44 protein-coding genes and 1 pseudogene (1 of these 45 running past the window's edge) are annotated in these 57,671 nt (G+C 44.7%); 32 read left to right on the forward strand and 13 right to left on the reverse strand.

Annotated elements, in window-relative coordinates; translation table 11 throughout:
• The 4 genes and pseudogenes from JMX92_RS04605 to JMX92_RS04620 form a co-directional block, all read left to right on the forward strand.
• Positions 1-110, forward strand: a pseudogene (locus JMX92_RS04605) (IS5/IS1182 family transposase); the annotation flags it as partial.
• Positions 61-1,800 carry a type ISP restriction/modification enzyme gene (locus JMX92_RS04610; RefSeq protein WP_201544181.1) on the forward strand — a complete coding sequence of 580 codons (1,740 nt, stop codon included), beginning with the start codon at positions 61-63 and terminating at the stop codon, positions 1,798-1,800. The pseudogene JMX92_RS04605 and the gene JMX92_RS04610, both read left to right, overlap by 50 nt.
• 864 nt (positions 1,801-2,664) lie before the next feature.
• A complete protein-coding gene (locus JMX92_RS04615) occupies positions 2,665-3,243 on the forward strand; it encodes an isochorismatase family protein (protein WP_011961310.1) in 579 nt (192 codons plus the stop codon).
• A 166-nt stretch (positions 3,244-3,409) separates the two neighbouring features.
• Positions 3,410-4,027 (forward strand): HD domain-containing protein, encoded by a 618-nt coding sequence (locus JMX92_RS04620; RefSeq protein ID WP_201544183.1) that lies wholly within the window; start codon positions 3,410-3,412, stop codon positions 4,025-4,027.
• A gap of 78 nt (positions 4,028-4,105) precedes the next feature.
• Here the strand turns inward: JMX92_RS04620 and asd are convergent, their stop codons facing one another.
• Positions 4,106-4,993, reverse strand: coding sequence for an archaetidylserine decarboxylase (gene asd / locus JMX92_RS04625; RefSeq protein WP_201544250.1), 888 nt, complete (start codon positions 4,991-4,993; stop codon positions 4,106-4,108).
• Positions 4,994-5,229: 236 nt separating this feature from the next.
• On the opposite strand from asd, the gene dtd reads away from it, so the two are divergent.
• From dtd to phoR, 3 genes are all read left to right on the forward strand, one after another.
• Positions 5,230-5,670 (forward strand): D-aminoacyl-tRNA deacylase, encoded by a 441-nt coding sequence (gene dtd, locus JMX92_RS04630; protein ID WP_201544185.1) that lies wholly within the window; start codon positions 5,230-5,232, stop codon positions 5,668-5,670.
• A gap of 242 nt (positions 5,671-5,912) precedes the next feature.
• Entirely contained in the window at positions 5,913-6,614 is a 702-nt protein-coding gene (gene phoB / locus JMX92_RS04635; RefSeq protein ID WP_110817052.1) for a phosphate regulon transcriptional regulator PhoB, read from the forward strand.
• A gap of 185 nt (positions 6,615-6,799) precedes the next feature.
• Positions 6,800-8,467 carry a phosphate regulon sensor histidine kinase PhoR gene (gene phoR, locus JMX92_RS04640; RefSeq protein ID WP_201544193.1) on the forward strand — a complete coding sequence of 556 codons (1,668 nt, stop codon included), beginning with the start codon at positions 6,800-6,802 and terminating at the stop codon, positions 8,465-8,467.
• 146 nt (positions 8,468-8,613) lie between these two features.
• On the opposite strand, the gene JMX92_RS04645 is transcribed toward phoR, so the two are convergent.
• Complete coding sequence (locus JMX92_RS04645; RefSeq protein WP_011961304.1) at positions 8,614-9,096, reverse strand: FKBP-type peptidyl-prolyl cis-trans isomerase; 483 nt, start codon at positions 9,094-9,096, stop codon at positions 8,614-8,616.
• A gap of 432 nt (positions 9,097-9,528) precedes the next feature.
• On the opposite strand from JMX92_RS04645, the gene JMX92_RS04650 reads away from it, so the two are divergent.
• Positions 9,529-11,424, forward strand: a complete 1,896-nt coding sequence (locus tag JMX92_RS04650; RefSeq protein ID WP_201544195.1) for a M61 family metallopeptidase — start codon at positions 9,529-9,531, stop codon at positions 11,422-11,424.
• A 61-nt stretch (positions 11,425-11,485) separates the two neighbouring features.
• Here the strand turns inward: JMX92_RS04650 and JMX92_RS04655 are convergent, their stop codons facing one another.
• The 4 genes from JMX92_RS04655 to JMX92_RS04670 all read right to left on the reverse strand — a co-directional run bounded on the left by JMX92_RS04655 (position 11,486) and on the right by JMX92_RS04670 (position 17,569).
• Positions 11,486-12,097 carry a pseudouridine synthase gene (locus JMX92_RS04655; protein WP_201544197.1) on the reverse strand — a complete coding sequence of 204 codons (612 nt, stop codon included), beginning with the start codon at positions 12,095-12,097 and terminating at the stop codon, positions 11,486-11,488.
• 55 nt (positions 12,098-12,152) lie between these two features.
• Complete coding sequence (locus JMX92_RS04660) at positions 12,153-12,680, reverse strand: two pore domain potassium channel family protein (RefSeq protein WP_201544199.1); 528 nt, start codon at positions 12,678-12,680, stop codon at positions 12,153-12,155.
• Positions 12,681-12,795: 115 nt separating this feature from the next.
• Positions 12,796-15,018: an NADP-dependent isocitrate dehydrogenase gene (locus tag JMX92_RS04665; RefSeq protein WP_201544201.1), complete on the reverse strand. Its 2,223-nt coding sequence runs from the start codon at positions 15,016-15,018 to the stop codon at positions 12,796-12,798.
• 331 nt (positions 15,019-15,349) lie between these two features.
• Positions 15,350-17,569, reverse strand: a complete 2,220-nt coding sequence (locus tag JMX92_RS04670; protein WP_155587566.1) for an NADP-dependent isocitrate dehydrogenase — start codon at positions 17,567-17,569, stop codon at positions 15,350-15,352.
• A 625-nt stretch (positions 17,570-18,194) separates the two neighbouring features.
• Between JMX92_RS04670 and JMX92_RS04675 the strand changes: the two genes are divergently transcribed.
• The 3 genes from JMX92_RS04675 to glyA all read left to right on the forward strand — a co-directional run bounded on the left by JMX92_RS04675 (position 18,195) and on the right by glyA (position 21,602).
• Positions 18,195-19,547 (forward strand): GNAT family N-acetyltransferase, encoded by a 1,353-nt coding sequence (locus JMX92_RS04675; RefSeq protein WP_201544203.1) that lies wholly within the window; start codon positions 18,195-18,197, stop codon positions 19,545-19,547.
• Positions 19,548-19,581: 34 nt separating this feature from the next.
• Positions 19,582-20,091: a chorismate--pyruvate lyase family protein gene (locus JMX92_RS04680; RefSeq protein ID WP_227675267.1), complete on the forward strand. Its 510-nt coding sequence runs from the start codon at positions 19,582-19,584 to the stop codon at positions 20,089-20,091.
• Between the two features lie 254 nt (positions 20,092-20,345).
• The gene (gene glyA / locus JMX92_RS04685; protein WP_011961296.1) at positions 20,346-21,602 is read left to right on the forward strand and encodes a serine hydroxymethyltransferase; all 1,257 of its coding nucleotides are present in this window, start codon (positions 20,346-20,348) and stop codon (positions 21,600-21,602) included.
• A 119-nt stretch (positions 21,603-21,721) separates the two neighbouring features.
• Here the strand turns inward: glyA and JMX92_RS04690 are convergent, their stop codons facing one another.
• Positions 21,722-22,918 (reverse strand): iron-containing alcohol dehydrogenase, encoded by a 1,197-nt coding sequence (locus tag JMX92_RS04690; RefSeq protein WP_201544205.1) that lies wholly within the window; start codon positions 22,916-22,918, stop codon positions 21,722-21,724.
• Between the two features lie 359 nt (positions 22,919-23,277).
• Between JMX92_RS04690 and JMX92_RS04695 the strand changes: the two genes are divergently transcribed.
• The 4 genes from JMX92_RS04695 to pepF all read left to right on the forward strand — a co-directional run bounded on the left by JMX92_RS04695 (position 23,278) and on the right by pepF (position 27,279).
• Positions 23,278-24,081 (forward strand): N-acyl homoserine lactonase family protein, encoded by an 804-nt coding sequence (locus JMX92_RS04695; protein WP_201544207.1) that lies wholly within the window; start codon positions 23,278-23,280, stop codon positions 24,079-24,081.
• Positions 24,082-24,315: 234 nt separating this feature from the next.
• The gene (locus JMX92_RS04700) at positions 24,316-25,083 is read left to right on the forward strand and encodes a type 1 glutamine amidotransferase (RefSeq protein ID WP_201544208.1); all 768 of its coding nucleotides are present in this window, start codon (positions 24,316-24,318) and stop codon (positions 25,081-25,083) included.
• Positions 25,080-25,391: a hypothetical protein gene (locus tag JMX92_RS04705; RefSeq protein WP_096065771.1), complete on the forward strand. Its 312-nt coding sequence runs from the start codon at positions 25,080-25,082 to the stop codon at positions 25,389-25,391. The genes JMX92_RS04700 and JMX92_RS04705 overlap by 4 nt, the downstream gene beginning before the upstream one ends.
• Positions 25,392-25,482: 91 nt before the next feature.
• Positions 25,483-27,279: an oligoendopeptidase F gene (gene pepF / locus JMX92_RS04710; protein WP_201544215.1), complete on the forward strand. Its 1,797-nt coding sequence runs from the start codon at positions 25,483-25,485 to the stop codon at positions 27,277-27,279.
• A gap of 72 nt (positions 27,280-27,351) precedes the next feature.
• Here the strand turns inward: pepF and gltS are convergent, their stop codons facing one another.
• Positions 27,352-28,626, reverse strand: a complete 1,275-nt coding sequence (gene gltS, locus JMX92_RS04715) for a sodium/glutamate symporter (RefSeq protein ID WP_011961293.1) — start codon at positions 28,624-28,626, stop codon at positions 27,352-27,354.
• Between the two features lie 754 nt (positions 28,627-29,380).
• Positions 29,381-30,679: a glutamate-5-semialdehyde dehydrogenase gene (locus JMX92_RS04720; protein WP_201544216.1), complete on the reverse strand. Its 1,299-nt coding sequence runs from the start codon at positions 30,677-30,679 to the stop codon at positions 29,381-29,383.
• Positions 30,680-31,042: 363 nt separating this feature from the next.
• On the opposite strand from JMX92_RS04720, the gene JMX92_RS04725 reads away from it, so the two are divergent.
• From JMX92_RS04725 to JMX92_RS04760, 8 genes are all read left to right on the forward strand, one after another.
• Positions 31,043-31,855, forward strand: coding sequence for an ABC transporter ATP-binding protein (locus JMX92_RS04725; RefSeq protein WP_041773361.1), 813 nt, complete (start codon positions 31,043-31,045; stop codon positions 31,853-31,855).
• Between the two features lie 469 nt (positions 31,856-32,324).
• On the forward strand, positions 32,325-33,119 hold the full coding sequence (locus JMX92_RS04730; RefSeq protein ID WP_110817041.1) for a transporter substrate-binding domain-containing protein: 795 nt from the start codon (positions 32,325-32,327) through the stop codon (positions 33,117-33,119).
• A 109-nt stretch (positions 33,120-33,228) separates the two neighbouring features.
• Entirely contained in the window at positions 33,229-34,071 is an 843-nt protein-coding gene (locus tag JMX92_RS04735; RefSeq protein WP_011961288.1) for an ABC transporter substrate-binding protein, read from the forward strand.
• 260 nt (positions 34,072-34,331) lie between these two features.
• On the forward strand, positions 34,332-35,096 hold the full coding sequence (locus JMX92_RS04740) for an ABC transporter substrate-binding protein (protein ID WP_413786856.1): 765 nt from the start codon (positions 34,332-34,334) through the stop codon (positions 35,094-35,096).
• 354 nt (positions 35,097-35,450) lie between these two features.
• Positions 35,451-36,191, forward strand: a complete 741-nt coding sequence (locus JMX92_RS04745; RefSeq protein ID WP_011961286.1) for an ABC transporter permease — start codon at positions 35,451-35,453, stop codon at positions 36,189-36,191.
• A gap of 9 nt (positions 36,192-36,200) precedes the next feature.
• Positions 36,201-36,926 carry an ABC transporter permease gene (locus tag JMX92_RS04750; RefSeq protein WP_201544218.1) on the forward strand — a complete coding sequence of 242 codons (726 nt, stop codon included), beginning with the start codon at positions 36,201-36,203 and terminating at the stop codon, positions 36,924-36,926.
• 319 nt (positions 36,927-37,245) lie between these two features.
• Positions 37,246-39,189: a PhoX family protein gene (locus JMX92_RS04755; RefSeq protein WP_201544254.1), complete on the forward strand. Its 1,944-nt coding sequence runs from the start codon at positions 37,246-37,248 to the stop codon at positions 39,187-39,189.
• Positions 39,190-39,345: 156 nt separating this feature from the next.
• A complete protein-coding gene (locus tag JMX92_RS04760) occupies positions 39,346-40,833 on the forward strand; it encodes an esterase/lipase family protein (RefSeq protein ID WP_201544219.1) in 1,488 nt (495 codons plus the stop codon).
• A gap of 141 nt (positions 40,834-40,974) precedes the next feature.
• Here JMX92_RS04760 and JMX92_RS04765 read toward each other — a convergent pair whose 3' ends face one another.
• Positions 40,975-41,904 (reverse strand): Hsp33 family molecular chaperone HslO, encoded by a 930-nt coding sequence (locus JMX92_RS04765; RefSeq protein ID WP_011961282.1) that lies wholly within the window; start codon positions 41,902-41,904, stop codon positions 40,975-40,977.
• Positions 41,905-42,507: 603 nt separating this feature from the next.
• Here JMX92_RS04765 and JMX92_RS04770 point away from each other — a divergent pair.
• From JMX92_RS04770 to JMX92_RS04805, 8 genes are all read left to right on the forward strand, one after another.
• Entirely contained in the window at positions 42,508-44,208 is a 1,701-nt protein-coding gene (locus JMX92_RS04770) for an AMP-binding protein (RefSeq protein ID WP_201544256.1), read from the forward strand.
• Positions 44,209-44,322: 114 nt separating this feature from the next.
• Positions 44,323-45,933, forward strand: coding sequence for a carboxyl transferase domain-containing protein (locus JMX92_RS04775; RefSeq protein WP_201544220.1), 1,611 nt, complete (start codon positions 44,323-44,325; stop codon positions 45,931-45,933).
• A gap of 243 nt (positions 45,934-46,176) precedes the next feature.
• On the forward strand, positions 46,177-46,998 hold the full coding sequence (locus JMX92_RS04780; RefSeq protein WP_201544222.1) for an enoyl-CoA hydratase/isomerase family protein: 822 nt from the start codon (positions 46,177-46,179) through the stop codon (positions 46,996-46,998).
• Between the two features lie 42 nt (positions 46,999-47,040).
• Positions 47,041-47,469: a GFA family protein gene (locus JMX92_RS04785; protein ID WP_201544224.1), complete on the forward strand. Its 429-nt coding sequence runs from the start codon at positions 47,041-47,043 to the stop codon at positions 47,467-47,469.
• 124 nt (positions 47,470-47,593) lie between these two features.
• Positions 47,594-49,696: an acetyl/propionyl/methylcrotonyl-CoA carboxylase subunit alpha gene (locus tag JMX92_RS04790; RefSeq protein ID WP_201544226.1), complete on the forward strand. Its 2,103-nt coding sequence runs from the start codon at positions 47,594-47,596 to the stop codon at positions 49,694-49,696.
• Positions 49,697-49,766: 70 nt separating this feature from the next.
• On the forward strand, positions 49,767-50,681 hold the full coding sequence (locus JMX92_RS04795) for a hydroxymethylglutaryl-CoA lyase (RefSeq protein ID WP_201544228.1): 915 nt from the start codon (positions 49,767-49,769) through the stop codon (positions 50,679-50,681).
• A gap of 50 nt (positions 50,682-50,731) precedes the next feature.
• Positions 50,732-51,919 (forward strand): isovaleryl-CoA dehydrogenase, encoded by a 1,188-nt coding sequence (locus tag JMX92_RS04800; protein ID WP_011961275.1) that lies wholly within the window; start codon positions 50,732-50,734, stop codon positions 51,917-51,919.
• Positions 51,920-52,093: 174 nt separating this feature from the next.
• Positions 52,094-53,482, forward strand: a complete 1,389-nt coding sequence (locus JMX92_RS04805) for an FAD-dependent oxidoreductase (protein WP_201544230.1) — start codon at positions 52,094-52,096, stop codon at positions 53,480-53,482.
• A gap of 250 nt (positions 53,483-53,732) precedes the next feature.
• Here JMX92_RS04805 and JMX92_RS04810 read toward each other — a convergent pair whose 3' ends face one another.
• The 3 genes from JMX92_RS04810 to metX all read right to left on the reverse strand — a co-directional run bounded on the left by JMX92_RS04810 (position 53,733) and on the right by metX (position 56,645).
• Positions 53,733-54,314, reverse strand: a complete 582-nt coding sequence (locus JMX92_RS04810) for a tetratricopeptide repeat protein (RefSeq protein ID WP_011961273.1) — start codon at positions 54,312-54,314, stop codon at positions 53,733-53,735.
• Between the two features lie 451 nt (positions 54,315-54,765).
• On the reverse strand, positions 54,766-55,386 hold the full coding sequence (gene metW, locus JMX92_RS04815; protein ID WP_155587578.1) for a methionine biosynthesis protein MetW: 621 nt from the start codon (positions 55,384-55,386) through the stop codon (positions 54,766-54,768).
• Positions 55,383-56,645: a homoserine O-succinyltransferase MetX gene (metX, locus tag JMX92_RS04820; RefSeq protein WP_265089767.1), complete on the reverse strand. Its 1,263-nt coding sequence runs from the start codon at positions 56,643-56,645 to the stop codon at positions 55,383-55,385. The genes metW and metX overlap by 4 nt, the downstream gene beginning before the upstream one ends.
• 374 nt (positions 56,646-57,019) lie before the next feature.
• On the opposite strand from metX, the gene hemH reads away from it, so the two are divergent.
• A protein-coding gene (gene hemH, locus JMX92_RS04825) for a ferrochelatase (RefSeq protein WP_201544232.1) crosses the window boundary here: on the forward strand, positions 57,020-57,671 show its 5' portion. Its footprint extends 368 nt past the window's final position; 652 of the gene's 1,020 nt are visible here — the first part of the coding sequence; its start codon is at positions 57,020-57,022; its stop codon lies beyond the right edge, outside the window.

Consider the following 57,671-nt stretch of genomic DNA (forward strand, 5'->3'; position numbering starts at 1 on the left):
TTGCCAAGTTAAAGCAGTATAGGGCGGTTGCCACCAGATTTGATAAGCTCAAGCAGAGTTATGAAAATACAGTCGCTCTCGCTTGCGCTTATATCTGGCTCAAATTATGAATGTTCAACACGCCCTAGTAGTTTATATATTTTTCACTTGCGCGGTAACCAACGTACCAGTGGTGAGCGCTCCCGTAAAGAAGGCGGTAAAGTCTTTGGCTCTGGAAGTCGAGCGCCTATTGCTATTTCCGTATTGGTTAAGAACCCTGAATCTAAACAAATGGGGCAAATCAAGTTCCATGATATTGGTGATTATTTATCTACAGAACAAAAACTTGAGATAGTTCAAAATTTTAAAGATATTAATGGAATATCTAAGCTTAATGCTTGGGAAGCCATTATTCCTAATGAATTTAATGATTGGGTTAATCAAAGAGATCCTAATTTCAATAGTTACATTAGTTTGGGAAATAAAAAGTCAAAAGACCTTAGTTTATTTGAAACCTACTCTATGGGTATTAAAACGAATAGAGATGCTTGGGTGTATAACTCTTCTAACAAGAAGCTTCAAAAACAAGTACAAAACCAAATAGACTTTTATAACCATCAGGTAAATATACTATCAAAATTGCCTGAAGATGATAGAAAAGATGCATTGGACTTAAGCTTAAATAAATTTAAATGGACATCCGACTTGTTAACAAAAGTTGTTAGGGGTTCTGAGTTAGAGTTTCAACATTCTTCTATAGTAAAAACAGAAAGGAGACCCTTTAGTAAAGAGTACTTATATTGCAATAAAGACCTAAATTGGACGCTACATCTCATTAAACAAATCTATCCAACGAGCTCTGCTAAAAACGAGATGATTTATTTAGTTGGAACAGGTACAACTAAACCATTTTCAACCTTAATGATTGATAAAACTCCTGATTTTCAATTATTAAGTAATGGACAAGGCTTTCCATTATATTTATATGAGGAAATAGAAAATAATGCTGAAAAAAATAATCCCCAATTGTCTTTAACTTCATCTACAGAAACATCAGATGAAAATGTTATCAAAGACGATAACGGCAAACCTATCTATCGTCGCAAAGATGCCATTACTGATGAAGGCTTAGCTCATTTCACAGACTACTATGGCAGTCAAATGAAGGCTGATATCAGTATCACTAAAGAAGATTTGTTCTACTATATCTATGGATTATTGCATAGCGAAGACTACCGTGAGCGCTATGCTGAAAACTTAACCAAACAGCTACCTAATATCCCACGAGTACAGAAATATGACGAATTTGTAGCGTTTAGTACAGCTGGTCGCCAACTAGCTGACCTACATATTAACTATGAAAACGTCGATATGTACCAAGGTGTGAAGCTAGCAAGTAAGCTGACCAACTTAAAGCTGGCTGATGGTCAAAACTGGGCGAAGTCTAAGATAGAAGATGATAAGTTCTACGTTACCAAAATGAAGCATCCTAAACGTAAGAATGAAGAGACTGGCAAGAATGAGGACGATCCAACTAAGATTGTCTATAACAGCCACATCACAATAGAGCACATACCAGAAGATGCTTATGACTATGTCGTGAACGGCAAGCCAGCTATTGAATGGATTATCGAAAGACAGGGTGTCAAGACTGACAAGAAGTCTGGTATCACCAATGACGCAAACGACTGGGCTATTGAGACTATGAAGAACCCTCGTTACCCACTTGAGCTACTATTGCGTGTTATTAACGTCAGCTTGAAGACACAGGCCATTGTACGTAAATTGCCTAAATTGGTGCTTGAGAAGGTAGGGGGTTAGTTAGGTAGCTAATATTGCATTTGAGATTATGATGACTAACTTCTAACTTCGATATTACGACCTATTACGAATGCCCCGCTATTTTTTGGTGGGGCATTTATTTTGCCACTTTGGTGTTTATCAAGAAATTGGCTAGCATTTGAAATGCAGTATTGAAAAGGGTGTAATGGAAACATTGCTACCCTTACGATGTTAGTCAAAATTGATAAGCCATCTGATATATACGTAAATCAATCAGATTAAAAGTTTTTTTAACATCGTGGAAAACTTGCTTAGATATAAGATAAGCTCAAAATTGGACTTGTCTTAGCGTTAAAAAAATACCAGTGAACCAGCAGGAAATTGAGCAGCACGGCAAGAAAAGTACAGAACGATTTGCCCCAAGTACAAAAAAAGCAGAACGGCAGTCAGGATATATATAGTAAGGCCGGAGGTCGGTTTTGAAATGTGGTCAGCAGAACGACCTTGCCTTAAAATTGAACGATTTAAGACTTTAGGCTTATCAGGTTAAATAATTACGAAAAAGCAATAAAGTATAAGATTAAATCCTAGGTTCAGTATGAAGCTTTATTACTCACTGATAGTAAAAGTAATGCTCGGTAGCTGCCGCAGATGAAAGAACAATACTTAACTTAAAACAAAGTAAGGGATATTAATTTATTGCTGGTCATGTGGTAAGGTTAAGGCGGGTTAGTCGCTACTGACCCAATATTATTTACTGAGTAATGGCCAAAGCTTTTTATTTGTAATTTATTTTTTCAGATAAATGGCTACCAAAACGGCTACCAAAATCAAACTATAAAAAATAAATCGTATAAAAACCAATAGTTTGAGCGTTAAATTAACCGACACAAGGAGCGTGTTATGTCACAAACCATCACCACTGATAAAACTTATCGCATCATGCGCGAAAATACTCAGGCAATGATCATTGATGTGCAACAAAAGCTTACCCCGCACATTTATCGTCATGAAGAGATTATCAAAAAGACCATTACCCTTATTCAAGGCTTACAAATACTTGGCATCCCCATTGTGCTCAATGAGCAATACAAAAAAGGGCTGGGTGAGACGCTGCCTGAGATCATGGAGGTGCTAGATACTTCGAAGGCCAAAATTATCGAAAAAGTCACCTTTAGCGCGTGTGACAATGATGAGACTTGGAATTATTTGGCGCAGCAAAACCGTATTTCTGTACTGGTCTTTGGGGTAGAGACCCATGTTTGCGTGCTACAAACAGTGCTGGATTTGCTTGATAATGGTATGCAGCCAGTCGTGATTGCGGATGCCACAGGCTCGCGTGATGCTTATGACCGCCGTCAAGCCATTCGTCGTATGCGTAGAGCGGGCGCAGTCGTTACCACTACCGAAGCCATTTTGTTTGAGCTGTGTCGTTCAAGCCAAGACCCTACGTTTAAGGCCATTAGCCAGTTAATTAAATAAACTGTCCAGGCTTTACGCCTTGCTGTAACTCATCCGTGATAATGCCCTTTATCACGGATTTTTTTATGACTGTTATTAGATGCTTTAGCACATAGCGCAGTCTTGTATAAGCCGCTGTATTCGATTAGCCTATACCCACATTATCTATCAAAATATAAGGTTTATTATGCCGCTCACCCCGCCCAATACACACCGCGATAAAGCGCTGGATATGACCCAAATTACTGAATTTTTGTTAGAGCTTGATGCCTTAAAACGCGTGGATCGGCGTAGCTATGTGCCGCAGACCACTCGCTTTGAGAACTCAGCTGAGCATTCTTGGCATTTGGCCATGGCGTGTTGGTCTATCGCTGAGCTATTTCAGCTTGATGTCAATTATGAGAAGCTGTTAAAACTGGCTTTGGTGCATGACTTGGGTGAGATTGATGCCGGAGATACGTTTTTATACGCTGAGAGTCGCAGTGAGGCACATATTGAGGAGAGAGAAGGGATTGTGCGTTTGCAGGGACATAGCGGTAATGGCATCAGCAACTTGCTTGAAGTGTGGGATGAGCAAGAGAGTGGCAGCAGTGCTGAGACTCAGTTATTAAAAGCAATAGATCGCTTATTGCCATTTTTATTAAACCTAAATACTCAAGGCAAAACATGGCGTGATCATGGGGTGAAGCGCTCCCAAGTGGCAGGTATGCATGCATTTATAGCAACCAGTTTTCCAGTTATCCATGAGTGGATAGAGCTACAGCTTGATTATGCGACCAAGCAGGGCTGGTTATTAGACGCTTAGTTATCAATAAAAAATGCGATAAATAAAGGTGCATTCGCTGCACCTTTACATTGTCAAGCATAGACTCATCGTAGGTGGTTAGGCTTTGTCAGCCACACCCAACAGCTGACCCATCTGCACTACAGCACCATGCTGCATGTCTTGTGCCCACTTGACGCCTGCAGACTTTGGCATGACCACAATAGCGGTTGAGCCCAAATAGAAGCGGCCCAGCTCATCGCCTTTTTTTAAGCTAAGCGTGTGCTCTAAAGTTTGGATACGGTCGCTGCGATCAATTTTGCCCGTGGCGACTGTCTCGATACCCGCCACAATCATAGCGCCAACCAGCACCACCACAGCACGGCCAAACTCAGTATCAAACACACACACCAAACGCTCATTGCGGGCGAACAAATCAGGAACATTGGCGGCTGTGACATTGTTTACTGAGAACAAGCTGCCAGGTACATAGCGTGTCTCAACTAAGGTGCCATCGAACGGCATATGCACTCTATGGTAGTTGCTAGGTGCTAAGTATACCGTAGCGAAGCTGCCGCCCTCATAGTAGCTGCTGTGCTTATTATCGGTGTCTGCTAACAGATGGCTCACCGAATAATCACGGCCTTTAGCCTGCAAGATTTGGCCTTGCTGAATATGGCCAATCTGTGAAATCATACCGTCTGCTGGAGAGACAATACCGTCTTTGGTGTCATCAATGGGGCGGGCGTCCTGCGCAAGCTCTCGGGTAAAAAAGTCATTGAAGCTTTTAAAATCGCCTAAGTTCTTGCGCGCGTATTCCTCTAAGCTAATGCCATAGGCTTTGGCAAAGGTATGCACAAAGGCTTTTTTGACCAGAGGGTTTTGGCTGGCAGCCAGACGTCCGGCCGTTTCACTGAGTTTTTGCTGCGGCACTAAGTGCTGAGCTGCAGTAAATAAGCCATCACGAGTGAGCAGCTGCTCGGCTTGTTTTTTTAAAGAGGCTTTCATTAAGTTTTTCATAAAAGAGATCATCGTAAGCTATAAAAATGGGGGATCATCACCGGTTTAGATGACATAAACTTGCCAGTGATAAAAACTAAAAGTGAAGGAGCACCTAGTTTAGCATAATCAAGATTAAGCAAGGTCGTCCGTAAGTAGACCTGCCGCTTATAAATCACTATAAAACATAGCGGCCAAACCATTAGATAAATAAAGAGTGCCAGTAAAATACAGGAACAGATATTATGAAAGCCTTAATACAGCGAGTCAGCGCCGCCAGTGTACGTGTGGACAATCAGATTGTGGGTCAAATTGAGCAGGGTATATTGGCCTATATTGGTTTGGGTCCAGAAGATACATTAAAGAGCGCCCAAAAGATGATTGATAAAATTTTGAGTTACCGAATATTTGATAATGACGCCGGTAAGCTGGATAAAAATGTACAGCAAGTGGCGGGTGGCTTGCTGCTGGTGTCGCAGTTTACGTTGATGGCAAAGACCGATAAGGGGCGTCGCCCTGATTTTGGTGGGGCAATGCCGCCTGCACAGGCCAGTGAGCTGTTTAAGCAGATGATCGATTATGCCAAGCAGCAACATGATAAGGTCGCCACTGGGGAGTTTGGTGCCAATATGCTGGTTCAGGCAGACAATGATGGGCCCTTAAACTTTATTTTGGAGATAAGTTAATAACAACGTCTTTAGCAGCACATGATATGTAAAGGGTGATACATTAGTATGATGATACAGTCTATTTAAAACGCCTAATATAGGGCATTTATAAAATACAAGGTTGCGCTTAATCTCATCAGTTACACTTTTTTCATCTAACTGTCATAATTTTACGTTGTAATATAACGGTAATATTTGCCTACCTTTGTAGTGCGTGGCCAATAAGCCATTAGATATGCCAATAATAGGACAGTAAACAGATGAATATCGAAACCATACTAGTTGTAGAAGACGAGCCTGCCATTCGCGAGATGATCGTCACTACCTTAGAAATGGCAGGCTTTGAGTGTCTGCAGGCCGAAGATGTCAGTGAAGCGCACAGTCAAGTGGTAGACCATAGACCAGCTATGATCTTATTAGATTGGATGTTACCGGGTAACCAATCCGGTATCGATCTGTGCCGCCGTCTAAAAAAAGATGAACTGCTCTCTGAGATCCCCATAATTATGCTGACTGCGCGCGGCGAGGAAGACAATAAAGTACAAGGCTTAGATGCGGGGGCAGATGATTATATCACCAAGCCATTCTCCACCCGCGAGCTGGTCTCACGGATTAAGGCAGTACTGCGTCGTAGCAGCGCCTTATCAGGTGACAAGCCTATTGAAGCTGAAGGCTTAAGTCTAGACCCAGTCAGCCAAAGGTTGTCAGCCGATGGTACACCGCTTGAAATTGGTCCGACCGAATACCGTCTATTGGCATTTTTTATGAGCCATCCAGAGCGGGCTTATACCCGCACCCAGCTGTTAGACCAAGTATGGGGTGGCAACGTCTATGTCGAAGACAGAACCATTGATGTGCATATCCGCCGCTTACGTAAAGTGCTTGAACCGTATAACTATGCTGAGTTTATCCAAACGGTACGCGGCACCGGTTACCGCTTTTCAACTCAGCGTAATGGCTAATTGTAAGTCATTAACTGGTTTTTTGTCCTATTGAACGCTGCTGATCAGGCGGCGCTCATGGTGTTAAAAGTCGATTTTTACACGGCATCTTTGCTACTGCCTGCCATAAAGGTTAAGCAGATATCGACGTTAACTAAGAGCTTGGGGCCAACTCTATTATTGATTATTGTTAAGTTGAGAGCACCATGAGCCAGTCTAAATCACAGTCTAATTCAGCTTCTAAGCTGGGCCGTCAGTCTGATATGCCTCATCAACAGCAGTTAGAGGTCGGGGCGGCTGTCTCTGAGCAGGTGACGGTAAGCGAGGAGAATAAAGAGCGCTTAATAGATGGCTTTGATGGTGCTACAACAGCCACACCTCTTAAAAAAGTAACCAAAAGCAGTCCTTATAAAAACCCCTACAGTAATCTGTATCAGAACCTTAGCGACACTAATTCCAAAAACATCATAGAGCCACTGCCCGATAATAAAAACCCCAGAGCCACGTTGCTCTGGTCAGACTTTAAGTGGTTGGTCATATTAATTTTGCTAGGGGCTTTATTAGGTCACTATATGAATGCGCTGCCTTGGGGGATTATCGTGGCACTGGTACTGTACTATGTGTGGCGCTTGTACTCGGTTCAGCAGTTTTATGGCTGGATGAGTAAGTCGTTAACCCTGCCGCCGCCTGAGTTGTCAGGCAGTATGACGTTTATGGCCAATCAGCTTTATGAGAGCAAAAGACAAGAGCAAATGACCCACCAAAGAATGATGGGTCTGATTAAAAAAATCCGCAGCTCATTACTGGCTTTGCAAGATGCGGTTATTTTGCTGGATAAAGATGACAGCTTGGAGTGGTGGAATCAGGCAGCCGAAACCTTACTGGCTTTACGCTCACAAGACCAAGGTCGCAGTATCTTAGACTTAATAGATGCGCCTGAGTTTAAAGCGTATTATGTCGATGCCGTCTCTCCTAACGATGGCTTAAGAATGCGCTCTTGGCGCGATTATGAGCGGTTTTTGCAGTGTGAGGTCACTCATTTTGGCACAGAGAAGCTACTGATTATCTATGACGTGACCCGCTTGCATCATTTAGAGCAGATGCGTAAGGACTTCGTGGGTAATGTCTCACACGAGCTGCGAACCCCGCTTACAGTAATAATGGGTTATATCGAAACCTTCTCAGACCAGCCAGATTTGGACCCCAAATGGCGACGCGGCTTTAGCCTTATGACTCAGCAAACCGTGCGTATGAATCAGATTATCAATGATTTGTTGCTGTTGTCTCGTTTGGAGAACGAAGAGTCGATACAAAGTGAGCGTGTGGATATGCCCAAGCTACTTACCCGTATCTTCGATGATGCGCAAGCTTATAATAAAGACTACAACCACTTGATCGATTTGCATCTAGATTCGCAACAAGACATTTATGGTGCTGAGGGGTATTTGCACAGTGCGCTGCTCAACTTGGTGACCAATGCCATCAAATATACCCCCAAAGGGGGGGAAGTGCGTATTACATGGCAAGAGGTCAAAGAGGGCTGTCTGTTTACAGTAAGTGATAATGGCATAGGTATCGCTGATGAGCACCTAGATAGGCTCACCGAGCGCTTCTACCGAGTAGATGGCGGTCGCAGCCGCTCAACAGGTGGCACGGGTCTAGGATTGGCCATCGTCAAGCATGTACTTTATCAACATGAAGCCAAACTGACGATCGAGTCAGTGGAGGGTAAAGGCTCTAAGTTTCATGTTCTGTTCCCCAAACGCCGTATTTATCAGAGGGTGAGCAGTAAGTCGGCTGCTAAGTTAAAACCGCCAGTCACAGACAATAACAACGTGCAGGATTTGCAGGATAAGCCCAGCTCAAACAGCTAGCTGCGACTACGTATAGCGGTATAGGCGTATAGGTGACAGAGGGTTATTTAATCGGCATAAATTTCACTCAAAAAAAGAGCCACTCAACTTGAGTGGCTCTTTTATGTCAGCTATGTCAGCGTTAGTCGCTAACACTAACGGCTAAATTAGTGCTGAACGCCGCCGTTGCCATGTACATGGCCGTGGTTTAGCTCATCTTCAGTCGCTGCACGTACTTCAACAATTTCTACGTCAAAGCTTAGTTTTTTGCCAGCTAGAGGATGGTTAGCATCGACAGTAACCGTGTCATCGTTTACGTCAGTTACTGTGACTAGCATAACTTGACCTTCTGCTTCAGACTGGAACTGCATGCCAGGTTGGATATCTTCAACGCCTTGGAAATTAGCACGAGGTACTTTTTGTACGGCTTGCTCTTGGTATTCGCCGTAAGCGTCAGCGGGTTCAATAACCGCAGTTAATGAATCGCCTGCAGATTTGCCTTCAAGCTCTTTTTCAAGACCTGGGATGATGTTGTTATGGCCATGCAAGTAAGCTAAAGGCTCACCTTGTGACTGATCGATAACGTTACCATTTTCGTCTTTTAAGATATAGTTGAAACGTACGGCAGTATCTTTTGCGATTGTGGTCATAAAAATTCCTCGAATAATATAGGCGTTCTATATGTTAATTAATAATACAATAAAGAAGGGTGTTTATGTTGGCAAAAAATCACTGATGCCACACCTCTGCTAATTGCCTTGTCTAATAGATTGCGATGATAGACAAAAGTTTCAAGTCATGTTCTCAAATTAATTGGTAAATTGCGAAGTTTTTTTACATTTTTTTAAAAATATAGCCCAAAAAACAGCCATAAGACCACAAAATATGAGTTTATTCTCATTTTTTAGGGCTAAAAGTCGATATTTGCTGACTAAATTTTTACGATGGTTGAAGTTTGAATGCGTACCCCTAATTATAAATAAAGCCCCTAAGGTTTTGGCCACTCCTTTACCTAAGTATTGATGGTGGTATTGATGGCTACTGGGTTACTTTTTTCGCTAACACGGATATGACAGACCTTTATGACTACTTCAAATAATGCTTTAACCACTCAGTACGATCAAGATTTGGCCGTGCATTACCATTTGGATTTTGAGCGCTTCACTCAGCACTTAGTCGAGGTGACTTTAAGCTTCACTGCAGACAAGTCAGCGCCTGTGCTGTGGCTGCCAGCTTGGATTCCAGGCAGTTATTTGATGCGTGAATTTGCGCGTAATATTACCGCAGTGCAGTATCACGTTGTTGGCAAAGATGAGAGATACAGAGCGCAAAAGCTGAGTAAAAACGAGTGGCAATTGCCCAAAATTACGGCTGGTGAGAAGGTAGAGGTGCGCTATGAGGTGTACTGCTATGACTTATCAGTACGTACCGCTTATGTTGATCAAACCCGTTTGTATGGCAACTTTACTTCATTGGCCTTGGCGATAGAGGGGCAAGAGGCGTTACCTGTGGCGGTGACTTTAAGCGTGCCGCAAGCCTTTTATGACGCGCAAGCTAAGGGTGCAGAGCCGGTAAAAATTGCCTGTGGTCTTAAGCATCGCTATCTGCATACAGATCATGTCCATTATTATCAGCTTAGTGCTGAGAGTTATCCTGAGCTTATCGACTATCCTTTTGAAATCGCGCCGCAATCTGAGTTTGATTTTATTGTTCAAGACAATAAGCACAATACCACGGTGCATCATTTTTATATCTCAGGTAAGCACAGCGCTAACATGGGCCGCTTGCAGCAAGATGTGACTCAGATTTGTCAAAGCTATGTCAGCTGGCTCGGTGACGCGCCTTTTAGTGGTGAGGATTATGAGGGCTATACTTTCATGACCTATGCCAGTGGCAACGATTACGGCGGCCTTGAGCATATTAACTCTACCAGCTTGGTGAGCCCGCGTAGTGATTTACCGTCCGCTCAAGAGCCACAAGAGCCGAGCGAAAGCTATCAGCGCTTTTTGGGATTGTGCAGCCATGAGTATTTTCATGCTTGGTGGGTGAAGACCGTACGCCCTGATGTGATGATGGCTGTGGATTTACGCCGTGAGGCTTATACGCCGCTTCTGTGGGTATTTGAGGGGTTTACCTCATATATTGATGACTTTATGCTCCAAGCTTCAGGGGTTATCAATCAGCAAAGCTACCTAAAGCTGCTACAAAACCAAATTAACCGCTATAACCAAACGCCAGGACGCGCTTTACAAAGCGTGGCAGAGTCCAGCTTCGATGCTTGGATTAATCTATACCGCGCTGATGAAAATACGGGTAATGCCGGTATTAGTTACTATAACAAAGGGGCCTTGGTGGCTTTATGTTTGGATTTAACACTGATGCAACAAAGCGGTGGCAAGCATCGTTTGTTTGATGTGGTAAAAGCTTTTTATGAGCAGGCTAAGGCTCAAGGCGCAGCGGGCAATCGCATTCGTATCGGTATGAATAACGATAACCTAGAGGCGGTCATCAGCCAATTTATGGACAACGCCATTTGGCAAGAGTTCAAGGCACGCTATGTCGATGGTGTAGAGGCGTTGCCTATTTATGAGCTGCTAGAGGCTAATGGCATTAAGATAACTCAAGACAGCCGAGACAACAGCTTAGCGTGGGGTATTAGCGTTACTGAAAGTGCTGAGGGCTTGCAAGTCACCAAAGTGCTGCGTGACAGTGTGGCCGCTGAAGCAGGTCTCTCTGCCAAAGACGTCATTGTGGCGATTGACGGTATTAAAGCCACCAAAAAACAGCTACAAACTGTGGCGGAGTCAGGTCTTGATAGCGTGAGCTGTCATGCATTTCGCCGTGATGAGCTGTTGAGCTTTGAGGTGAGTCACCAAACCCAGTCAGGGGTGAGTGCCAATCCAAGTTTAGAGAAGATTAGTTTAAGTTTAGGCGACTCAGGCTTTGAGCACTGGTTAACACCGGATTTTATACGGTAGTGATTGATAGGGTATAGCCGAGCCAAAAGGGCACGGCTATACCAGGGTGTTGTTTAATGATTTAAAAAACACCCAAATCCTTTAAGCGCTTGTCATTTAAATGTACCCGTACAAACTCGCCTACCGCTAAATTGCCCAGCTCAAAGCCAGCAGCAGACCAGCGAATCAGGCGTAGGCAGGGCAGGCCGACATGAGCGGTCATGCGGCGCACTTGGCGGTTTTTACCCTCATAAATGGTCATCATTAGCCATGAGTCAGGCACACTTTTGCGTTCACGAATGGGTGGATCACGTTGCCAAAGTGGCATGGGTAAATCCTCTTCACTAATGTGTTTTACCTCAGCGGGTAGGGTCTGACCATCTTTTAGCAGCACCCCTTGACGCAGTTGCTCTAATTGCTCATTTGAGGGGATGCCCTCTACCTGTACTAAGTAAGTTTTGCCCTGCTTACGCCCTGCGTTGGCTTTGGGCGGATGGGTAATGGCTTTATTGACCCGGCCATCTGAGGTCAGCAGCAAAAGCCCCTCACTGGTCGCATCGAGTCGTCCGGCCACTCGGAGCGATTTATCGGTGAAAAACTGAGATAACGGCGCAAACTTGTTATTGGCATCATCACTAAACTGACTTTGAACGCCGTAGGGTTTGTTAAATAAGATAACACTTGAGGTGGCCATAAAAGGGAAGTTCCAAATACATCAATGAAAAGGGAGTAAACAACGATTTTGGTGCCTAATCAGGATTAGTGCCGCGGTTTATACCACTGCCTTTGGCCGTCCACTGAACAACCGATAAGCTGGTTGAAGCCATAAGGCCAAGCACCAAATACCCCACCAAAGCATGCATACTTGATAAGACGCGGCCAACACCTTGTGGCCGAAAGTCACCATAGCCTGTGGAGGTAAAAGTAATAATAGAATAATAGCAGCTGAGCCAAAAATCATGGGTGAGGGGACTACCGTCACGGGTCGTGTCCACAATACCAATCTGAGAATACATGGCCGAAAAAACCAACAAGAACAAAAAGACATTAAAGCTAAAGAGTATAAGCTCTTTGTAGAGATTGCCACTGTCGCCATAAATGCGTTGTAACGTGCTAAATACTGACCACAAAAATACGCCGCAAAATAAGAAGCTAAAGCCAATAATAACGCTATCGCGCCAAGCGCTATCGGCTAAAAAACGGGTCAAAGTATACCAAACAGTGGCCACAATAATAAAAAGAATAAGCGTGCGTCTAGCTGTGTTTAGTTTTAGCATGATAAAGCGCCTAATATAAAATACCTCAATAGTTTAAACTACTGAGGTATTAACATAAAATCAAACGGGCGATGTAGCGAGCCATGTCAGCCAGATGAGGCTTCATGGCTTGTGCTTATAGCGCAGCTAAAATCTTATTGAAGGTTTGGCTTGGGCGCATCACCTGCTTCACAACCTCATCATTGGGCAGATAGTAACCCTCAATGTCCACTTGATGACCTTGCACCTCGTTAAGCTCTTTGACGATAGTATCCTCGTTATCGGCAAGTGCTTTAGCCAGTGGCGCAAATCTTTGTTGTAGACTGGCATCTTGATCTTGCTTGGCCAATGCTTGAGCCCAGTACATGGCCAAGTAAAAATGGCTGCCGCGGTTGTCCAGCTCACCCACTTTACGTGAGGGTGACTTGTTGTTTAGCAGAAGCTTCTCGGTGGCATCGCTTAGAGTATCGGCTAGGATTTGCGCTTTTGGGTTTTGTGCGGTGCCATGCTCAGCTTCGTGCTCAAGTGACACAGTCAATGCCAAAAACTCTCCCAGTGAATCCCAGCGTAGATGATTTTCCTCCAGCAGCTGCTGCACATGTTTGGGTGCTGAACCACCGGCACCGGTTTCAAACAGGCCGCCACCGTTCATAAGCGGCACGATAGATAGCATCTTGGCACTGGTACCCAGCTCAAGGATGGGAAATAAATCGGTCAGATAATCACGCAATACGTTGCCGGTGACTGACAGCGTATCCTTGCCAGCGATCAGACACTCAAGCGTAAACCGGGTTGCTTCACGAATGGGCATGATATGAATTTCTAAGCCTTCGGTGTCATGGTCTTTTAGGTACAACTCGACTTTTTCGATTAAGGCGGCGTGGTGAGCCCGGTTTTTATCTAGCCAGAAAACGGCCGGCATGCCGCTGGCTCGGGCACGGGTCACTGCAAGTTTTACCCAGTCTTGGATAGGGGCATCTTTGACACGGTTCATGCGCCAGATGTCATCTTTTTTGACCGCATGCTCAGTCAGCACGTTGCCATCGGCATCGATGACTTGGATTTTTCCTTTGCCTGGCATCTGAAAAGTGGTGTCATGCGAGCCGTATTCTTCGGCTTTTTGAGCCATAAGGCCAATATTGGGTACAGTGCCCATGGTGGTGGGGTCAAAGGCACCATGCTCTTTACAAAAGCGGATGGTCTCATCATAAAGGGCGGCATAACTGCTGTCGGGGATTACCGCATTCACATCATGTAGCTTGCCATCAGGGCCCCACATTTGACCACCGTTACGGATCATCGCTGGCATAGAGGCATCGACAATGACATCACTTGGCACATGCAAGTTGGTAATGCCTTTGTCTGAATCGACCATGGCCAGTGGCGGATTGGTGTCATATACCTGTTGAATATCTGCCTCTATCTGTTGACGCTGATCATCTGGCAGCTCTTGAATCTTGGACAGCAGCTGGGCAAAGCCATTGTTGACGTTGACACCGAGCTTGTCAAAAGTCTCACCGTGTTTGGCAAACAAGTCTTTAAAATAAACTCGCACCGCCTCACCAAAGATGATTGGGTCAGACACTTTCATCATAGTCGCTTTTAGATGAATAGAGAATAACAGGCCCTGTGCCTTGGCATCTTGCACTTGTTCTTGTAAGAAATTGCTTAGCACATCAAAACATAAGATAGAGGTGTCCATCAGCTCCCCCTTTAATAGCGGAGCAGGCGATTTAAGCTCGGTAGCTGTACCGGTCTCATCGGTATAGACCACACGGTACTGGGTTTCTTTATCGATGGTCACTGACTTTTCGTCATCAACGAAGTCACAATGTGCCATGGTAGATACATGAGTTTTTGAGTCACGGCGCCAAGGCTTCATGGCATGTGGATTGGCTCGGGCATAGGCTTTCACCGCTTTTGGAGCGCGTCTGTCTGAGTTACCTTCACGTAGTACTGGATTTACCGCACTGCCTTTGATTTTATCAAAACGGGCCCGCACTTCTTTTTCTTTATCGGTGCTGGGGGTATCTGGGAAGTCAGGCACCCCAAAGCCTTTGTCTTGTAGCTCTTTAATGGCTGCTTTTAGCTGAGGAATAGAGGCGCTGATATTGGGTAATTTGATGATATTGGCGTCAGGCTTTAGCACTAATTGGCCAAGCTCGGTAAGTGCATCATGCACTTGCTGCTCGGGGCTTAGATACTCTGGAAAAAGTGCCAAAATACGGGCGGCTAATGAGATATCACTGACTTCAACTTCAATGTCGGCACTATGTGTAAATGCTTGTACAATGGGTAAAAATGACTGCGTGGCCAGCGCTGGGGCTTCGTCGGTTTTGGTATATATAATTTTTGACATGATGGTATGCATTCCTTTTTATTGTTTTATGACTGAGGCCGTGTTTTGTTATGGCGAAAGATATTCTGACGGCTCAAAAAAAGATTTGTTTTTGGGGTTGTGAGCAAAAGGTTTTAATCTGCTTAAGTTTAATCATACTAAAAGGCGGACTTAATAGTCAGTTTACAAATCGTATCTGTCATCACTTATGAGCGGTTGTGATTTTAATTTTTAGCCAAAAAAAATACCCCAAGAGACTGCTCTTAGGGTATTTTTTTAGATAAAGCGGAATCGCTTTAACTAAATGGGCTTAGCTTTAAGCTGTGAAAAATACTTAAATAAGTACCTAAACTTAGATAGAAGCGATAGCTTCATTAAAAGTTTTGCTTGGGCGCATAACTTTTTGAGCCAAATCTTCATCAGCAAAATAGTAGCCATGAATGTCTACAGGCTTACCTTGTACTTCATTAAGCTCTTTAATGATGGTGGCTTCATTGTTGGTAAGCTGCTCAGCTACAGGCGTAAATTGAGCTTTTAACTCAGCGTCTTTGTCCTGAGCGGCAAGCTCTTGAGCCCAGTACATGGCCAGATAGAAGTGACTGCCACGGTTATCAATCTCACCCGTTGAGCGAGAAGGTGACTTGTTGTTAATTAACAGCTTCTCAATGGCTCGGTCTAGCGTCTCTGCCAATAGCTTAGCTTTGGCATTGTCATCGTTGTTGGCCAAGTGCTCTAATGACACAGTTAACGCTAAGAATTCACCCAAAGAGTCCCAACGTAAGTGGTTTTCTTCTAGCAATTGCTGAACGTGCTTAGGCGCAGAACCACCAGCACCGGTTTCAAATAGACCGCCGCCCTTCATTAATGGTACCACGGATAACATTTTCGCACTGGTGCCCAGCTCTAAAATTGGGAATAAATCAGTCAGGTAGTCGCGTAGGATGTTACCTGTGGCTGAAATAGTGTCTAGACCACGTGCCACACGCTCTAGCGTATAACGCATTGCACGTACTTGTGACATGATTTCGATGCGTAGACCTTCCGTGTCATGATCATTTAAGTAAGTTTTTACTTTTTTAATCAGCTCATTTTCATGAGGACGGTAAGGGTCTAACCAGAAGACCACAGGGGTATCTGACTCACGAGCGCGGCGAACGGCAAGTTTTACCCAGTCTTGGATAGGCTCATCTTTCACCTGACACATACGCCAGATATCGCCTTTTTCAACATGCTGCTCAAGCAGTACTTCACCTGTCTCATTATCGACAATACGAGCCATGCCTGCATCACTTGATTCAAAGGTTTTGTCATGTGAGCCGTATTCTTCTGCTTTTTGAGCCATTAGACCCACGTTTGGTACCGTACCCATAGTGGTTGGGTCAAAGTTACCATGCCATTTACAGAAGTTGATCATCTCTTGATAGATACGCGCAAAAGTTGACTCAGGCATGACCGCTTTACAGTCATACATCTTGCCATCAGCACCCCACATTTTACCGCCGTTACGAATCATAGCAGGCATTGAAGCATCTACGATAACGTCACTTGGAGAATGGAAGTTGGTGATGCCTTTTGAAGAGTCTACCATGGCCAGACGGGGGCGATGTTCTTGGCAGGCATGCAAGTCTTGTTCGATCTCTTCACGCTTAGAGGCAGGCAATGTTTTGATCTTCTCGTAAAGATCGGCCATACCGTTGTTTACGTTAATACCAAGCTCTTCGAACAGCTCGCCATGTTTTTCGAAGGCTTCTTTATAATAAATACGTACTGCATGACCAAATACGATGGGGTGAGATACCTTCATCATGGTCGCTTTTACGTGTAAAGAGAACAAGATACCTGCGTCGCGGCAGTCTTCCATTTCACGCTCATAGAACTCAAGCAAAGCTTTTTTGCTCATGAACATTAAGTCGATAATTTCTTTGTCTTTTAACGCAATCTCAGGCTTAAGTACTTTGGTTGAGCCATCGTCAAGTTGTAGCTCCATACGTACGTTACGCGCCTTGTCTAGCGTCATAGACTGCTCACCGTGGTAGAAGTCACCACTGTGCATGTGTGAGACGTGCGTGCTTGACCACTGCTTCCATTCACCCATTGAATGCGGATGTTTGCGCGCGTAGTTTTTCACCGCTTTTGGTGCACGGCGATCTGAGTTACCTTCGCGAAGTACTGGGTTTACGGCACTACCAAGAGCTTTACCATAGCGTTTGCGCAGCGTTTCTTCTTCTTCAGTTTTTGGGTCTTCTGGAAAATCAGGAATCGCATAGCCTTTGTCTTGAAGCTCTTTAATGGCTGCTTTAAGCTGTTGTACTGAGGCACTGATGTTTGGCAGTTTGATGATGTTGGTATTAGGGTCTTGGGTCAGGCGACCTAGCTCAGCTAGATTGTCTGGAACACGTTGCTCTTCGGTTAGATAGTCTGGGAATTCAGCTAGGATACGCGCAGCAACTGAAATATCGCTGGTTTCAACAGAAATACCTGCTGTCTTCGTAAAGGCTTCAACAATAGGTAGCAGTGATAACGTGGCAAGCGCTGGCGCTTCATCGGTTTTGGTATAAATAATTTTTGACATTATAGTAATAGGTTCCTTTAGGCTGTAGTGAATAAGAAAGCTTAAATTGTCAAATAGCTCAATTGTGATGGGCAACAATGAGCTATGAAAGGGGGAAGTCCCCATGGGGCAGTTTTTCAAGATATTTTCGATCAGTTATCACCCATAACAGCGTAATCTGAACGAGGGGTCTCAACCTTTCTTTGATTTAAGCCAGTTTCAACTAATGACTCACAGAGGTATTATAGTCGATCAACTATAAATTCGATATGATGTCAATTGTATAGGATGAACTAAGTATACTATTTTTACCAATATGCTCTGTATACAAATTATATTAAGCTATTTAGGGTATATTTTACCAGTGATTGGCGTGGATATCATCCCTTACGTACAATTGTTGTTTTTTGAAAAACAAAATAGCAAAATAAGTCATCTATGGGCGTGTAGATGGCTTTTTTTTATGCCTAAAGCAGCCTGCTTGAGCGCTTATTAACACCTACATAACTTATTAATGCCTACCTAAGTACTAATGCCTACCTAAGTAGTTAAAAAAAACGGTGCATTTAACTGGTTGCAAATTGTGACCGCAAAAAAGCTCTGTATTTGCTAATCTAATAAGCCATTAAAACCATAAATAGACCTTATGACCTATTCATATGCCCTAACTCAAGACTTAACTTGGCAGTCTGCTATTAACTGGCAACAGCCCGATACCCCTTTTATGTCCTATGCCTATTGGCAAGCACTGACAGACACTGGTGCTATTGGGCAACAGTCGGGGTGGGTGCCGCTGTATGTGCTGATTTACAAAAATCCGCGGCACAACGACAATGGGGATGCGTCCAATAATTATCAAGACAATCTGCCACAAAACCTGCCTAAAACGGATACTTTTGAGAACTTAGTTGCTGCGATGCCTTTATTTATAAAGGGGCATCATCAAGGTGAGTATGTGTTTGATCATGCATGGGCCGAGGCTTATGCTCGTTATGGGGCAGACTATTACCCCAGATTGGTCACCGCTGTGCCTTATACGCCCGTAAGCGGCCAGCGGTTTTGGTTAGCAAAAGGCGCTGCTTTAACGACTGAGATTTGGCAAGCAGCGATTGCGGCCATTGATGAGGTAGCCAAGCAGACGGGTGCGTCAAGTTGGCATGGCCTATTTATGCAGCACCAGCAAATAACCGCAGCCAAACCCTTATCTTCAATGAGCCCGCAGCTACTTGAGCGTCAAGGCTGTCAGTTTTTGTGGCACAATCAAAAGCTGACTGCCGCCGCGGATAACCATACAGATAATCATACAGATAAGAACACAGAGGACACCTCGGCGGTGCAGGGTATCAACTCATTTTTAGATTTTGACGATTTTTTGACGACGCTTACCGCCAAAAAGCGTAAAAATATTCGAGCTGAGCGTAAAAAAATTGCCAAGCAAAAGCTAACATGCCGTATCAAAACTGGGCATGATATTGGCTCAGATGACTGGGATATATTTTACCAATGCTATGCGATGACTTACGCAGTGCGTGGTCGCCATCCTTATTTGTCAGCAGAGTTTTTTGAGCAAATAGCACAAAGTATGCCGGAGCATCTGATGCTGGCGCAGGCTCTAGATGAGGGCGGTGATATTATTGCCAGTAGTTTGTTCTTTTATGATGATCCAAAACAAAAAAACGCCACTTTATACGGCCGTTATTGGGGGTGCTTAGAGGAGTATGATAGCCTACACTTTGAGCTGTGTTATTATCTGGGCATTGAATTTGCTATTGATAAAGGTTTGGCGTACTTTGATCCGGGTACCCAAGGCGAGCACAAACTGATTCGCGGCTTTGTGCCAACCAAGACTCACTCATTACACCGCATTTATGATCCGCGTTTTGAGCCGGCTATAGCCAATTTCTGTGCCGAAGACCGTCATTATATGCAGCAGTATCGGCAACAGGCTCATGAAGCCCTGCCTTTTAATATTGATAATATGCCGGCGTTTAAAGGCTAAATACCGGCACAAACCTTCTATAAGCTGTCTTTTTATGCGTGCATTTTCCAAAGATTGTATCCCCTTTACCGCCTTTAAAACTCTTGATGAAAGCCAAAAAGCTTGGATAACCTCTGATGGTTCGTTGACTGCACTATTGGAGGCCAAATCTGGTCAACCGCTGCAGGTCAAACGTACTTTTGAAGGCTATAGATTGCTGAGCATGGCGCAAAAAAAACAGCTGGGTTATAAAGGTATAAAATTAAATCGACCGATGTTGGCGTGGGTACGTGAGGTGTTGCTTTTTGGCAATAGCTTGCAGCCATGGGTCGCTGCGCAAAGCATTTTTCCGCTACCAAGTTTAAAGGGAGAGGCCAAGCGATTACAGCATTTGCAGGGTACGCCCATCGGGTATGTTCTATTTAAGCGCCAAAAAACCTTACCCAATCAGCGCCTTATTGAGCCCACTAAAGCGGGCTGGCGGCGCAGTACCGTTTATGACTGGCATGGCCGCTCACTTATTATTAGCGAAACCTTTTTACCTGAGCTTTTTTTGGTCAAATAAGGGCAAAGTATCCATCCTATAATTGGCGTCAAAAATAGCTGAAAAAACATCCGCTTTTTGGGGTGTTTTTTCGCTATAGTCAATGACATTTCATGTTACACTTATTGCTTAATGTGCGAAGTTGCTGCCTCTTACAATGTCTTTATGGCATTGCCTGATGTTTGTCGTTTCAAATTTCACAAGACCTAGGGGTGGGCTGGTTTAGCGCTTGTATTTTTTATATGTTGTATGTGACTGATTAATAGGATAAAACTATGTTTAAAGATATTAGCATTAAAGATTATGACCCTGACTTGTATCAAGCCATGGTGTCAGAAACCAAGCGTCAAGAAAGCCACATCGAGCTTATTGCATCAGAAAACTACTGCTCACAAGCAGTAATGGAGGCGCAAGGTTCTGATTTAACTAACAAATATGCCGAAGGTTATCCTGGCAAACGCTACTATGGCGGCTGTGAGTATGTGGATATCGTTGAGCAATTGGCCATTGACCGTGCTAAAGAATTGTTCGGTGCTGAGTACGCCAACGTACAGCCCCATGCAGGTAGCCAAGCCAACTCTGCTGTTTTCCTAGCTCTATTAGAAGCGGGTGATACGGTACTGGGCATGAGCTTAGACGCTGGTGGTCACTTGACTCACGGCGCACATGTGAACTTCTCAGGCATCAACTATAATGCCGTTCAATACGGTCTTGTAGAAGAGACGGGTCTTATTGACTATGACGAAGTGGAGCGTTTGGCTCAAGAACATAAGCCAAAAATGATCATTGCTGGTTTCTCAGCGTACTCACAAGTGGTCGATTGGCAGCGTTTCCGTGACATCGCAGACAGCGTTGGCGCCTATTTATTTGTTGATATGGCACACGTTGCAGGCCTTGTTGCTGCTGGCGTATACCCAAGCCCAGTACCTTTTGCTGATGTGGTCACCACCACCACGCACAAAACCCTACGTGGTCCACGTTCAGGTCTCATCCTATCTCGTGATGACAAGTTAGCTAAGAAGCTAAACTCAGCGGTATTCCCAGGCAACCAAGGCGGCCCATTAATGCACGCTATCGCTGCTAAAGCGGTGTGCTTTAAAGAAGCGCTTCAGGACGACTTCAAAACTTACCAGCAACAAGTGGTTAAAAATGCCAAAGCAATGGCAAAAGTTATCCAAGAGCGTGGCTATGAAATCATCTCTGGCGGTACCGAAAACCATCTAATGCTAATCAGCCTAGTTAAGCAAGAAATGACCGGTAAAGAAGCGGACAAATGGTTGGGCGACGCCGGCATTACTGTCAACAAAAACGCGGTACCAAATGATCCTAAATCACCATTTGTGACCTCTGGTATCCGTATTGGTACACCAGCCATCACCACTCGCGGCTTCAATGAAGCACAAGCTGCTGATCTAGCGGGCTGGATTTGTGATGTGTTAGACAGCCGTGGTGATGAAAAAGTGTTGGCAGATACTCGTGCTAAAGTTGAGAAAATCTGTGCAGAGTTGCCAGTATATGAGCGTAATCAGTAATTCATACTCTACCGTGCTAAGTGCATAGTATTTCCTATATATACTTAAATAAAAAGGCCACCTCACTCAGTGTAAGTGAGGTGGCCTTTTTATTTAAGTACAGTAAACCAGAGACTTTATTAATACGCTTCTTCGTAAATAGCTTTAATATCTTCTACACTAAGCTCCCTAGGGTTATTACGTAAGAGTCGTGTCGCTTTAATTGCAGACTCAGAAAGGTCTTTTAAGTCTTCATGTTTGATATCGAACTCTCTTAAATGTTGTGGAATAGCAACCTCTTCACAAAGTTGTTTAATCTTATTAATAACAAACGCACTGCCACTACTATTGTTGATTGAGCCATCGGTTGGAGCACCCATTGCAATAGCAATATCTACAAACTTATCCGGACACGATTCACTATTCCATCTCATGACATGAGAGAACATCACTGCATTACTGACTCCATGAGATAAATGATATTTACCACCTAGTGGGTATGCCAATGCATGAACAGCTCCAACACCTGCGTTGCCAAAGGCTAAGCCTGCTATCAAACTTGCAGTGGCCATTTGCTCTCGAGCCTCTATATTATTAGGCTCTTGATAAGCAGTAGTCAGTGATTCCGTAATCATTCTAATTGCTTGTAATGAAAGCGGTCTAGTAATATCGGAGGCAAATTTCGAAAGATAGCTTTCAACAGCATGAACTAGAGCATCAACACCACTAGCGGCAGTAACAGAGGGAGGGCAACTAAGTGTCAGTTCAGGGGCAACAATTGCTACATCAGGTAGTAACTCGTTACTAACGATCCCTTTTTTTAGCTCATCATTGATATCAAGTAGGATAGATATATTGGTGACTTCTGAGCCAGTCCCTGCTGTAGTTGGTAAACAAATTAATGGCGTTGTACGTTTGGGAACCAGATTCTCACCGAATAAATCACCTAAGGAAACTTTTTGACTATTTGAAGAAAGTGCTGCGGAAGGTTTGTTTAAAATGGAAACTGCCTTAGCTGTATCTATTGCACTACCACCACCTATCGCAATCACACCATTACAATCATCTCTATCAAATACAGTTCGGCAATCCTCCACAGTTTTTGTTTCTGGTTCTGCCGTAATATCGCTAAATATAGAGATTCTCTCAATTTCATTGCTTCTAAGATGCTCAAGTACAGGGTCAATAATACCTGCATTTAACACCCCCTTATCAGTAACGATAAGGGGACGAGTTATATTAAAGTGCTGCATTTGTTCAGCTAAAAGATAACTCGCATTCTCTCCTGTTAATAAACGACCTGCAGTTTTAAAAACTTGTACTTTACTAGTATCCATAAACGACCTCTTTCCTTGAGTTGTTTGTTAATGACACTGTGCTATTAATAGAACTTGATGTTCAATTTAATTTATTACAAGTCATAAGGAAAAACAACTATTATAATTTTATGAACTACTTATTAAATGATAAGTATTCAAATAATCTTAAAGCTTTAGGAAGTATTAAACCTGATTCAAAAAAAGCGATATTAATTTGTTTTAGGAGTATATCTAAGGTGTTTTTTATGCTATTAATTATAGGGTATTGGCTCCAAAGCTAATATATGTTCTATACTCCTTTGTCGCTAACTCTGAGAGAGATAAAGTAAGTAAAGGAGTCGTTACCTAGCTTATTAAATTTTAAAAAGGATTTTAAAATGAAAGAAGTGAAGTTGTATGCAATGACTTGTGGTTGGATAACCATGCCCTATGGTTTCTTTATGGCGGGTGAGACTGGAAAGCTAGCTATTCCAATTCCTTGTTATCTTATTGAACATCCCAAAGGTACTGTTTTATTTGATACAGGGTTGGAATTACCACTTCAATCTGAAGACGAAAAGGTTGTTAAAGAGGCCTTAGGAGGCTTTGCGGACTTAACGACAGTAGATTTTGTCCCAGGAGAGGATATAGCCAGTCGTTTAGAGGCATTTGGTGTTGACCCTCTAAAGATTAATTATATTATCAATTCACATCTACATTTTGATCATTGTGGGGGCAATGCTTCTATTCCTAATGCTCAGTTAGTCGTACAGAAGCGAGAATGGCAAGCGGCTCAAGAAGATGAAAATATAGAAAAAGGTGTATATGTACCTCGTCATTATGATTTAGGGCATGAACGTTTAGAAATTGATGGAGAGCATGATTTGTTTGGTGATGGGATAATTGTCTTAATCCCAAGTTATGGTCATACCCCAGGCCATCAATCCTTGAAGGTTAAAGTAGATGGTAAAGAAGTTGTTATCACTGCAGATGCTTGTTACTTAAAGGCTTCTCTTGAAAAAATGACGTTACCTGATGCGATGGTAGTGGACGATAGTGAAGCTATGTTGGCTAACTTTAAATTATTTAAGAAGTTAAAGGAAAAAGGTGCTTTCTTGGTATATGGGCATGATCCTGATCAGTCGAAAGAACTAACTGACGGTAGTATCCGCCAGATTACAGCGGACACATTAGCGATATAGTAGTTCGATAGGGTATATCTAAGTATCAAAAACTGCTTAGCCATTTGGCTAGGCGTTTTTTTTGTGCTTTGATAGTGGCTAGATATCAAATAAGGTGTGCTACTATTTAAACTATTGCAATCAGTATAATCAGCGATAAGCAGTCTAAATATAAGCAATATAAATAAAGGAGCTATCCTCAAAGAACTACTCTAAAGGATCGGTGATAAAGGACCAAACGATAAAGGACCAAACATGACCCTCCGCATTCATGCCTTACTACACAATCACATCAATATATTGGCGTCTGTTGAACATTGGATTCAGCGTAATCACCATCAACTAACCACGACCCAGTTTGCAGAAGCGCTGACAGGGAATAATCGTTTGCCACATATTGACAGCTTCGATTGGCTAATTGTGATGGGCGGACCGATGGGTGTTTATGATGGCGATAAATTTGCTTGGCTCAGCACCGAAAAGCAGTTTATTACTGAGGCTATTAACGCTGGCAAGACAGTGATAGGTATGTGTCTGGGTGCGCAATTGCTCGCTGAGTGCTTGGGTGCCAAAGTGGGCAAGATTGATATTAAGGAAATTGGCTGGACACAGCTGATACTGACTAATCAAGGTGCTGATCATCCGCTACTCAAGGGCGTGCCGAAGCAGTTTATAACCTTTCATTGGCATGGCGATGGCTTTGAGATCCCTGAGGGTGCTACGGCATTGGCGACATCCGAGCATTGGCCAAACCAAGGCTTTATTTACCAAACCGATAAACACAAACAGTTAGGCAACTGGCTGATGGGTTGGCAGTGTCATTTTGAAGTAACCTCAGCTAGCTTGCAGACCATGATTGAAAAAGGGAAAGGTATCTCCGAGCAGGACATTAAGCACTATCCGCAAAGTGTGCAATCTCCGGCTCATATTTTAGAAAATACCGCTCAATTTGCCGCTAATAATAATGCCTATTTTGATACGATATTAGATAACTTAGAGTCGAGCAGTAAGGATGTAAAATGAAAGTTAGCCATGATTTCAGCGGTGCCTTGAGAACATTTACCTATTTTATAGCAAGTGGCACTCATTACATGCTTGAAGATATTGAGTATCTGGACTTGTTTGGCAATGAGCCTAGTGCCATAGAAATGGTTTTTGCCATATTTGCTAATGTAATAGAGATGGATGAAGATGGGAATGTTTTGAATTTTACTTATGCACAAAAAAGAGCGACAGACTATCTAAAATCTTATTGTTCGGATTATGTTGTTGAACCACCCTTTGAAGAGTGGGAAACATCATTATACGGGCCTCCTAAGCAAGATGCATAAATAGACTTAACCCATATTATATGATTGAGTGATTCCAGCTTCTCAAAATTAGAATGAAGATAATTAAAATTAAAAGTTAAAGGACATCCGAATGACCACACAAGCCCTTCCACATCGTAAAGACGTCCCTGTACATCTAACCTGGGATATGACCGCACTATATGCCACGCCAGAAGATTTCTATGCAGACCTAGATAAAGCGGGCAAGCTTGCCGATGAGCTGACCTCAGAGTCGATGCTGAATCTCACCGATGCGGTCAGTATCGTACATCTACTACAGACTTATGAAGCCTATTTGACCATTTTGTCCAAAGCAGGCACCTATGCCGGCGCCCAAAGTGCGGTAGATATGGGCGATCGTGAGCTGCAAATCAGAGCCAGAGATTTTGACTCAGAAACGGCTAAATTAAACAGCCAGACTGCAATAGTGGCGCAAACCCTAAAGCAAGCTGACGAAGCGCTGATTAAGCAAGCCATGGCCGATAATGACAAATATCGTGCTTTTTTAGCAGACTTATTGGCGCAAAAGCCTTATGCCCTAAGCTTGGAGTTAGAAACCGCACTGATGTCGTTATCGCCAGTACTCGACTTGCCGTATCAAAACTATGAGCAGTGCAAATTGGCTGATATGAGCTTCCCAGACTTTGAGGCCAATGGTCAGAGCTATCCGTTAAGCTTTTCAGCGTTTGAAAATGAATACGAAACCGCAGTCGACACCGAGTTTCGCCGTAATGCTTTCAAGGCGTTTTCAAAGCGATTACGTGAGTCTCAGCACACCATTGCTAGCAACTATTTAACCCAAGTCAAAAAAGAGAAAATCATGGCCGATATGCGCGGCTATGACTCAGTATTTGACTATCTACTGCACGATCAAAAAGTATCGCGCGCCATGTATGACGAGCACATCGATACCATTATGCAGCATCTTGCACCGCCAATGCGCCGCTACGCCAAATTGCTACAAACGGCTAATGGCATCGACAAAATGACTTTTGCTGATTTAAAAGTGCCATTGGATGCCAACTTTGTGACGCAGGTGAGTATTGAAGAGGCTAAGCAGTATTGCGTGGATGCTTTATCGTTGTTGGGCACCGATTATACTGAGATGGTAAAGCGCTCGTTTGAGGAGCGTTGGTATGACTTTGCCCAAAACCAAGGCAAGAGCACGGGCGGATTTTGTGCCTCTCCTTATGGTGAGCACTCGTATGTCTTGATGTCTTGGACGCATAACTTAGGCGATGTGTTTACCTTAATTCATGAGATTGGACATGCTGGGCATTTTTATAATGCGGGCCAGACTCAGAACTACTTAAGCTATGAGCCATCTTTGTACTTTATTGAAGCGCCTTCAACCTGTAATGAGCTGTTACTTGGCCATCATTTATTACAGCAAAATACCGATGACAAAGCGTTTCAGCGTTATGTGGTGTCCTCACTGTTATCGAACACCTATTATCATAATTTTGTGACTCATTATCTAGAAGCGTATTTTCAGCGTGAGGTATATCGTGCGGTAGATGCTGGCAAGAACTTGAGTACTGAGGATTTACATCAGTTGATGCAGTCCACATTGCAGCAGTTCTGGGGTGATGCGGTAGAGATTGATGAGGATGCGGCGCTGACTTGGATGCGTCAGCCGCATTATTATTTAGGTCTGTATTCTTACACTTATAGCGCTGGTCTGAGTATCGCCACTCAGCTGTTTAAAAAGCTGCGTCAAGGCGAGGATGTGATTGATGATTGGTTAGCTGTATTGCGAGCAGGTGGTTCAAAAACACCTAGTGAGCTTGCTAATATGATAGGGGTGGACATCACAGACAAAGCGACGTTAATTGATAGTATTGGCTTTATTGAAACGTTAATCGATCAGGCTATAGATTTAACGTAATAGATAAAAAAAGGGAGAGATTAAAGCAAATCTCTCCCTTTTTTAGGTTATTTAAGCGTGTACTAAACTTTCTTACATAAACGGTAATTTAGTGAAAATCTGTAATACGGTAGCGTTGACGATATCCACAAAGAAAGCACCTACCATAGGCACAATTAAGAAAGCTTTGTGCGAAGGCTGATAACGATCGGTGACCGCTTGCATGTTGGCAATGGCAGTCGGGGTCGCACCCATACCAAAGCCGCAGTGACCTGCTGCTAAAACGGCAGAATCATAGTCTTTACCCATAATTCTAAAGGTCACCAAGTAGGCATAACCGATCATAACTAAGGTCTGTACGACTAAGATAATCAATACAGGACCGGCAAGATCAGTCAGCTGCCAAAGTTTTAGTGACAACAATGCCATTGCCAAAAATAGGCTTAATGAAGCGTTGCCAATCACGTCAATGGCGCGGTCAAACATATGGAAGTCAAACACCATGGTCAATACGTTACGCAAGATAACACCGCCAGCCAATGCCCAAACGAAGGTGGGCAGCTCAAACCAAGTGCCTTGACCCAAATTAGTCATGATATCTGCAAAGGCTAATGACGCTGCAAATAATGCCAAAGACTCAATGGTCGAGGAGGCAGTAATCAGACGAATGTTGTCTGGTTTCTCAAAGATCTCTTTATTGCGATAAGCTTCTTCTTCATTGTGCTTGGTGCTATATAAAGATTGCTCACCGGCCAGCTTTTCAGTCGGGGTAGGGTTGGGGTTAACCTCGCCTGGTTTTACACCCAATCTGTTGATTAAACGGCGAGCTACTGGGCCACCAATCACACCACCGGCAACAAGACCGTAAGTGGCCGCAGCGATACCCAAGGTCGTTGCACCGACCACGCCGTATTGCTCTTCAAGCGTGATACCCCAAGCGCCTGCAGTACCATGACCACCGGTCAGCGCAATAGAGCCTGTCACCAGACCTAGCAGAGGATCAAGCCCCAATACACTGGCCATGGTCACACCCACCACGTCTTGCAAAATGATAAATACTGAGACCACAATGGTGAAGATTAATAGAGGGGAACCACCGGCTTTTAGGCGGCTAAAGTCAGCGCTTAGACCGATTGAGGCGAAGAACATCAGCATACAAGCGGTTTGAAGCTCCTGCTGGAAGTTAAAACTATACCCCCATATGATATTAAGTGCATAAACAATGGCGGCTGCAACCAAGCCACCTGCCACAGGCTCAGGGATGTTAAAGTCTTCTAAAAACTTCACCCTTTTTACCAAAAACCGTCCCAAGAGTAGGACGAGTGTGGCTAATATCAGCGTATAGTAGCCATTTAAAGTAACTTCCATTCATTGCTCCTTTTTATAAAAATAAAGTTACCCTCATTGGATTTCCAGCATGAGCTGCTCCAAAATAAGGTTTGCTTTGTGCATTAGACTTTAAATAGTAGTTAAAAAATAATCATTAATTTAGCCAGAGCACGGGCTTTATTGGCTTATGATAAGCGCTACTGGGCCACATCTTTTGGCTAACTATTAAGACTTTAGGTATATGGTTAAAGATTAGAAAATCACTAACTAATAGATGTTACCGAAGCGGTAAACCGTAGATAACCACAAAAGATAACCACAAACTTTAGGTATCCCTGAGGAGAGTTGCAGCTATATGTTCGACAAGCCAAATATCTGTCTTAAGCAGATCACGTGACCCACTTTCTACACACAATCAGCGTTGCCGGTTGTAGAGGATAGGCCTATATTACTAAAGATGCGGCTGTAAATCACTCTAAAACTTATTTAGATCGTTATTTAGAGGGCGCATTTTATCTCATAATTATCTTTTTAAAAAATAGCGACGCGGGTTTTGTGATGATTTTAACGCACAAGACACAGTGCCAAGCTAGGTCATAAATGATCTTAAATGGCTGAATTTGATAAGATTATGTCGCAGCCAGTTAACCTAACTGCGCCATAAAAAAATGCCAGCATTTCGCTGACGTTTTTGATAAAGGGTCTGATGGAGTTTGATTAACATAATCACTTTTATCAACCAAATTACTCCCAAAAATGACCACCTTGAGCCAATGAGCGAGGCAATCCTAGCCTAGCTACGCACCTCGCCATGACCATAGACAATCCATTTTTGAGAGGTAAGGCCATTGAGTCCGACGGGGCCACGGGCATGGATTTTGTCAGTTGAGATGCCAATTTCAGCACCCAAGCCATATTCAAAGCCATCTGCAAAGCGGCTTGAGGCGTTAATCATCACACTGGCTGAGTCCACTTCGCGAATGAAGCGCTGCGACTTACTATAGTTATTAGTGATAATCACATCAGTGTGATGGCTGCCATGGGTATTGATGTGGTCAATGGCGGCATCTAAGCCGTCTATAATTTTGACCGCTAAGATGGGTGCTAAGTATTCGGTATCCCAGTCGCTATCTGTGGCATCACTTAAGTGGCCGGCAAGCTTAGCATTGTCTTGTAAAATGGCTTTTGAGGCGGCATCTAAGCGAAGCTGCATGGCGTCATCGGCTGCGACAATGGCCTCGGCTATCTGAGGTAACAGCTCATTAGCAATCGCTTGATCTACCAACAAGGTTTCCATGGTATTACAGGTGCCGTAGCGATGTGTCTTGGCATTAACACTGACCTTAATAGCAATCTCAGGGTCGGCATCACTGTCAATAAAGGTGTGGCAGTTGCCATCTAAATGCTTAATAACCGGCACGCGCGCATCTTGGCTAATACGGGCAATCAGGCCCTTGCCGCCACGTGGCACAATCACATCAACATATTCTGTTAAGGTAATCAGCTCTCCCACTGCGGCGCGGTCTGTGGTCTGTAACACCTGAACACCGTGCTCAGGCAGACCGGCCTGTTTTAGGCCAGATAAGATATATTTGGCAATCGCTTGGTTTGACTCATAAGCTTCTGAGCCGCCGCGTAAAATAATGGCATTGCCAGATTTTAGTGCCAAAGAAGCGGCCTCTAACGTCACATTGGGACGAGACTCATAAATCATGCCCACCACGCCCAAAGGTACCCGCATTTTACCCAGCTGAATACCAGAAGGACGGTAAGTCATGTCAGTGACTTCACCAATAGGGTCAGGCAAAGCAGCCACATCTTTTAGGCCTTGTAGCATCGCCTCAAAGCGAGATTCATTAAGTGCCAAGCGGTCAAGTAGGGCAGCATCTAAGTTGTTGCTTCGGCCCTTGTCCATATCGATTTTATTGGCGGCTAATATTTCGTCTTTGGCCTGTTTTAATTGCTCATAAATAATTAACAAAGCGGCATTTTTGTCACCGGTATTAGCGGCAGCTAACTGTCTTGAGGCATCTCTTGCCTGTTTACCAACTTGCTGCATATAGGCTTTTATATCACTGATGGCTTGTGTCATTGTTGTCTCCTGATGCTTTTTTGCTTATTGATTGGGGTTGTTTTTTATAAAAATAAGATGAGGTTTAACATAAAGCAGATGTCCCTAATAGTAAAGTGACCACACAAAACTTGACAGTGATTTTTGGGCATAATCCACCGCATAAAGGCATCACAACATTTGCCTATGTGTGGCTAATAAGCGACAATATGCAGTTTTATTGGGCTATTTTGATCGCCCATAATTGAGCATTTTTATCATCACAGCTGCTATAGGCTTTAATACATCGTATTTTTTGAGGCGATTGTCTATTAATCTGCTTATTCAAAAGCCTTGCAGTGTTATAATCTCTTCTCAAACTTATTTTGGATGCGTGCCACTGTTATGCCACACACTACTTCAGATCGACCCATTGCCCTTGATTTGCAAAATATTCATAAAAGCTACGGCTCGCTTGAGGTATTAAAAGGGGTCTCCCTCACCGCTTATGATGGCGATGTCATCTCAATTTTGGGCTCATCAGGCTCAGGCAAGTCTACGTTACTGCGCTGTATTAACCTGCTCGAAAAGCCCAACCAAGGCACAATTACCTTAGGGGGTGAGTCGCTTAATTTGGTACCGGGTAAGTCAGGCGAACTACAAGCAGCCAACAGAGCCCAGCTTGAGAGCTTCCGTGCGCGCGTCGGTTTTGTTTTCCAAAACTTCAACTTATGGCCGCACAAAACCATCATTCAAAACATCATCGAAGGCCCAACACAGGTGCTAAAAATCAGCAAAGATCAGGCCATTAGTGAGGCTGAGCAGCTGTTAAAAAAAGTTGGGCTACTGGATAAAAAAGATGCCTACCCTGACAACTTATCAGGAGGTCAGCGTCAGCGTGTGGCCATTGCCCGTGCGCTGGCGATGAACCCGCAAGTCTTGTTATTCGATGAGCCGACATCTGCTCTGGATCCTGAGCTGGTCAATGAGGTGCTAGCAGTGATGCGTGATTTAGCAGCAGAAGGGCGCACCATGCTGATTGTGACCCACGAAATGCGCTTTGCCCGTGACGTGTCCTCACAAGTGGTGTTTTTGCATCAAGGCCGTATAGAAGAGGCGGGTACACCAGAGCAGGTATTTGATAATCCAAAATCTGCTCGGGTTCGTGAGTTTATGGCCTCACATCGCGCTGATGCCAATAAGCTGCCTTTAAATTAGTTGGCCCAGACTGTAATCCCAGCTTTTTAGATAGATGAATAAAAAAGAGTGTGTGCTTCTTAAAGTGCGCATTCTTTTTTTTGGCTTATACAAGGCTTGAGCGCCGCATCCGCTTTTTTTGCGGGCATAACTGGGGTTGGAATGAGTGAAGTAAAGCATCGAAATGATTTGTTTTTAGCCCATTGCTCATGTATTATTTTTGTTTATAAAGTTTTACACAACTATTTTTCATTATATAGCCAGTCTCACCACAGTCGTACCACGAAAATCTAGTAATCTGGCCTAGGTAATACGCTTTGTCGTGAGTTATTTTTTTTATACGGCTCAAGTGGTATAAGTTCGGCTAAATCCATATCTAATAATCGATACCCCTTAATTCGTGCTTGATGAGCGCTTAATTAATCCAAATTAATCACGTTAAGCCAATTAAATAAGCAATAAGCCAATGTTGGCTTCGGAGAAACAACCCATGAAGTTATTTGAAAAAAAGTTATCACGAACGAGCTTGTCTGTTTTAGCCTTAGCCGCCGTAGTGGGGCTAACGGGCTGTTCAAAGTCTGAAGATACCAAAGCGGGCGAAGCCACTTCAGCAGAAGGTAAAACCATTCGCATTGCGACAGAAGGGGCCTACCCTCCGTTCAACTACACCAATAATGATGGCAGCTTAGGCGGCTTCGATGTTGATGTGGCCAATGCTGTGTGTGAACAGATGAAAGCCAAATGCGAAATCGTTGCTCAAGACTGGGACGGTATTATCCCTGGTCTATTGGCCAATAAGTACGATGCCATTATCGCCGGTATGTCCATCACACCAGAGCGCGCGGCAACGGTTGATTTTAGTGCGCCTTATTTCTCAAATACCATGGTTTGGTTGGCCAAAAAAGACGGGAGTTTTAGCCCTGATGATGTGACCAATAAAGACTTAGGCAGCCAGCGCTCAACCACTTTAGGCGAGTATTTGCTAGATAACTTCGATGGCAAAGATGGCAACAAGGTTAACTTGTATGATACCTATGAAAATGCCTACCTTGACCTAAAATCAGGGCGCGTAGATGCCGTATTGGCAGAAAAAGTATCTGCAGCTGATTGGTTACCTGAGAATCCTGACTACGCCGTCATTGGTGAAGAGATTGATAACGACGATCACTTAGGGATTGCACTGCGCAAAAACGACCCTCTAAAAGCTGAGTTTGACAAAGCCATTGAAGCGATCCGTAGCAATGGCAAATTGGCTGAGATTGAAGCGGCTAATTTTGGCAAATAATTAAGCCACTTAGTTATCGCAGAGCATTAAAGATTATTCAATGGCTATGAGACACTTGTTAAATAGCCATTAAACGGTTATCAAATTTTATCTAAAGTTAGGACTTATCATGACAACTTTCCCAAAAGCAAAAAGTAAATGGGCTGTATTATCTATGGCCTTATCTGGTCTGATGCTGGCCGCTTGTAACAACAGCCAAGCGCCTGCTGATGCCGAAACTGGCGCAGCTGAGGCAGCTGATAGCGCAGGTCAGACTATCCGTATCGCTACCGAATCAAGCTATAAGCCTCTTAGCTATACCGATGCTGATGGTAAGTTAATCGGCTTCGAGATCGACTTAATCCATGCCTTATGTGATGAGATGAAAGCCAAGTGTGATATCAGCTCACAAGAGTGGGATGGCTTAATTCCAGGGCTTCAAGCCAAGAAGTTCGATGCCATTATCGCTGGTATGTCTATTACCCCTGAGCGTCTTGAAAAGGTCGATTTTACTGACCCTTACCTAAATAACGGCCTTATCTTAGTGGCCAAAAAAGGTGAGAACGTTAGCGTAAAAGATGATTTTAGTAATATTCCAGTCGGTGCTCAGCGCGCCACCATCGCCGCTCAGTATATCGAAGCGTCGCATCCTGAAGCTAAAGTAAGCTTATATGACACCCAAGAAAATGCTTATCTAGATCTCACTTCAGGTCGTATTCGTGCCTTGTTCTCAGACAAAGTTACTGCCGCCTATTGGTTAACCAGTGAAGAGGGCAAAGCTTTTGAACAAAAAGGTGAAGAGTTCAATAGCGATGATGCGATGGGTATCGCTGTGCGTAAAGGCGATGCGCTGGCCGGTAAGTTCAACCAAGCATTAGCCGCGATTAAAGAAAGTGGTAAATATGATGAGATTTCGGCGCCTTACTTTGGTACCAGCAACACCGCTGCGGCCCAAAAAGCGGCTGCTCAATAGGCCATTATCTCTATCCATTGCTGTCTATTGTAAGACAGCAATATAAGCACATTAGCGCCTGAGGCAATGATAAGGTGCTGGTATTGCTGGCTGAAATCGTAAGTCTTTAATTGGCCATCTGGTTTTGATGGGGCAGATAAGGCGATAAGATTTCAGGCCAGCTTTTTTTAGATTTTTATAAGGACGTAAGGATGGTTAACTCACTACCTGCCGCGGCTCAATTCAAAAAAAGCCGTTTGCTTAAAGGCACCGCCACTGTCATGGCCACACTATCATTGTCGCTACTTTTGAGTGGTTGTAATAACCAACAGACTGAAGCGGACGATAAAGCTGCGGGCGCACAGGAAGAACAAAAAGTGCTGCGCATTGCCACTGAAGGCGCTTATGCACCCTTTAATTACACCGATGCTGAGGGTAATTTACAAGGATTTGATGTCGATATTGCCAACGCCTTATGTGAGCAAATGAAGGTGAGCTGTGAGATTCAGGCTCAAGATTGGGAAGGCATTATTCCAGGTTTAAAAGCCAAAAAATACGACGCCATTGTGGCCGCCATGTCAGTGACTCCAGAGCGCTCACAACAAGTCGACTTCACCGACCCTTATTTTACCAATGCCTTGGTGTTTATTGCCAGTAAAGACAGCACATTTGATCCCAGTCACAGCGATAATATAACCAGCAGCAAGATTGCCGCTCAGCGCTCAACCATCTCATCTCAGTGGTTAGAGTCTACCTATCCCAAGGCCAATATGCAGCTGTATGACACCCTTAACAATGCCTTTTTGGACTTAGAGTCTAATCGTGTTGATGCCATGATTTCTGACAAACTACCGGCGATAGAATGGTTAAGCAAAAACAACTCACAGTTTGAAGTTAAAGGGGCGGATATCGAAATTGATGATAACTTTGCCATTGCGGTGCGCAAGCAAGATGCACTAAAAGAGCAGCTCAATGAAGCGTTGGCTGCGATTAAAGCCAATGGCACTTATGATCAAATTAAAGACAAGCATTTTTCGATCAAATAATCAGTGACATAAATAGCCAAAGTGACAAGTAAGTGCGTAAGCTTTAGGGCTAATTTAGAACAATTAATATGAAACAAAGACAGCCTCACTAAGCAGTGGGGCTTTTTTATGCCCAAAAATTGACTTAAGCAGTCAAATAAGCGCCATCGTCAGCGCATCTTATACTTAACGAACCCTAGTAGAATATGTTAGAATTCGCCGCTTGCATGTTTTTTATATGAAAAACTCGTCTCAGTGTGTTCTCCATGCTTAATGACAGCCGCCAGATTGAAGACGGGTCAATGAGCGTTCGGTTTAACGGCTCTTGTCAGCGCTTCTTTCCTTCTACTTCTCATTATTTAGGTATCTTCTCACGTGTTTGATTTGCAAGGTTTTGGACATCTCTTACTTAGTGGCTCGTTGATTACCATCAAACTTGCTTTATCAAGTCTTGCAATAGGTTTGGTATTGGGGCTATTGGGCGCTACTGCGAAGCTCTCAAAAATTTGGATATTACGTAAGTTGGCGACGGTATATACCGCGACCATGCGTGGCATCCCAGAGCTGTTATTAGTGCTGTTTTTATACTACGGCGGCTCCATGCTGATTATGGCCATATTACAAAAATTTGGCTATAACGACTATGTGGAAGTGAGTCCGTTTTTGGCAGGTGTGTTGGCACTATCTATTGCCTTTGGGGCGTATGCGACCGAAGTGTTTCGCATGGCGATCCAAGAGATTCCCAAAGGGCAATGGGAAGCAGCTGAAGCCATAGGTATGAAGCCAATGCAGCTTTATTTTCGCATCATAGTGCCCCAAGTTTGGCGCTTGGCGCTGCCAGGTCTGGGAAACTTGTTTTTGGTATTGTTAAAAGATACGGCACTGGTTTCTGTGGTGGGGCTAAAGGACATCATGTACCATGCGGCGCGCGGGGCACAGGCCACGCAGCAGGCCTTTACCTTTTATATGGCGGCCGCTTTTATTTATCTGGGTCTAACCATAGTGGTGACCGCCTTTATGATGTGGCTTGAGTGGCGGGCCAACCCGTCAAAACGCTATGCAAAAAAATTGGCAAAGCAGCAAGTTTCACACTCACTAGATGCAGCACAAGGGTAGGGGGCAATTATGGATTGGAATTGGCAAGTAATTTTTACATACCTACCTGATTTACTAAGTGGGGTTGTGCTGACCACGCAGTTGGTGGTTATCTCTGGTGTACTTGGCCTGTTTTTTGGACTGGGTCTGGCATTATTGCGCTTATCGGCTAGTCGCTGGGTTCAAGTGCTGCCATTTTTGTATATATTCTTTTTCCGCGGTACACCGCTGTTGGTACAGATTTTCTTGATTTATTATGGTCTGTCACAGTTCGAGTTTATCAAAGACTCAGCGCTGTGGGAGCCGGTGTTAAAGCAGCCATTTTGGTGTGCAATTATCGCCTTTACTTTAAATACCAGTGCTTATACTGCTGAGATTATTCGCGGGGCCATTCAGTCTATTCCACCTGGGGAATTGGAGGCAGCTGACGCCATAGGTATGTCGCGTTGGCAAAAACTTACCCGAATTACCTTGCCGCGTGCTTTTGGCATCATGCTACCTGCCTACAGTAATGAAGTTATCTTTATGCTAAAAGGCAGCTCGCTTGCCATGACCATTGCGTTAATGGATATTACGGGTATTGCTAAGACCATCAGTGCGCGCACCTATACCATCTTTGAGCTGTATTTTGCGGCAGGTTTAATCTATTTAGTGTTGTCTTGGGTGATTTTATTAACCTTCCGCTTCTTAGAGAAGCGTATGAATCGTCATCACACTTATGTACCACCTGAGGTGGCGACCACCACCATTCCTTAGTCCCTGATAAGCTAGTTACTTCATATAAGCGGCTAACCCTCACATTAAGTCAAAAGCCAGTGCCATAATCGCACTGGCTTTTTTGTCATCTGGGTGTCATAAATCTTTAAACAAGCTGTCATCTCATCGCAGTAGGCTAGGGCACTGTACTCTTTGTCCAGAGTTATCCCCCGTTGAACATTTTTTTGAGGAATTTATGATACGCCGCCCAGTTGCCCTTTGTTCTAGCCAAGACAGCATTCGCCAAACACCGACTGACATAAACTTAGACTTCGCTGATCACGCCAATATTGAAAAATCCGGCAGCAAATTGGCCAATATGTCAGCGACTCGCCGCAGTGTGATTGCCTTTTTGGCCGGTGTGCCCATGCTACCTTTGGCAGGCTGCAATACCTCAGCTCGCCTCAATGCTGTGCCTGTTGCAACCGGCGCTGCGCCTTTAGCTAAGGCGATTAAACAGGTGAGATTTTTGGGTATGCAAGCGCCGTCGCTCGCCAATCCTGAGCAGATGGCCACAGTCTATGTCGATTCAAAAATGCAGGCAGAATTCACCGATGGCAGCACTCAAGTATTTGATTTGGCTTACACGCCGTTTTTTGTGACCGGTGATATGGTGCCCGATGGTCTAGGAGGACTCACCCGTGCTGGCCAGTTGTACGACATCAATAACCGACCGTTATATGATGCGTCAGCAGGCGAGCCGATGCCTTTTTATTCTAATTGCCCAGATGGCTCTTCATTGATTGCTGTTAAAGGCGCTCGTGTACCGGGCGTAAAAGGCAATACAGTATTTGCGGTAGTGCAATTTGAATATGCCAGCATGAACCGTGCCGGTAAGGACACCTGGGGTCGCCTGCCATCTCCTATTGCAGTACTTACTTTGGATCAAAACCCAAATACTGGTGAGCTGAGCTTGGTGAAGTATCATAATGTTGATACCTCAGCTGTACATGGTCTATGGATTACTTGCGGTGCCTCATTGTCTCCTTGGGGTACTCATTTATCCTCTGAAGAGTATGAGCCGGATGCCCATAATTTAGCAAAGCAAGATGGGGGTAAGTTTTTGGATTTTAGTCAAGCGCTTTATGGCGATCAAAACAAAGCCAATCCTTATCATTATGGTCATATGCCAGAGGTGTTTGTTAATCCAGACGGTACAGGCTTTGTCAAAAAACACTATAACTTGGGACGTATCTCACATGAATTGATACAGATGATGCCAGATGAGCGTACTGCTATCATGGGCGATGATGCCACAAATGGCGGTCTGTTTATGTTTGTGGCCGACAAGCCCAGAGACTTATCAGCTGGTAATTTATACGTCGCAAAAGTCACTCAGACGTCAGCTAAGGGTGTGGGCACAGGCGAATTTACCACGCGCTGGATTCATTTAGGTCACGCCACCAGCAGCGAAATTGAAGCGATGGCCAACAGCTTTAAGCCTGAAGATATCATGAGCGTTAAATACACTGACCCAAAAGATGCCAGCTATACCAAGATTTATTATGGCGGCAAACCTAACTGGATTAAATTAAATACCAGCAACAGGCATGCTGAAAAAGCCGCTGCCTTCTTAGAGACCCATCGTTATGCGGCGCTAAAAGGTGCTTCTATGGCCTTTACTAAAATGGAGGGGACCACGGTGAATGTCAAAGATAAAATCGTATATTCGGCGATGGCAAGGATTGAAAAATCTATGGTCGATCCTACTAAATATGGTGACTATGATGTGCACGTGGCTGAAAATAAGTCAGGTGCAGTCTATGCCCATCAGCTGCGCAGTGGCCAAGTGACCCTAAATACTAAGCAGCCTATCCACTCAGATTGGGTGCCAGTCAGTATGGCTGTACCACCGAATTTGGCCGGTCAAGATATCGAGGCGGATGCGTTGGGCAATCAATCGCATCCGGATAAAGTGTCTTGTCCGGATAACTTAAAATTCTCCGAAAAAATGCGCACGCTATTTATCGGTGAAGACTCAGGCACCCATGTTAATAACTTTTTATGGGCCTACAATGTAGATACTCATGAATTGGTCCGCATTTTATCGACACCAGCTGGTGCAGAGTCAACCGGCCTTCATGCAGTAGATGAAATGAATGGCTATACGTATATTATGAGTAATTTTCAGCACTCAGGTGAAGGGATCGAAAAAAACACTAAAGTGGCCGCTCAAGTTATGCCATTCATTAAGCGCAATTATAAAGATACTTATGGGGCAGCTGTGGGTTATTTAGGCTTTAAGCTTGGTGGCAATCGTTAAAGCAGCAAACCGTTAAAGACAAGCCAATCTTTAATTGTGAAAATAAAGTTATGATAATTGTACTAAAAACAAACCTCAAGTTAACACTTGGGGTTTTTACTTTATCTAAATTAACAGATAATATGAGGCTATCCCAACTTATAAAATATAACTATTATGTCAAACAGCACTTCACCCACATCGCCTGCTTCTGAAGACTTATCGCAGCAATATTCTTTATATGAGACGTGTGAGCTTATTAATGCGTCCAATCCGGTGTATTTAGAGGACTTGCACCAGCAGTTAGACCATCTAGATTACCTCGATGAAAATGCCCTAATTAATATGGCCTATGAGCCGAGTGCGCCATCAAAAAAACCACCACTGTCGGTGAGCAATGTACTTGAGGGTCTGGTGCAGCTTGCTACCACAGGTGCGGTGGGGGCTACTGAGATTATTGAGGCCATACACTCTGAGATTCTCTTGCGTCCTTTGGGCCGCTTTAATGAAGATCATCTCAATCGTTGGCAGCAAGGAGTGACTCGCAGATTGTACAATGTGGTGCGCTATACCATGCAAAGTGTAGGCCGTGGTGTCACGAGCAGCAGCATGCAGCTGTACCGAAAAAGCCTCAGTAATCAAAAACGTCGCCTACTTCCTGAACGTCTAAAGCAGCTGGTTAACGTGATTAATGGTATGGTTGGCGATCATCTGGTTGCTCGCGACAATCCACTGGCGGTGCCCATGGTGCTCTATGATAGATATGGTCAACCGCTAGGCGCTAAGGCAGATCCGTTGTGCGGGCGTGTGATTGTGTTGTGTCATGGTCTGTGCTTGAGTTATCTAAGCTGGCATCCTTGTGAAGAGGACAGCTTAGGTGAGCATATTGCACTGAGTATCCCTAAAAGTACGGTGCTTTACTTAGATTACAATACGGGTAGACGCATCTCCCAAAACGGTCATAATTTGGCCAATTTACTACAGCAACTGGTCATAAAAAATCCAGACATTACCCAAATAGATTTAGTAGGCTATAGCATGGGGGGACTGGTGTCTCGTAGTGCGCTGTTTTATGGTGAGCAAGAGCGCCAAGATTGGGTAGCGCGCGTGGGTAACTTAGTAACCATAGGCTCACCGCATCAAGGCGCCATACTTGAGCGCATCAGCTATCACCTATTAGATATTATGGCCAAAGTGCCCTTTGCAGGTTCGTTATCTAAGCTTGGTGATATACGTAGTGCCGGTATTATTGACCTTCGTCATGGCTGTATTCGCGATGAGGATTGGAAGGGGCTTAAAGTACGGGATGTATTGCCCGAAGACTTTCGCCATCCGACCAAGTTGCCACGTCACATCAATACCTTTTTTATTGCCGGCTCTATTGCTGAGGGGGTGTATGAATCTAAGGCGAGTAACTTGGTGGGTGATGGCTTGGTGATGATAGAATCGGCGCTCGGGGAGGCTGGCAAGACTCATGAAAATCATCATTTATATGTGCCTGAGGGTCGAAAAGCGGTGTTTTATGGGGTCAATCACATCAACTTGCAGTACGATGAGAGTGTGCATAATCAAGTCAGTGAGTGGTTACAGGCCAATAGAGACAGTGAGTCAGCCTTAAAGCCGCGTATTCACTCCTTTCCTGATGAGATTGAGGTGGTGGTCTAATACCGCGCAATCATAAGATGCGCCTATGACAAAGTAATCACGGCCATAATCGCTGTCACAAAACCACGCAGAAATTAAAAATCCCCCTTAGGCTCGAGCCTAAGGGGGAGGTATATTTTGGGGTAATTAACCGCTTAACGCTTAAGCAAAGATGTGCTCGACATCCTCTTTGGTAAACTTGTAGATAGAGCCACAAAAACCGCAATCCATCTCAAAGGTACCGCCTTGCTCCTCTACAATCTCTAAAACTTCTGCTTCGCCGATTTGCAAAATAGCCCCTTCACATTTTTCACGTGAGCAGGTGCAGCCAAATTCTAAAGAGATAGGCTCAGGGGCGACCACACTCTCTTCGTTGTATAAGCGGTAGATGATTTCGCTGGCCTCCAAGGTGGTTAGCTCTTCAAACTTTAAGGTACGCGTCAATAAGGTCAAGCGGGTCCATAGATCATCATCAATACCGGCCGTTTCATCTTGCTCAATAGCGTGTTGTTCCTCGGCAGTGCGGGGCAGCATTTGTACCAAGATACCACCAGTTTGCAGGCCATCACAAGCCAAGTTAATCAAAGTTGGGATTTGTGCCGATTGCAATTGATAATGGGCCAAGCATTCAGCTAAGTTGTCATGACTGCGCTCAACGATACCTTGATAAGCTTCGCCGCGCTCAGGTTGAATGTTGATAAACATGACGCCTTTGCCCACAGCACCGAGCTCAGCAAAAGCATCATCGGCAGTCGCCTTGTTCGCCCAAGCTTGCTGCTGCTCTTCGGTGTCTTGCTTCCAGCTGGCTAAAGCGCGAATGATGCCAGACTGATTGCATTCAGCCATTGCCCAGTTCAATAAGCTGCTCTCATCAGAGGACTGCAACTGGATAGATAAGCTACCCTCAATTTTTAGGGTACCAATTAATAAGCTGGCTGCAGTTAGCATCTCACCAAGCAAACGCTTAATAGACTCAGGGTAGGGTTTTTGGGCAGTAATGGTGGCATAGCTTTGCTTTAAGCGCACCACATCGCCGCGTACAGGAGAGTCAGCGATAAAAAAGCGTTGGCGTAAATCAGTAAGTTCGGTCATAGGGGGTCTCAATTAATTATATAGAGCAGTTGTCTGCTAGATAGACTCATCTTTCATGCAATGTCATTTATATTGGGGTAACGGGGTATTTATCAACATAAAAATTCGCTCACAGATAAGTTTTTTATCACTAAAGCCTAGCACAGAGGCGAGCCACCTTAGTTAACAGGGATATTGTGGAGGTGAATTTATCGGATTTAGTTAATTAATGATGAACTAAGTTATTGTTATTAGTAGTAGTTGTTGACACCAGTTGTCATTAGCCTTTATATTAGAACAGGAAACAACGCTAACCTAGAATAAACCGCAGTTTTTTAGAAGTAAGTGGTTGTTTTAAAATATGAAAGATGATGCGTTATCTGTCATATATCGCAGATATATTATTAAATGGATTTAGGTCATTATGGGGGATGATTGTGCCATCAACCTACAGATTGTAGGCTGCACAGTCGCATACCATAGTGACATTTTTTATCGAACTTTTTATCCAATATTGCAACGAAAGGATTCGTTATGTTTGGCTCTACCTCTTTTTCACATCCCTCCAATAACATCGATTCTTCCTCTGTTTCTATAGATTTAGATACGATCCCTCGCATTAGTATGGGCGCCAAATCGAGTAATGCGCCGCTTAAGCTGAGCCAAGATCAAGGCCCCCAGACGGCGTTAATCGAAGTCACTATTGGTGACTTTTTTGATGCCGTGGTAGAAAAATATCCCGATCAAGAAGCCCTAGTGGTGTGCCATCAAGGCATACGTTGGACTTACCGCGAGCTGCAACAAAAGGTCAATCAACTGGCCAGCGCTATGATTGAAATGGGTCTGGAGATTGGTGATCGCGTTGGTATCTGGTCACATAACAACGCTGAATGGCTGCTTATGCAATTGGCCACTGCCAAGGTAGGCGTGATTTTAGTAAATATTAACCCCGCCTACCGTAGCTTTGAGCTGCAATATGCGCTAAATAAATTGGGCTGCTCAGCTTTGGTGCTTATGCGCCATTTCAAAACCAGTGATTATGCCAATATCATTCGCGAATTATGTCCTGAGATTTATCACAAGCAGTACACCCAATTAGACTTGGTTGAGATACCTACTGTTGAGCGTATTATCTGGATTGATGAGCCAGACACGGATGAGACGTTTGGCTTTATGCAAAAATTCTCAGAGTGGATGAAAGAGGGCGATGCTAATGATCCACGGGTGGCTGAGCGTCAGGCCAAATTAAAAAATACTGATCCCATCAACGTTCAGTTCACCAGTGGCACCACAGGTACCCCAAAAGGGGCAACCTTGACGCATCGCAATATCTTAAACAATGGCTATTTTATTGGCGAGGCGATGGATTTAGGGCCTGAGGATCGCTTATGTATCCCAGTGCCGCTATACCACTGCTTTGGTATGGTGCTTGGTAACCTTGCGATTTTGACCCATGGCGGCTGTATTGTCTATCCCAATGATGGCTTCGAGCCGCTTAGCGTGTTGCAAGCGGTACAAGATGAGAAATGCACCGCACTGCATGGTGTGCCCACCATGTTTATTGCGGAGCTTGATCACCCAGACTTTGGCAAATACGATTTGTCGACCCTTCGTACTGGTATCATGGCCGGCTCAAGCTGCCCCATTGAGGTGATGCGCCGCGTCATCGATGAGATGCACATGAGCGAGGTCACCATCGCTTACGGCATGACCGAAACCAGCCCCGTATCTTGTCAGACCAACAAACACACCCCACTTGATAAACAAGTCTCTACTGTGGGCTTAGTGCAGCCTAATTTAGAGGTGAAAATTGTCGATACCCAGACCGGAGAGGTAGTGCCTATCGGTGAAACAGGTGAGCTATTAACCCGTGGCTATTCGGTGATGAAAGGCTATTGGGGCAGCCGCTTTAAGACCCGCGAAGCCATTCAAGATGGCTGGATGCACACCGGCGACTTAGCCACCATGGATGAAGACGGTTATATTAAAGTGGTTGGCCGCAGCAAAGATATGGTTATTCGCGGCGGTGAAAACATCTATCCGGTAGAAATTGAGAACTATTTATACCGCCATCCAAAGATTAGTGACGTGCAAGTTGTGGGCGTTCCTGATAAAAAATATGGCGAGGTACTGGCAGCCTGGATTATTGCTAGAAAAGGCGAGCAGCTGACAGAGGATGAGGTTAAGCAGTTTTGTAGAGACAACATCGCGCATTACAAAGTGCCACAGTACTTCCGCTTTGTTGAAGAGTACCCGATGACCATTACCGGTAAAATCCAAAAATACAAGATCACGGAAATGATGATTGAAGAGCTGGGATTATAACTACCCAGCATTTGTAACCATTAATTATAAATAACCGCCACCTGATGTATGTGCCTAGCTTAGTTGAGCATTGAGCATAAAAGGTGGCGAGCAAAATCATAGATAAGGGATGTCATGAGTGCCATTATTACCAGTAAGCTGAGTCCAAATTCCAAAGAGTTTGCCGACAATACTGCTGCCATGCAGGCAGTGGTTGACGACCTACACGCGCACCTAAAAAAGATTGCTCAAGGGGGTCCTGAGCGAGCACGTGCCAAACATTTGGCGCGAGGTAAGCTGCTGCCACGTGAGCGGGTTGAACGCTTGCTAGATCCAGGCACTGCTTTTTTGGAAGTGGCACCCATGGCAGCCTTTGATATGTATGATGCTGACATTCCGGCGGCAGGCGTGATTGCTGGTATTGGCCGTATTAATGGTATTGAGTGCATGATTGTCTGTAATGATGCCACTGTCAAAGGCGGCACTTACTATCCGATGACCGTCAAAAAGCATCTACGCGCGCAAGAAATCGCCCAAGAGAACAACCTGCCTTGTGTGTACTTAGTCGACTCAGGCGGTGCCAACTTACCCAATCAAGATGAGGTATTTCCTGATAAAGAGCACTTTGGTCGTATCTTCTTTAACCAAGCCAACATGAGTGCCGCCGGTATTCCGCAAATTGCCGTAGTGATGGGCAGCTGTACCGCAGGCGGTGCTTATGTACCGGCGATGAGTGATGAATCTATCATCGTAAAAGACCAAGGTACTATTTTTTTAGGCGGTCCGCCACTGGTGAAAGCGGCAACTGGTGAGGTGGTGAGTGCTGAGGACTTAGGCGGTGGTGATGTGCATACCCGTCTGTCTGGTGTGGTCGATTATCTTGCACAAAATGATCTACACGCCTTATCGCTGGCACGTGATATTGTCGGTAACCTAAATCGTCCGCCAAAACAAATCCCCAATCAAATTGAGCCACGTGAGCCAAAATATGATGCCAAAGAGCTGTATGGCGTGATTCCGACCGATACCCGTAAGCCGTTTGATATTCGTGAAATCATCGCGCGTATTGTAGACGCCAGTGAGTTTGATGAATTTAAGGCCCGATTTGCGACAACGCTGGTTTGTGGTTTTGCTTATATTGAAGGTATGAAAGTCGGTATTATTGCCAACAATGGTATTTTATTTAGTGAGTCGGCTCAAAAAGGTACCCACTTTATTGAGCTGTGCTGTAAGCGCAATATTCCATTGGTATTCTTGCAAAATATCACCGGCTTTATGGTTGGTCGCAAGTATGAGAACGAGGGTATCGCCCGTCATGGTGCGAAGATGGTAATGGCGGTTGCCAATGCCAAAGTGCCTAAGTTCACAGTCATTGTTGGCGGCTCATTCGGTGCTGGTAACTATGGTATGTGTGGCCGAGCGTATAGCCCAAGATTCTTATGGATGTGGCCGAATGCACGCATCTCAGTGATGGGCGGTGAGCAAGCAGCGTCAGTATTGGCCACAGTCAAACGTGACAATATTGAGCGCAAAGGTGAAACCTGGAGCGCTGAGGAAGAAGAAGCGTTTAAAGCCCCGTACAAAGAGATGTACGAAAAACAAGGTCATCCTTATTATGCCAGCGCCCGCTTGTGGGATGATGGGGTGATTGATCCAGTCGATACTCGAAAGGTATTGGCCTTGGGGTTAAGTGCCGCTTACAACGCTGAAATTGAAGAGACCAAGTTTGGTGTGTTTAGAATGTAAACCTAAGCCTTCATTAAATTAACCTGAGAGCCTTATGATTTAGGCTTAGGACTTACGCAAAGCACAGTATTTAATAGGCGACTGGGTATTGTTTGTGAAGCCTCTGGAACTACCGTACAGCAATCGAATAAATGATACCCAGTCGCAATAACGCTTAATTTCTGCGTAAGTCCTAAGGGTGTTAGATTAAACACAGACCCAATCATTTCATGAATGCAAAAATAAGAAGATAACGAGAAACTTATGACAACCAGCTTACCCTCTCAATTAGCGCCGTTAGCTGAGCTTGATACCTTAAACGTCAGCGTCGAGGATTATATTGCTACCGTCACTCTGGCGCGCCCAGACAAGCGTAATGCCTTTAATGATGACGTCATTGAAGAATTAAACCAAGCGTTTACCCACCTAGGCAATAGCGATGCAGTGCGAGTTATTGTGTTAGCAGCCGAAGGTAAGGCATTTTGCGCAGGCGCCGATTTAAACTGGATGCGTGCCATGGCTGATTATAGCCGTGATGAGAACCTTGCAGATGCCGATAAACTGGCACAAATGCTCAAGGTGATTTACACCTGTCCTAAGCCGACCGTTGCCGCCATTCAAGGCGACGTTTATGCTGGTGGTATTGGTCTTGTCTCTGCCTGTGATATGGCGATAGCAGTCGACTCAGCCAACTTTTGTCTTAGTGAGGTGCGTCTAGGATTGGTGCCAGCTACCATTAGCCCTTATGTGATTAGAGCAATGGGTGCTCGAGCGGCACACCGATATTTTTTGACCGCTGAAGTTTTCGATGCACCAGAGGCAAAGCGTATCGGACTTATTCATGAGACTGTGGCTACTGATAAACTGGATGAGACAGTCGCTTTCATTACCAAAAAGCTGCGTAACAACAGCCCCAATGCGGTTAAAGAGTGCAAAAAGCTGCTGCACTATGTCGCAGGAGAAACCATTGATGAGGCTTTAATTGCCCAGACCGTAGCTGGTATTGCCGATATCAGAGCCTCTGCTGAAGGTAAAGAGGGCGTGCAGTCCTTCTTGCAAAAGCGCAAACCTAATTGGTTAAATTGATAGTAACTACTAATTACTAACTACTTTTGGGACAAGACGACGATGCAAGGAAAGTGCTTGTGTGGCAATATTGAATTTAGCTGTGATGTCTCTACTACGCCGCTTAAAATTTATCAGTGTCACTGCTCCTTATGCAAAAAACAATCTGGTTCAAGCGCTAACTCAGCTACGATTATCGAAGCCACTCATTTTCAATGGACAAAGCGGCATAATATAAAGATTTGGAAAAAGCCGACTGGATTTAGTGCCCACTTTTGTGGTGAATGTGGCTGCCCAGTGCCAAATGACTTTGCGGGTAAATATGTATGGATATCTGTCGGTCTGCTGGAGATGGCTGACCGCTCAGTTACGGTAGAGGTCGTCGCGAATTTTTGTTTACGCTCAAAGTCTGATTGGCATAGCATCGATTCAGAAGCCGCTAATTTTGAGGGGTTACCCCCATTTAAAGAGGTGTTAGCGCTTTTGAGCTAACTGTGCTTTTATCAGCCAGATATCAAACCTGCTAAGACCTCAGATTAAAAGTTAATTCATTAATAGCCATGTAATAAATTCTACTCTTAAATTTTGCAATATAGATTAAACGATAAGGACTGTCATGTTTTCTAAAATACTCATTGCCAACCGCGGAGAGATCGCCTGCCGAGTGGCCGCAACAGCCAAGCGCATGGGCGTTCGCACTGTCGCTGTATACTCTGATGCCGACCGTTATGCCAAGCATGTCAGTGTCTGTGATGAAGCTGTCTATTTAGGCGGCTCAGCGCCAAAAGACAGTTACCTCAAAGGCGACTTGCTGATAAAGATTGCGCAGCAGACAGGGGCTGAGGCCATCCACCCCGGTTATGGGTTTTTAAGTGAAAACGCCTCTTTTGCCAAGGCGTGTGAGGAGGCCGGTATTGTCTTTATTGGCCCTTCTGCGGCGGCAATTACTTCTATGGGTTTAAAGGCGGAGTCAAAGCAGCTGATGGAAACCGCTGGCGTGCCATTGATTCCCGGTTATCATGGCAGCAACCAGGACCCTGAGTTTTTATTGCAGCAAGCGGACCGGATCGGTTATCCGCTGTTAATCAAAGCCAGCTCAGGTGGCGGCGGTAAAGGTATGCGCTTGGTTGAGCGCCGTGAGGACTTTATCAGTCTGTTAGATTCGTGTCGCCGCGAAGCCATCACCAGCTTCGGCAATGACGCGGTATTAATTGAAAAATATGCCTTAAATCCACGTCATATCGAGATTCAAGTCTTCGGTGACAGTCATGGCAATTATGTGCATCTGTTTGAGCGCGACTGCTCGGTGCAGCGCCGCCACCAAAAAGTACTAGAAGAAGCCCCTGCACCCAATGTTGATGAGGCGATGCGTCAGGCCATGGGTACTGCTGCGATTAATGCTGCGCGTGCGGTCGACTATGTCGGCGCCGGCACCGTCGAGTTTATTGTCGAGCAGCGACCAAGCGCCGATGGTAAAGTTGAGATGAATTTTTACTTCATGGAGATGAACACCCGTTTGCAAGTAGAGCATCCGGTGACCGAAGCTATTACCGGTATGGACTTGGTAGAGTGGCAGCTTATTGTGGCGGCAGGCGGTGAGATTCCGGTCAAACAACAAGACTTGGTTATTAACGGCCATGCCATTGAGGCGCGCATCTGTGCTGAAAACCCAGACAATGGTTTTTTACCTGCTACAGGCACACTGTTTACCTATCGTAAGCCTGTGCACACGGCCTTTAGTGTTAGTGCGGTGCGAGTCGATGATGGGGTAGAAGAGGGTAATGTGATCAGCCCCTTTTATGACTCAATGATTGCCAAATTAATTGTGCATGCGCCAACCCGTGAGCAAGCCTTGGCAAAATTAGATCAGGCCTTGGCGCAAACTCGTATTGTGGGGCTGCCCAATAATGTGGCGTTTTTACGTCATATCCTAGCCACGCCATCTTTTAGTCAAGCCAAGCTAGATACGGCATTGATTGAGCGTGAAAAAGAGCGCTTATTTGACCAGCAGCCTTTGTCATTGCAAACGCTGGTTTCAGCCGCGGTTATCAACAAACTAAACCAAGAGCAGCGAGCCGGCCATGCGAACGTGACCACACAAAATGCAGATCCCTTTATCAAGTTTGGCGGCTGGCGCGGCTATAGCGACTATCAGCGCCAATTTGATCTGGTAGTAACGCAAGGCGATAGCGAGCAGACCTATCAAGCAGTTATCCGTCACGTTGAGCCGTTAAATCAGCAAACCGGCCAAAGCTTTGAGCTGACTATTAATCTGCTAAACTCAGACGCTGATGCCAAGCAAAGCGTTCAAAGCTGTTATCAAGGTCAAGTACAGTATCAAGCGGACGATGAGCACAGCTATGTGGTATGGCTAGAAGGTCAGCGTATTAGATTACAAAGCTTTACTGAAAATGAAACGGTACACGTCTTTACCGACAGCGGCAGTGGTGAGATTGTATTAATCGATGCCATGGCGCATGTTGATGGCGATACCCAAGCTGTCGGTAGTTTAAAATCACCGATGCCCGGTCAAGTGGTGGCCTTTAAAGTGGCCGCTGGCGATAGCGTAAAACAAGGTCAACCTTTGGCGGTGATTGAAGCGATGAAGATTGAGCACACCATTAATGCGCCTGCCGATGGGGTGGTGGCTGAGCTGTTATTTGCGCCAGGCGATTTGGTGGCAGATGGAGATGAGCTGCTGCGTCTGGATACCGAGTAGCTATATATAACCAATCGACTCACTTTGCATAAACGCCATAGACATAACCTTTATAAAAAAGAGTACGCCAATGAATGTTCCAGATAGTGTTCAAATTATTGATGTCAGTCCCCGTGATGGACTGCAAAATGAAAAGCAAACCGTGCCCACTGAGATAAAGTTTGAGCTCATTGAAGGCCTAATTGATGCCGGCATTAAAAAGCTTGAGGCGACAAGCTTTGTCTCCCCAAAATGGGTGCCGCAGATGGGCGACAACAGTGAGCTTATGCAGCTGATTAATCAGGCGCGTCATCCTGAGGTTTGCTACTCGGTACTGACTCCTAATATGCGCGGTTTTGAGGGTGCTTTAAAATTTGCTGCAGATGAGGTGGTCATCTTTGGCTCAGCCAGCGAAACCTTTAGCCAAAAAAACATCAATTGCAGTATTGATGAGAGTATCGAGCGCTTTGCCCCCGTGGCAGCAGCAGCCAAGGCGGCGGGTATTAAAGTACGTGGGGTTATCTCGTGCGCCGTGGGCTGTCCTTATGAGGGTGAGATTGCACCAAGTCAGGTGGCTTATGTGACCAAGCGCTTGGTTGATATTGGTGCTGAACATATTGGGGTTGCCGACACGATCGGCGTTGGCACACCCATTAAAGTACAAAATGCGCTAAAAGCTGCCATGCAGTACATCGATGTCAAAGACATTTCAGGTCATTTTCATGACACGTATGGGCAAGCATTGGCCAATATCTTGACCTCGCTTAGCTTAGGCGTGGCGCAGTATGATACTTCAGTTGCAGGCTTAGGCGGCTGTCCCTATGCAAAAGGCGCTACTGGCAATGTGGCCACAGAAGATGTGGTGTATATGCTGCACGGCATGGATATCGATACCGGCGTTGATTTAGACAAACTGATCCATGTGGGTCAGCGTATCAGTGATTTTTTGGGGCGTAATAATGGCTCAAGAGCAGCCAAGGCTTTGTTGGCGAAGCTGCAAGATTAGCAGCATATAATACTTAACTTCATTCTCCACCGACATAAAAAAGGATATTTATGAGTTTACCAGGATTAGATTTTCAATTGGGCGAAGACATTCAAGCACTGCGCGATTCTGTGAGAAGTTTTGCTGAAAAAGAGATTGCCCCACGCGCTGCTGATATTGATAGTAGTGATGAGTTCCCAATGGATTTGTGGCAGAAGATGGGTGATCTGGGGCTGCATGGTATCACAGTCCCTGAACAATACGGCGGCGCTGATATGGGCTATGTGGCACACATGGTGGCCATGGAAGAGATTAGCCGGGCTTCTGCCTCAGTCGGTCTAAGTTACGGCGCCCATTCCAACTTGTGTGTGAACCAGATCAAACGTAATGGCAGTGAGTCACAAAAGCAGAAGTTTTTACCCAAGCTCATTAGTGGTGAATTTGTCGGTGCTTTGGCGATGAGTGAGCCGGGTGCCGGCTCTGATGTCACCAGCATGAAGCTGCGTGCTGAAGCAAAAGATGGCGGCTATGTGCTAAATGGCAGTAAGATGTGGATTACCAATGGTCCAGATGCTGATGTCATGGTGGTTTATGCCAAGACCAATCCAGAGCTTGGCGCTAAAGGCATCACTGCTTTTTTAGTAGAAAAAGGTATGCCAGGATTTGGTACCGCTCAGAAGCTAGATAAGCTTGGCATGCGTGGCAGCCATACCGGTGAAATGGTCTTTGATAATGTATTCGTCCCTGAAGAGAACATAATGGGCGGTCTAAACAATGGCGTTCAGGTATTAATGAGTGGCTTAGACTACGAGCGTGCCGTATTGGCGGCCGGTCCGGTGGGTATTATGCAAGCAGTGATGGACAATGTCATTCCTTATATCCACGACCGCAAGCAGTTTGGACAATCTATTGGTGAGTTTCAATTAATCCAAGGTAAAGTGGCGGACATGTATACTATTTTGCAAGCCGCTCGCAGCTTCTTATACACTGTCGGCAAAAACTTGGATATGTTAGATAAGCGCGGAGCAGGTCATAGCCGTGAAGTACGCAAAGATTGTGCCAGTGTGATCCTGTGGTGTGCGGAAAAAGCCACTTGGATGGCCGGTGAGGGCATTCAAATCTTTGGCGGTAATGGCTATACCAACGAATACCCACTGGGCCGTTTATGGCGTGATGCCAAACTGTATGAAATCGGTGCCGGTACCAGCGAGATTCGCCGTATGCTTATTGGCCGTGAGTTATTTAACGAAACCAAATAGCCTATACTCCCGCTAACAATGCAATTAAAAGCGCTCCATCTTTAGGATAGGGGCGTTTTTTTTGGTAAAATTTGTTGTTTTGACCTATAGTGGTCAATGACATATTGACGTCATTAAAATAATTGCCCAATAATAAATTACTTATAAATAGCTTTTAAATAAACAGGATGTTCCATGAGTGTAACCCGTTACGAATGCCAAGCCTGTGGCTGGATTTATCCCGCTCAGTCTGAATCTGCCAACCCCGAGCCCATCGCCTTTAATGAGTTGCCTGACACCTTTTGCTGCCCGCTATGCGGCGTAGGCAAAGCGCAGTTTAAGCCATTAGACGTAGATGAAACACCAGGTGCTGCTACCTTAACCTCTGGCATGCAAAACAGCTCACAGCAGTGTCAAGATGTGGTAGTCGTGGGCGCTGGCCTCGCAGGCTGGACGGTGATTGATGCGCTGCGTGCCAAGCAGCCAGATATTGGCATTACTTTAATCACTCAAGATATGGCCGATAGATATCATAAGCCGATGCTGTCGGTGGCTTTAAGTCAAAACAAAACCCCACAAGACTTGGTGCGTATGAGTGGCGTACAAGCAGCCCAAAAGGCTAATATCACCCTAATGAGCCAGACACAAGTTATCGGTATCGATAGCAAAAATCGTACTTTACAGACGGATAAAGGTGAGCTTAGCTATGGCAATCTAGTGTTGGCACTCGGTGCCGCACCTGCCATACCTGCTTGCTTTGCAGATCAGGATATTTGGCACATCAATGATCTTGAAGGCTTTAGCAAAATTCAGGCCGCCCTTGCTGGCGAGACTGGCGCAAACAAACACATTGCGGTGATTGGCGCTGGCATGATAGGCACTGAGATAGCAGAAGACTTGACCACTGCAGGCCATAAGGTGACGTTACTCGACATCAATGACGCACCACTGGCGGGTCTATTACCGCCACTGGCCACCGATAAAATTCTGCAGGCGCTACACAAGCAAGACATTACCTTCTTAGGCGACCATCTGGTACAAAGTGCGGCACCCCGCAGTGAAGGCGGTTATCAGCTGACTATAAAAAACTGCCAAAGCGGGGAGAGCCAAAGCCTGCAGGTGGATCACTTATTAATCAGTACCGGCCTAAAGGTGGCCGATACTCTGCCGCTGAGTGCTGGCCTAGATTTTGATGCACACGCAGGCATTATTGTAGATGAGGCCAGTCTGCAAAGTAGTGTGTCTCATATCTACGCGATAGGCGACTGTATGTCTATTGATGGTGTGCCTTGCCGCTATGTGGCTCCATTACGTGCTCAAGCGGCCAGTATTGTAGAGCATATCTTAGGTCAGCAGCAGCAAGATTATCAGCATCAAGCTTACGAGCATAAGCCCCCTATGATTCGCCTAAAAAACAAAAGCATCTCAGTCAGTGCCACCGGTACCCCAAGCGCCGATGAATCACGAGGTGTCTGGCAGGTTATCAGTGATACTGAGTCGGATAGCGGGCACGAGCTGGTGCTGGCTCAAGTAGCTGATAATGGTGAGCAGATAGCCAAGGTAACTTTAAAAACACCGCATTAAATCAAGCAGTTGGTTGTCAGCAGTGGCGAAAATCTAGCATTAAGATGATAATAGATACGGATTTTGTGGCCATCCTGCTTTTTTAGACATAAAAAAACCAGCTTTTAAGCTGGTTTTTTTTGGCTTACTTATATCATATCGTATCGTTAGATAGGCATTGACTTCCTCCCCTCCTTAAAGTGAGGGGATTCCTACAGCTAGACGGCCAAGCCCGACCGCAAGTCTTAGAGCTTGGCTACCTGTATCTTACTTATTTGCTTTGGAACCAGCTGTCTGCTTGATTGCGAGCAGAGGCCACATCAGAGCTTGATAAGTTTAAGGCCAATTTACCAATTTTACCGCGGGCTTTGTTACGTACTTGTTCATTTAACATACCGTCACGGGCAGATAGCTCATACCATTTATAGGCATCAACCAGCTTGCGCTGCTTTTCATCGATTAAGGCTAAGGTATAGCTGGCACGGTTGTCACCACGCTTGGCGGCACGCTCTAACCAGTAACGAGCTTGCTGTTCGTTAACCGCAACGCCTTCACCGCGAGCATACATGATGCCAAGGTTTAGCTGAGCAGGGGTTACATTTTGATTGGCAGCGCGGGTATACCATTCGATGGCTTTGATTGGGTTTTTGGCGATGCCTTCACCTTTTTGGTAGCGCTTGGCTAAATAAAATTGGGCGTGATCATTACCTTGGCTGGCACGGCTGATTAGCTCATCCATAGCCATCATTTCAAAGCGAGAAGTGTCTAAAGGTACGTTAGAGACTAAGTCAGCTTGAGCTAGGCCGGCAGTGGTAAACAAGGCGGTAAATAAAGTGGCTTTTAATAGTTTCATACGGGGTATATCCAGAAATTGACTGTATTTAAAAAAATTCAAATTAACGCGCAGTTATAAGATTTAATATAAATACTTAAAATCTAAAGTAAGCCAAGTTAACGTCTGCTTGGGCGTTAAATGGGTACCGATAATAATCGCAGTGTGAATTTAATGACTTAAATTGATTAGTGTCGATAACATATCATCGACAAGATTTACATAGCTTAACATCGACAATCACGAAACTCAAACGCTGCTAACCGACAAATACCCTATATAAACGTTTTAATAGCCAAAATATGGCAACCAGTTGTAACAAGGTAAGACGGGTAAGGTTTATGTAACAAATTAAACCTACTTGCTTATCTTATCACTACTTTTTAATAATTGCGGCTAAAAAATATATTTTTTGAACTGTCTTTTAGCGGCCGCTGCTATTTTAGGCCTTATTTACCGCTAATAACGCACCTTATTTGGCCTTAGTCACTCGATATATGGCCACATCTGCCAACAAGTTGGGGGCACGTCTGATGATAGAGGCCATTAAGGGCGAGTATTTTTTTGACCCAGAGGCAGAGTCGGTCACCGCAAAGCGATTGATAATTTCAATATCGTTGTCTGCGCACAAACGCTCAAAGTCCTTAAAGGTACACAAATGAATATTGGGCGTGTTATACCATTCATAAGGCAGCGCTTCGGAGACGGGCATTAAGCCTTTTAAGCCTAGGTGTAATCGGTTTTGCCAGTGTGCAAAGTTTGGAAAGGTAATCACCGCTTCTCGGCCGACTCTTAGCATATCTAGCAGCAAGGTATCAGGGGACTTCACAGCCTGTAGCGCCCGTGCCATGACCACAGTATCAAAGCTATTATCAGCAAAACGTGCCAAACCATCATTTAAGTCTTGCTCAATGATATTTAAGCCTTTGCTAATACCGATGTTAATGTTTTCTTCATCAAGCTCAAGGCCATATCCAGTGACGCCAAGTGAGTACTGCATGTGCTCTAATAATGAGCCATCGCCGCAGCCTAGATCCAATACACGAGAGTATGGGGCAATCCATTGTTTGGCAAGCTCATGATCTATTCTCATGTTAAGCGCTCCTGGGTGTGGGGCTTAGTGGTAGCCGCAGGTTTGGCAGAGTCGGTGTTTGAGTGAGCACCCAAAAAAGGTGAGTTTAAAAACCCTCTAATGGCACCCATATAACGCGGGATATCAAATAAGAAGGAGTCATGGCCGTGCGGTGCATCGACATTGACATAGCTGACCGGCTTGTCATTGGCCATTAAGGCGTCCACGATTTCTTCAGAGCGGGCGGGAGCAAAGCGCCAATCTGTGGTAAATGACACAATTAAAAACTGGCAACGGGTGTGCTTTAAGGTCTGCTTTAGAGCTTCTAAGTCTGATAAGCTCTCATCGCTGACATAACCGCGAGTCGGATCAAAATAATCTAGTGCTTTGGTCATTAATAGATAGGTATTGGCATCGAAGTTTTTGCTAAAGCGCTCACCTTGATAGCGCAAGTAACTCTCAACCTGAAATTCCACATCATAACCGTACATAAATTTGCCAGACTTTAAGTCACGGCCGAATTTGGACTTCATCGCCTCTTCAGTCAAGTAGGTGATGTGGCCTACCATACGTGCCAAAATTAGGCCGCGGCGAGGATAAGTGCCGGCCTCTAAATAACGGCCCTGATTAAAGTCAGGGTCTGATAAGATAGACTGGCGGGCGACCTCATTAAAGGCAATGTTTTGAGCAGACAGCTTAGGGGTGCTGGCAATAATAACGCAGCGTCTTAAGCGATCAGGGTAATCGACCGACCATTGTAGTGCTTGCATACCCCCCATTGAGCCACCGACTACAGCGTGCCAAGTATCAATGCCTAAGCGGTCAGACAGCATGGCCTGTGTGCGTACCCAGTCCTTAATGGTAATCAAAGGGAAGTCAGGGCCATAAGGGGTGCCAGGTGTACCCTCAGAGCTTGATTGTGGAATGGGAGTTGTGGGACCGGTTGAGCCATGACAGCTGCCAATATTATTGAGGCATACGACAAAAAATCTTGTGGTATCAATGGCTTTACCAGGGCCAATCATATTGTCCCACCAGCCGGGCTTTACGTCCTCTTCGCTGTGGTAACCGGCCGCATGATGACTGCCGGATAAGGCATGGCAAATCAGCACCGCATTGGATTTTTGGTCATTTAATTGCCCATAGGTTTCATAAACCAAATCAAACTCAGGCAAAGTACGGTGACACTCTAAGGTCAACGGGGTATCAAAATGCATGGTCTGCGGGGTTACGATACCCACAGAGTTGGCAAGTTTTGGATCTGTCGCAGTCGATTGGATACTCAAAATTACCTCAATAAAAAGGGTTAAGATGTCAGCTTTAGGGTATATCGATTAACCAGGTGATGCAAGCCTTGAAACTATTGAAAACTATTCGCTTTTATCCGCTATTGTAGGCGCCTATGTCTTTGAGTACAACTGACATCTGGCAGCGCACTTTTTTGGCTTATGGCAGCTTAGATACCGCGCCTAGTCACGCCGGTTTTCGGGTATCAACTTTGGTCAAATGCCTCTTAATAATGGTACACTGAAGCTTTATGGCCAATCAATATGACCACCCAATTGGCTTTGATAAAAACTTGAGGTAAGCTTTTGTCAAAGTGATTGGCCTAAGTGAGTGTTGTGCCCCCACTATCAAGGATATCTTCTGTAATATGAAACCCAATAACCCTCCACGCATTGCTGTTTTATTGGTCAATCTCGGTACACCAGATGAGCCCACAGCCCCTGCGGTTCGCCGTTATCTTAAGCAGTTCTTATCTGACCCTAGAGTGATTGAGATTCCTCAGTTTTTGTGGGCAATCATCCTTAATTTATTTGTTTTACCAACCCGTCCTAAGCGTGTGGCAGAAGCCTATGCCAGTGTTTGGGAAGGCGATTCCCCCATTCGTAAGATATTAAATCAGCAGGTAGATAAATTGCATGCCCGCCTTGAGGGAAGTATGGGACCTTTTAACATCAGTGTACATCCTGCCATGAGCTATGGTAACCCAGGCTTACCTGATGTGATGGATAAGTTATGCGCTGAAGGGGTAGAGCATTTTGTGATATTGCCGTTATTTCCGCAGTACTCAGCCACATCAGGCGGGGCGGTCTATGATGCACTGACTAAATGGTCGTTAAAGCAGCGCAACCTACCCAGTTACACCATTGTTAAAGACTACTTTGCGCATCCTTTATATATCAAAGCCTTGGCTGACTCTATTCGCCGCTTTCAAGCAGTACATGGCAAACCAGATAAGTTGATGTTTAGCTTCCACGGCATTCCGCAGCCTTATGCAGACAAAGGCGACCCTTATCCTAAAC

This window comes from Psychrobacter sp. H7-1 (assembly GCF_904846585.1).
Classification (GTDB): domain Bacteria; phylum Pseudomonadota; class Gammaproteobacteria; order Pseudomonadales; family Moraxellaceae; genus Psychrobacter; species Psychrobacter raelei.

Bases quoted from the DNA above. Each gene is read 5' to 3' on its own strand.
- JMX92_RS04610 (WP_201544181.1), top strand. From the start codon at position 61: ATGAAAATACAGTCGCTCTCGCTTGCGCTTATATCTGGCTCAAATTAT.
- JMX92_RS04705 (WP_096065771.1), top strand. From the start codon at position 25,080: ATGAAAGTTAGCCATGATTTCAGCGGTGCCTTGAGAACATTTACCTAT.
- JMX92_RS04645 (WP_011961304.1), bottom strand. From the start codon at position 9,096: ATGACCACAATCGCAAAAGATACTGCCGTACGTTTCAACTATATCTTA.
- JMX92_RS04750 (WP_201544218.1), top strand. From the start codon at position 36,201: ATGGATTGGAATTGGCAAGTAATTTTTACATACCTACCTGATTTACTA.
- pepF (WP_201544215.1), top strand. From the start codon at position 25,483: ATGACCACACAAGCCCTTCCACATCGTAAAGACGTCCCTGTACATCTA.
- JMX92_RS04770 (WP_201544256.1), top strand. From the start codon at position 42,508: ATGGGCGCCAAATCGAGTAATGCGCCGCTTAAGCTGAGCCAAGATCAA.
- JMX92_RS04795 (WP_201544228.1), top strand. From the start codon at position 49,767: ATGAATGTTCCAGATAGTGTTCAAATTATTGATGTCAGTCCCCGTGAT.
- JMX92_RS04735 (WP_011961288.1), top strand. From the start codon at position 33,229: ATGACAACTTTCCCAAAAGCAAAAAGTAAATGGGCTGTATTATCTATG.
- JMX92_RS04740 (WP_413786856.1), top strand. From the start codon at position 34,332: ATGGCCACACTATCATTGTCGCTACTTTTGAGTGGTTGTAATAACCAA.
- JMX92_RS04700 (WP_201544208.1), top strand. From the start codon at position 24,316: ATGACCCTCCGCATTCATGCCTTACTACACAATCACATCAATATATTG.
- JMX92_RS04680 (WP_227675267.1), top strand. From the start codon at position 19,582: ATGCGTGCATTTTCCAAAGATTGTATCCCCTTTACCGCCTTTAAAACT.
- JMX92_RS04780 (WP_201544222.1), top strand. From the start codon at position 46,177: ATGACAACCAGCTTACCCTCTCAATTAGCGCCGTTAGCTGAGCTTGAT.
- JMX92_RS04690 (WP_201544205.1), bottom strand. From the start codon at position 22,918: ATGGATACTAGTAAAGTACAAGTTTTTAAAACTGCAGGTCGTTTATTA.
- JMX92_RS04665 (WP_201544201.1), bottom strand. From the start codon at position 15,018: ATGTCAAAAATTATATATACCAAAACCGACGAAGCCCCAGCGCTGGCC.
- asd (WP_201544250.1), bottom strand. From the start codon at position 4,993: ATGAAAGCCTCTTTAAAAAAACAAGCCGAGCAGCTGCTCACTCGTGAT.
- JMX92_RS04790 (WP_201544226.1), top strand. From the start codon at position 47,594: ATGTTTTCTAAAATACTCATTGCCAACCGCGGAGAGATCGCCTGCCGA.
- glyA (WP_011961296.1), top strand. From the start codon at position 20,346: ATGTTTAAAGATATTAGCATTAAAGATTATGACCCTGACTTGTATCAA.
- JMX92_RS04810 (WP_011961273.1), bottom strand. From the start codon at position 54,314: ATGAAACTATTAAAAGCCACTTTATTTACCGCCTTGTTTACCACTGCC.
- JMX92_RS04670 (WP_155587566.1), bottom strand. From the start codon at position 17,569: ATGTCAAAAATTATTTATACCAAAACCGATGAAGCGCCAGCGCTTGCC.
- JMX92_RS04765 (WP_011961282.1), bottom strand. From the start codon at position 41,904: ATGACCGAACTTACTGATTTACGCCAACGCTTTTTTATCGCTGACTCT.
- gltS (WP_011961293.1), bottom strand. From the start codon at position 28,626: ATGGAAGTTACTTTAAATGGCTACTATACGCTGATATTAGCCACACTC.
- dtd (WP_201544185.1), top strand. From the start codon at position 5,230: ATGAAAGCCTTAATACAGCGAGTCAGCGCCGCCAGTGTACGTGTGGAC.
- JMX92_RS04720 (WP_201544216.1), bottom strand. From the start codon at position 30,679: ATGACACAAGCCATCAGTGATATAAAAGCCTATATGCAGCAAGTTGGT.
- JMX92_RS04650 (WP_201544195.1), top strand. From the start codon at position 9,529: ATGACTACTTCAAATAATGCTTTAACCACTCAGTACGATCAAGATTTG.
- JMX92_RS04760 (WP_201544219.1), top strand. From the start codon at position 39,346: ATGTCAAACAGCACTTCACCCACATCGCCTGCTTCTGAAGACTTATCG.
- JMX92_RS04675 (WP_201544203.1), top strand. From the start codon at position 18,195: ATGACCTATTCATATGCCCTAACTCAAGACTTAACTTGGCAGTCTGCT.
- JMX92_RS04660 (WP_201544199.1), bottom strand. From the start codon at position 12,680: ATGCTAAAACTAAACACAGCTAGACGCACGCTTATTCTTTTTATTATT.
- metW (WP_155587578.1), bottom strand. From the start codon at position 55,386: ATGAGAATAGATCATGAGCTTGCCAAACAATGGATTGCCCCATACTCT.
- JMX92_RS04755 (WP_201544254.1), top strand. From the start codon at position 37,246: ATGTCAGCGACTCGCCGCAGTGTGATTGCCTTTTTGGCCGGTGTGCCC.
- JMX92_RS04695 (WP_201544207.1), top strand. From the start codon at position 23,278: ATGAAAGAAGTGAAGTTGTATGCAATGACTTGTGGTTGGATAACCATG.
- phoR (WP_201544193.1), top strand. From the start codon at position 6,800: ATGAGCCAGTCTAAATCACAGTCTAATTCAGCTTCTAAGCTGGGCCGT.
- JMX92_RS04655 (WP_201544197.1), bottom strand. From the start codon at position 12,097: ATGGCCACCTCAAGTGTTATCTTATTTAACAAACCCTACGGCGTTCAA.
- JMX92_RS04785 (WP_201544224.1), top strand. From the start codon at position 47,041: ATGCAAGGAAAGTGCTTGTGTGGCAATATTGAATTTAGCTGTGATGTC.
- JMX92_RS04800 (WP_011961275.1), top strand. From the start codon at position 50,732: ATGAGTTTACCAGGATTAGATTTTCAATTGGGCGAAGACATTCAAGCA.
- JMX92_RS04615 (WP_011961310.1), top strand. From the start codon at position 2,665: ATGTCACAAACCATCACCACTGATAAAACTTATCGCATCATGCGCGAA.
- JMX92_RS04775 (WP_201544220.1), top strand. From the start codon at position 44,323: ATGAGTGCCATTATTACCAGTAAGCTGAGTCCAAATTCCAAAGAGTTT.
- JMX92_RS04620 (WP_201544183.1), top strand. From the start codon at position 3,410: ATGCCGCTCACCCCGCCCAATACACACCGCGATAAAGCGCTGGATATG.
- phoB (WP_110817052.1), top strand. From the start codon at position 5,913: ATGAATATCGAAACCATACTAGTTGTAGAAGACGAGCCTGCCATTCGC.
- JMX92_RS04805 (WP_201544230.1), top strand. From the start codon at position 52,094: ATGAGTGTAACCCGTTACGAATGCCAAGCCTGTGGCTGGATTTATCCC.
- JMX92_RS04730 (WP_110817041.1), top strand. From the start codon at position 32,325: ATGAAGTTATTTGAAAAAAAGTTATCACGAACGAGCTTGTCTGTTTTA.
- JMX92_RS04725 (WP_041773361.1), top strand. From the start codon at position 31,043: ATGCCACACACTACTTCAGATCGACCCATTGCCCTTGATTTGCAAAAT.